The organism is Chitinibacter sp. ZOR0017 (assembly GCF_000799095.1).
Classification (GTDB): domain Bacteria; phylum Pseudomonadota; class Gammaproteobacteria; order Burkholderiales; family Chitinibacteraceae; genus Chitinibacter; species Chitinibacter tainanensis.
On the sequence record NZ_JTLG01000018.1, the window covers coordinates 1 to 57671 of the forward strand.

General features: G+C 58.1%; 52 protein-coding genes (1 of these 52 running past the window's edge). 20 read left to right on the forward strand and 32 right to left on the reverse strand.

Going from position 1 to position 57671, the window contains the following annotated elements; genetic code table 11:
• Positions 1-733: retention module-containing protein (locus tag L991_RS06370; protein WP_047393511.1), on the reverse strand; the 733-nt coding region annotated here is incomplete at its 3' end.
• Positions 734-918: 185 nt separating this feature from the next.
• The gene (locus tag L991_RS06375; RefSeq protein WP_047393513.1) at positions 919-1896 is read right to left on the reverse strand and encodes a LacI family DNA-binding transcriptional regulator; all 978 of its coding nucleotides are present in this window, start codon (positions 1894-1896) and stop codon (positions 919-921) included.
• Between the two features lie 219 nt (positions 1897-2115).
• Here L991_RS06375 and hisC point away from each other — a divergent pair, with 219 nt between their 5' ends.
• The gene (hisC, locus tag L991_RS06380) at positions 2116-3171 is read left to right on the forward strand and encodes a histidinol-phosphate transaminase (protein ID WP_047393514.1); all 1056 of its coding nucleotides are present in this window, start codon (positions 2116-2118) and stop codon (positions 3169-3171) included.
• A gap of 193 nt (positions 3172-3364) precedes the next feature.
• Positions 3365-4063 (forward strand): aquaporin Z, encoded by a 699-nt coding sequence (gene aqpZ, locus L991_RS06385; protein WP_197053829.1) that lies wholly within the window; start codon positions 3365-3367, stop codon positions 4061-4063.
• Between the two features lie 66 nt (positions 4064-4129).
• Here the strand turns inward: aqpZ and L991_RS06390 are convergent, their stop codons facing one another.
• From L991_RS06390 to L991_RS16455, 3 genes are all read right to left on the reverse strand, one after another.
• Positions 4130-4651, reverse strand: coding sequence for a bifunctional adenosylcobinamide kinase/adenosylcobinamide-phosphate guanylyltransferase (locus tag L991_RS06390; protein WP_047393516.1), 522 nt, complete (start codon positions 4649-4651; stop codon positions 4130-4132).
• A 13-nt stretch (positions 4652-4664) separates the two neighbouring features.
• Positions 4665-5549 (reverse strand): DMT family transporter, encoded by an 885-nt coding sequence (locus L991_RS06395; protein WP_047393517.1) that lies wholly within the window; start codon positions 5547-5549, stop codon positions 4665-4667.
• Positions 5550-5633: 84 nt separating this feature from the next.
• Positions 5634-8249 carry an ATP-binding protein gene (locus L991_RS16455; RefSeq protein WP_052190678.1) on the reverse strand — a complete coding sequence of 872 codons (2616 nt, stop codon included), beginning with the start codon at positions 8247-8249 and terminating at the stop codon, positions 5634-5636.
• Positions 8250-8346: 97 nt separating this feature from the next.
• Here L991_RS16455 and rlmD point away from each other — a divergent pair, with 97 nt between their 5' ends.
• The 3 genes from rlmD (at position 8347) to L991_RS06415 (ending at position 11842) form a co-directional block, all read left to right on the forward strand.
• Entirely contained in the window at positions 8347-9654 is a 1308-nt protein-coding gene (gene rlmD / locus L991_RS06405; protein WP_034619413.1) for a 23S rRNA (uracil(1939)-C(5))-methyltransferase RlmD, read from the forward strand.
• Positions 9655-9886: 232 nt separating this feature from the next.
• Entirely contained in the window at positions 9887-11047 is a 1161-nt protein-coding gene (locus L991_RS06410; protein WP_047393519.1) for a glycoside hydrolase family 18 protein, read from the forward strand.
• 222 nt (positions 11048-11269) lie between these two features.
• Positions 11270-11842 carry a TMEM175 family protein gene (locus L991_RS06415; RefSeq protein WP_028449840.1) on the forward strand — a complete coding sequence of 191 codons (573 nt, stop codon included), beginning with the start codon at positions 11270-11272 and terminating at the stop codon, positions 11840-11842.
• A gap of 58 nt (positions 11843-11900) precedes the next feature.
• On the opposite strand, the gene L991_RS06420 is transcribed toward L991_RS06415, so the two are convergent.
• The gene (locus L991_RS06420) at positions 11901-13472 is read right to left on the reverse strand and encodes a methyl-accepting chemotaxis protein (protein WP_028449839.1); all 1572 of its coding nucleotides are present in this window, start codon (positions 13470-13472) and stop codon (positions 11901-11903) included.
• A 222-nt stretch (positions 13473-13694) separates the two neighbouring features.
• Positions 13695-14573 carry a protease HtpX gene (gene htpX, locus L991_RS06425; protein ID WP_047393520.1) on the reverse strand — a complete coding sequence of 293 codons (879 nt, stop codon included), beginning with the start codon at positions 14571-14573 and terminating at the stop codon, positions 13695-13697.
• Between the two features lie 445 nt (positions 14574-15018).
• Here htpX and L991_RS06430 point away from each other — a divergent pair, with 445 nt between their 5' ends.
• The 5 genes from L991_RS06430 (at position 15019) to aroA (ending at position 19765) form a co-directional block, all read left to right on the forward strand.
• Positions 15019-15885: a LysR family transcriptional regulator gene (locus L991_RS06430; protein WP_047393522.1), complete on the forward strand. Its 867-nt coding sequence runs from the start codon at positions 15019-15021 to the stop codon at positions 15883-15885.
• A 175-nt stretch (positions 15886-16060) separates the two neighbouring features.
• Positions 16061-16981 (forward strand): branched-chain amino acid transaminase, encoded by a 921-nt coding sequence (locus tag L991_RS06435; protein ID WP_028449835.1) that lies wholly within the window; start codon positions 16061-16063, stop codon positions 16979-16981.
• 198 nt (positions 16982-17179) lie between these two features.
• The gene (locus L991_RS06440) at positions 17180-17380 is read left to right on the forward strand and encodes a zinc-finger domain-containing protein (protein ID WP_028449834.1); all 201 of its coding nucleotides are present in this window, start codon (positions 17180-17182) and stop codon (positions 17378-17380) included.
• A 78-nt stretch (positions 17381-17458) separates the two neighbouring features.
• Complete coding sequence (gene waaF / locus L991_RS06445; RefSeq protein WP_028449833.1) at positions 17459-18469, forward strand: lipopolysaccharide heptosyltransferase II; 1011 nt, start codon at positions 17459-17461, stop codon at positions 18467-18469.
• 3 nt (positions 18470-18472) lie between these two features.
• Positions 18473-19765 carry a 3-phosphoshikimate 1-carboxyvinyltransferase gene (gene aroA, locus L991_RS06450; RefSeq protein ID WP_047393523.1) on the forward strand — a complete coding sequence of 431 codons (1293 nt, stop codon included), beginning with the start codon at positions 18473-18475 and terminating at the stop codon, positions 19763-19765.
• A 126-nt stretch (positions 19766-19891) separates the two neighbouring features.
• On the opposite strand, the gene L991_RS06455 is transcribed toward aroA, so the two are convergent.
• The gene (locus L991_RS06455; protein ID WP_047393525.1) at positions 19892-20365 is read right to left on the reverse strand and encodes a hypothetical protein; all 474 of its coding nucleotides are present in this window, start codon (positions 20363-20365) and stop codon (positions 19892-19894) included.
• A gap of 441 nt (positions 20366-20806) precedes the next feature.
• Here L991_RS06455 and L991_RS17475 point away from each other — a divergent pair, with 441 nt between their 5' ends.
• The 3 genes from L991_RS17475 to L991_RS16460 all read left to right on the forward strand — a co-directional run bounded on the left by L991_RS17475 (position 20807) and on the right by L991_RS16460 (position 26368).
• Positions 20807-22570 carry a glycoside hydrolase family 19 protein gene (locus L991_RS17475; protein ID WP_197053830.1) on the forward strand — a complete coding sequence of 588 codons (1764 nt, stop codon included), beginning with the start codon at positions 20807-20809 and terminating at the stop codon, positions 22568-22570.
• Between the two features lie 149 nt (positions 22571-22719).
• On the forward strand, positions 22720-24651 hold the full coding sequence (locus tag L991_RS06465) for a bifunctional diguanylate cyclase/phosphodiesterase (protein ID WP_052190679.1): 1932 nt from the start codon (positions 22720-22722) through the stop codon (positions 24649-24651).
• Between the two features lie 64 nt (positions 24652-24715).
• A complete protein-coding gene (locus tag L991_RS16460) occupies positions 24716-26368 on the forward strand; it encodes a methyl-accepting chemotaxis protein (protein WP_052190680.1) in 1653 nt (550 codons plus the stop codon).
• Between the two features lie 39 nt (positions 26369-26407).
• On the opposite strand, the gene L991_RS06475 is transcribed toward L991_RS16460, so the two are convergent.
• Positions 26408-27301, reverse strand: coding sequence for a DMT family transporter (locus L991_RS06475; protein WP_047393527.1), 894 nt, complete (start codon positions 27299-27301; stop codon positions 26408-26410).
• Between L991_RS06475 and L991_RS06480 the strand changes: the two genes are divergently transcribed.
• The gene (locus L991_RS06480) at positions 27300-28187 is read left to right on the forward strand and encodes a helix-turn-helix transcriptional regulator (protein ID WP_231550498.1); all 888 of its coding nucleotides are present in this window, start codon (positions 27300-27302) and stop codon (positions 28185-28187) included. The two genes, L991_RS06475 and L991_RS06480, sit on opposite strands and share 2 nt — an antisense overlap.
• A 35-nt stretch (positions 28188-28222) precedes the next feature.
• Here L991_RS06480 and nagZ read toward each other — a convergent pair whose 3' ends face one another.
• From nagZ to L991_RS06515, 7 genes are all read right to left on the reverse strand, one after another.
• Positions 28223-29824, reverse strand: coding sequence for a beta-N-acetylhexosaminidase (gene nagZ, locus L991_RS06485; RefSeq protein ID WP_047393529.1), 1602 nt, complete (start codon positions 29822-29824; stop codon positions 28223-28225).
• Between the two features lie 39 nt (positions 29825-29863).
• A complete protein-coding gene (locus L991_RS06490) occupies positions 29864-30406 on the reverse strand; it encodes an isochorismatase family protein (protein WP_047393530.1) in 543 nt (180 codons plus the stop codon).
• Between the two features lie 86 nt (positions 30407-30492).
• Positions 30493-31881 (reverse strand): glutamate--tRNA ligase, encoded by a 1389-nt coding sequence (gltX, locus tag L991_RS06495; RefSeq protein WP_047393532.1) that lies wholly within the window; start codon positions 31879-31881, stop codon positions 30493-30495.
• A gap of 123 nt (positions 31882-32004) precedes the next feature.
• Entirely contained in the window at positions 32005-33486 is a 1482-nt protein-coding gene (mltF, locus tag L991_RS06500; RefSeq protein WP_052190681.1) for a membrane-bound lytic murein transglycosylase MltF, read from the reverse strand.
• Between the two features lie 577 nt (positions 33487-34063).
• Positions 34064-34324, reverse strand: coding sequence for a hypothetical protein (locus L991_RS06505; RefSeq protein WP_047393534.1), 261 nt, complete (start codon positions 34322-34324; stop codon positions 34064-34066).
• Between the two features lie 83 nt (positions 34325-34407).
• Entirely contained in the window at positions 34408-35226 is an 819-nt protein-coding gene (gene pabC / locus L991_RS06510) for an aminodeoxychorismate lyase (RefSeq protein ID WP_047393536.1), read from the reverse strand.
• A 4-nt stretch (positions 35227-35230) separates the two neighbouring features.
• Complete coding sequence (locus L991_RS06515; RefSeq protein WP_047393537.1) at positions 35231-36547, reverse strand: aminodeoxychorismate synthase component I; 1317 nt, start codon at positions 36545-36547, stop codon at positions 35231-35233.
• Between the two features lie 150 nt (positions 36548-36697).
• Between L991_RS06515 and L991_RS06520 the strand changes: the two genes are divergently transcribed.
• Complete coding sequence (locus L991_RS06520) at positions 36698-37240, forward strand: lipocalin family protein (RefSeq protein WP_047393539.1); 543 nt, start codon at positions 36698-36700, stop codon at positions 37238-37240.
• A gap of 69 nt (positions 37241-37309) precedes the next feature.
• Here the strand turns inward: L991_RS06520 and L991_RS06525 are convergent, their stop codons facing one another.
• From L991_RS06525 to L991_RS06560, 9 genes are all read right to left on the reverse strand, one after another.
• Entirely contained in the window at positions 37310-39775 is a 2466-nt protein-coding gene (locus L991_RS06525; RefSeq protein ID WP_047393540.1) for a DUF1631 family protein, read from the reverse strand.
• A gap of 247 nt (positions 39776-40022) precedes the next feature.
• Positions 40023-41264: a beta-ketoacyl-ACP synthase II gene (gene fabF / locus L991_RS06530; RefSeq protein ID WP_047393541.1), complete on the reverse strand. Its 1242-nt coding sequence runs from the start codon at positions 41262-41264 to the stop codon at positions 40023-40025.
• Positions 41265-41416: 152 nt separating this feature from the next.
• Positions 41417-41656: an acyl carrier protein gene (acpP, locus tag L991_RS06535; protein WP_028449818.1), complete on the reverse strand. Its 240-nt coding sequence runs from the start codon at positions 41654-41656 to the stop codon at positions 41417-41419.
• Between the two features lie 198 nt (positions 41657-41854).
• Positions 41855-42598, reverse strand: coding sequence for a 3-oxoacyl-ACP reductase FabG (fabG, locus tag L991_RS06540; RefSeq protein WP_047393543.1), 744 nt, complete (start codon positions 42596-42598; stop codon positions 41855-41857).
• A gap of 72 nt (positions 42599-42670) precedes the next feature.
• On the reverse strand, positions 42671-43597 hold the full coding sequence (gene fabD / locus L991_RS06545) for an ACP S-malonyltransferase (protein ID WP_047393545.1): 927 nt from the start codon (positions 43595-43597) through the stop codon (positions 42671-42673).
• A gap of 87 nt (positions 43598-43684) precedes the next feature.
• Positions 43685-44644, reverse strand: coding sequence for a beta-ketoacyl-ACP synthase III (locus tag L991_RS06550; protein ID WP_028449815.1), 960 nt, complete (start codon positions 44642-44644; stop codon positions 43685-43687).
• Positions 44645-44659: 15 nt separating this feature from the next.
• A complete protein-coding gene (gene plsX / locus L991_RS06555) occupies positions 44660-45706 on the reverse strand; it encodes a phosphate acyltransferase PlsX (protein ID WP_028449814.1) in 1047 nt (348 codons plus the stop codon).
• Between the two features lie 226 nt (positions 45707-45932).
• Positions 45933-46112: a 50S ribosomal protein L32 gene (gene rpmF / locus L991_RS16915; protein ID WP_081986560.1), complete on the reverse strand. Its 180-nt coding sequence runs from the start codon at positions 46110-46112 to the stop codon at positions 45933-45935.
• A 25-nt stretch (positions 46113-46137) separates the two neighbouring features.
• The gene (locus L991_RS06560; protein ID WP_028449813.1) at positions 46138-46632 is read right to left on the reverse strand and encodes a DUF177 domain-containing protein; all 495 of its coding nucleotides are present in this window, start codon (positions 46630-46632) and stop codon (positions 46138-46140) included.
• 93 nt (positions 46633-46725) lie between these two features.
• Here L991_RS06560 and L991_RS06565 point away from each other — a divergent pair, with 93 nt between their 5' ends.
• The 3 genes from L991_RS06565 (at position 46726) to L991_RS16465 (ending at position 48833) form a co-directional block, all read left to right on the forward strand.
• Positions 46726-47325, forward strand: coding sequence for a Maf family nucleotide pyrophosphatase (locus L991_RS06565; protein WP_047393547.1), 600 nt, complete (start codon positions 46726-46728; stop codon positions 47323-47325).
• A gap of 75 nt (positions 47326-47400) precedes the next feature.
• Positions 47401-48108: an SAM-dependent methyltransferase gene (locus L991_RS06570; protein ID WP_047393549.1), complete on the forward strand. Its 708-nt coding sequence runs from the start codon at positions 47401-47403 to the stop codon at positions 48106-48108.
• A gap of 104 nt (positions 48109-48212) precedes the next feature.
• Positions 48213-48833, forward strand: a complete 621-nt coding sequence (locus tag L991_RS16465; protein ID WP_052190683.1) for a phosphatase PAP2 family protein — start codon at positions 48213-48215, stop codon at positions 48831-48833.
• 2 nt (positions 48834-48835) lie between these two features.
• On the opposite strand, the gene L991_RS06580 is transcribed toward L991_RS16465, so the two are convergent.
• Both L991_RS06580 and dinB read right to left on the reverse strand, forming a co-directional pair.
• The gene (locus L991_RS06580; protein ID WP_047393551.1) at positions 48836-50476 is read right to left on the reverse strand and encodes a methyl-accepting chemotaxis protein; all 1641 of its coding nucleotides are present in this window, start codon (positions 50474-50476) and stop codon (positions 48836-48838) included.
• Positions 50477-50584: 108 nt separating this feature from the next.
• The gene (gene dinB, locus L991_RS06585; RefSeq protein ID WP_047393583.1) at positions 50585-51649 is read right to left on the reverse strand and encodes a DNA polymerase IV; all 1065 of its coding nucleotides are present in this window, start codon (positions 51647-51649) and stop codon (positions 50585-50587) included.
• Between the two features lie 150 nt (positions 51650-51799).
• On the opposite strand from dinB, the gene L991_RS06590 reads away from it, so the two are divergent.
• Entirely contained in the window at positions 51800-52456 is a 657-nt protein-coding gene (locus tag L991_RS06590; RefSeq protein WP_156129012.1) for a hypothetical protein, read from the forward strand.
• A 196-nt stretch (positions 52457-52652) separates the two neighbouring features.
• Here the strand turns inward: L991_RS06590 and panC are convergent, their stop codons facing one another.
• The 5 genes from panC to pcnB form a co-directional block, all read right to left on the reverse strand.
• Positions 52653-53495, reverse strand: coding sequence for a pantoate--beta-alanine ligase (gene panC, locus L991_RS06595; protein ID WP_047393553.1), 843 nt, complete (start codon positions 53493-53495; stop codon positions 52653-52655).
• Positions 53492-54103: a transglutaminase family protein gene (locus L991_RS06600; RefSeq protein WP_047393554.1), complete on the reverse strand. Its 612-nt coding sequence runs from the start codon at positions 54101-54103 to the stop codon at positions 53492-53494. The genes panC and L991_RS06600 overlap by 4 nt, the downstream gene beginning before the upstream one ends.
• A gap of 33 nt (positions 54104-54136) precedes the next feature.
• Complete coding sequence (panB, locus tag L991_RS06605) at positions 54137-54928, reverse strand: 3-methyl-2-oxobutanoate hydroxymethyltransferase (RefSeq protein WP_028449806.1); 792 nt, start codon at positions 54926-54928, stop codon at positions 54137-54139.
• A gap of 138 nt (positions 54929-55066) precedes the next feature.
• Positions 55067-55552 (reverse strand): 2-amino-4-hydroxy-6-hydroxymethyldihydropteridine diphosphokinase, encoded by a 486-nt coding sequence (gene folK, locus L991_RS06610; RefSeq protein ID WP_047393556.1) that lies wholly within the window; start codon positions 55550-55552, stop codon positions 55067-55069.
• A gap of 5 nt (positions 55553-55557) precedes the next feature.
• Positions 55558-56907 carry a polynucleotide adenylyltransferase PcnB gene (pcnB, locus tag L991_RS06615; RefSeq protein ID WP_028449804.1) on the reverse strand — a complete coding sequence of 450 codons (1350 nt, stop codon included), beginning with the start codon at positions 56905-56907 and terminating at the stop codon, positions 55558-55560.
• A 194-nt stretch (positions 56908-57101) separates the two neighbouring features.
• Here pcnB and L991_RS06620 point away from each other — a divergent pair, with 194 nt between their 5' ends.
• On the forward strand, positions 57102-57671 hold the 5' portion of the coding sequence (locus tag L991_RS06620) for a PhzF family phenazine biosynthesis protein (RefSeq protein WP_047393558.1). 276 nt of this gene lie beyond the right edge of the window; only the first 570 of its 846 coding nucleotides appear in the window; its start codon is at positions 57102-57104; its stop codon lies beyond the right edge, outside the window.

Sequence of the window (57671 nt, forward strand, 5' to 3'; positions counted from 1 at the left end):
CTTTGCTGTAGTCGCTTGGGCTCAGCGCAGTGCCGTCGGCCAGGGTCAGCGTCAGGGTGCTACCGGCGGCGGCTTTTTCAACGTGAACGGCGAAGACGGCGTCTTTGCCTTCGGCGACGGTGATGTCATTGGTGTTGCCGGCGGCAGCGCTTGGATTACCAATGGTGATCGAGGGTGTTTCAACCGGTGGCTCTGGTGGCAAGACAATCTCGGGTTCCGGCTGCGGGAGCGTTGCGTACTCTGGCACGGTCAAGTCAGGAGCCGCGCCGTTTGCACTGAAGTTAAAGCTGACTGGCGACACGTTTTCGGCGATACGGAGCAAACGAACGAAACCAGCACCTTCGCCCTCTGCACCGGCCCCATTCAAGCCCGCGGCAGTGGCTTCAAGTTCATCGGAAAGATCTTTGCCCTGATTAAGCGCAGTAATGATTTGATCGGCGCTCGTGTCGGCCTGAGCCACACGCGCCTCGGTCACGTCGGTTGTCGCGCCGCCGCTTAGATCACCATCGATCAACATATCTCGGCCGGCAGCCAGCTCAACGACCTGACCATTGGGCAACAGTAAGGTGGCATGGCCAGTTGCAGAGGTAAAAATCACCTGCCCTTCTTGCAGTGGCTGACCGACTTGCAGCGGGGTTTCTTTACCACTGGCATCCCGCACAAATGCAACACCATCAACCAATACAATGGATTTCGCTGCTGATTTAACGCCCTGAGCTGCAACACTCGCCATGACCAAATTCCTGAGATTAGATTACCAGCCAAGGAATATAGGGGGGGGCGGAAAAATATACGACTGTACCGAAGTACATTCCTTACTAAAAAAGGCCTAGACGAGCGATTTGACTTAGCATTTTCGATCAAGGTCGAGCCACTGATGCAGTCCTTGCCCCGCCATAGCCAGCCGCAGTGCTTTTACTAGCGGGTTGTACTCGCGCGCTGCAATACGCGTACCGCATGCAAACTGTCGCGCGTTGCTTGGTGGCGGGCGAGCTCGAGTAATTGCCGCATCCCGGAAATACCGAGCGCCGCCTGATCCACCGCGACGGTGGTCAGGCCGGCATCGGCGGCGCTGGGGATATTGTCAAAGCCCGCCACAGCGATTTGCTGGGGTACGCGAATACCGTGGCTGCGCAGCTGGCGTAGCACTTCCAGCGCGCAGGCATCGTTGTAGGCGATGATGGCATCGGGCGGATTGATGCCCGCCAGCCATTGCCGCAATACATGTTGCACCCCAGCCGCGAGGTCTAACCCGGGCGGAATCAGCCCCTCCAGCGCCGGATCAGCCAAACGCCCGGCATTAAATAGCGCCTGCCGATAACCGCGCTCGCGTAAACGAATCGAATAATGCGCCAGCGAGCCACACAAAAAAGCAATGCGCTGATAGCCCTGCGCGAGTAATTGCGCCGTCAGCGCCTGCGTGCCCGCAAGATTGTCCGGGTTCACACTCGGCAGCCCTGGCGCGCTGCTATCGATCAGCGTCATCGGCTTGCCCAGCGCCTGCGCGATGGCCAGCGTTTCCGGCTCCAGAAAACCCACAGCCAGAATCGCATCGGCCTCTTGCAGCAATAATTGCCGACGTATCGAGCTAGAGTGCTTAACCGTAAAGGGCTGTAGCTCAATACCCATAGGGGTACAGACATCACGCGCGCCCTGCTCGACGGCAGAATAAAACGGCACCGCGCTTGAACGGGTGTGCTGACTATGCAGCAGAAACAATACTTTGCGCAGCGGCGCCGGCTCTAGCCGGCCCAGGTCGTAGCCCAGCGCGGCGGCCTGCTGAAAGACCCGCTGCCGGGTTTCGGGTGAAACCCCGCCCTGATGCTTCAGCGCCCGCGACACGGTGCCAACCGAAACACCAACCGCGGCCGCCAGGGCGCGCATACTAATCGTCATAAAATGGCTTTGCCTCCATCCGGCGCCAAAAGCTGCGTCATTGTTTATGTGTCTTTATTTATCACTAAACACTAATCGGAGTGTCGGGGCTACGCAATCGCCTGACAAGCCACACCCGCCAAGCGGCCAATACCGCGGGCTTTTTTTACCCAAGCTTGCGCGCAAAGGCCAAGCCACTTGGTAGAATCGGCTTTTGTCCTTGCCAAACAAGAGCCTGTCATGAGCCGTTTCTGGAGTCCCGTCGTTCACACGCTCACCCCCTACACCCCGGGCGAGCAGCCGAAGATCACCAACCTGATCAAGCTCAACACCAACGAAAATCCCTACGGCCCCTCGCCCAAAGCCATCGCCGCCATGCAAGCGGCCGTGGCCGATACGCTGCGGCTGTATCCGGATCCGAATGGCGATGTGCTCAAAGACGCGATTGCTCATTATCACGGCCTGAGCCGCCAGCAGGTGTTTGTTGGCAATAGCTCGGATGAAGTGCTGGCGCATACCTTTCAGGCGCTGCTGAAACACGAGCGCCCGCTACTGTTTCCGGACATCACCTACAGCTTTTATCCGGTGTATTGCGGCTTGTATGGCATTGATTTTCGCACCGTGCCGCTGACGGCGGATTTCTGCATCGACCCGGCCGATTACACCGGTGGCGGCGCGATTATTTTCCCCAATCCAAACGCCCCAACCGGCATTTTGCTGCCGCTGGCGCAGATCGAAGCGCTGCTACAGCGCTACCCCGATCAGGTACTGGTGGTAGACGAAGCCTATGTGGATTTTGGCGGCGAAAGCGCCATTAGCCTGATTGAGCGCTACGATAATCTGCTGGTGGTGCAAACGCTGTCGAAATCGCGCTCGCTGGCAGGGCTGCGAGTGGGCTTTGCAGTCGGCCACCCTGATTTGATCGCCGGGCTGGAACGCGTAAAAAACAGCTTTAATAGTTATCCGCTGGATCGGGTGGCGCTGGCCGGCGCGGTAGCCGCATTTGAAGATGAGGGGTATTTCGCGCAAACCTGCGCAGCGATTAACGCCAGCCGTGATACCCTCACTACGCAACTGCATGAGCTGGGTTTTGAGGTGCTGCCTTCCAGCGCCAATTTCGTGTTTGCCCGCCATCCAGGCCACGATGCCGCCACCTTGGCCGCCGCCCTGCGCGAACGCGCCATTATCGTGCGCCACTTTAAACAGGCCCGCATCGAGCAATTTCTGCGCATTTCGATTGGCACCCCCGAAGAATGCGCGGCGCTCGTAAGCGCCCTGCGCGAGATCCTCGCTTAAGTCCCCCACACCGGTCAGACCCAGTCTGACCGGCCCCCTGCCGCGACACAAGCCACAATTACACGAAATCGGGGTGATTTTTCGCCCCATTCGTCATAATCAGTAAGCCTTTGAAAAGGTAAACTCTCCTAACCGGGTTGCCAGCCCAAGCAAAGCTGGTATGCACCCACCACATCGATAGGGAGAGTTCATCATGTATTCGATACAACAACGCCTCGCGGCCGAATTCATCGGCACCTTCTGGCTCGTCTTGGGCGGCTGCGGTAGCGCCGTACTGGCGGCCGCATTTCCACAATTAGGCATCGGTTTTGTCGGTGTGGCGCTGGCGTTTGGTCTGACCGTACTCACCATGGCTTATGCGATCGGGCATATTTCCGGCTGCCACCTCAATCCGGCCGTGACGCTTGGCCTCGTGGCCGGCGGGCGTTTTCCAGCCAAAGAGCTGCCCTCTTACTGGATTGCCCAAGTGCTGGGCGGGATCGCCGGCGCGGCGGTGCTGTATCTGATCGCCAGCGGTAAAGCCGGCTTTGTGGCCGGTGGTTTTGCCAGCAACAGCTTTGGCGAGCTCTCGCCAGGCGGCTATGCGCTGGGCGCAGTCTTGCTGGCCGAGGCAGTCCTCACCGCGATGTTCCTGCTGATTATCTTGGGCAGCACCGATCAGCGCGCACCGGCCGGGCTGGCGCCGATCGCGATTGGCCTGGGGCTGACCCTGATTCACCTGATCTCGATTCCGGTCAGTAATACCTCGGTAAACCCGGCGCGGAGTCTGGCGGTGGCCTTGTTTGCCGATACGGCTGCGCTGCAGCAGGTGTGGGTCTTCTGGCTGGCGCCACTGGCCGGTGCGGCGGCTGCGGGGCTGGTTTATAACTGGCTGGGCAAAGCCAAGGCTTAATCCTCAGCACTCAATAAACAGCCGCGCATTGCGCGGCTTTTTTATTTGCGGCAAACGGGGCAAAAATCAAGCTGCGGGCGCTTTCACCGTCAGCGGCAAGCCTGCCACCATCAGCACCACTTCAGTCGCCTGCGCGGCGATATGCTGCATAAAGCTGCCGTGCAGATCAACAAAATGCCGGCCCATCTGGGTTTCGGCATGTAGGCTCCAGCCCAGCTCATTGCCCACGGCGATCACCGTCGGCGGGCTTACCGCGGTAAACGCCTGCCAGCGCTGTTTGGCGGTATCCAGCGTGGCCTCACGCTCATATTGGGCATCGGTAAAGAGATTGGTCAGCCACAGGGTGATGCAATCAAGCACCAGCACTTCCCCGCCAAAACCGTGCGCGGCCAGGTCAACGTCTTGCTCCAGATTCACCCAGCGCGCATCACGCTCGGCCTGATGGCGGCGGATGCGCTCGGCAAAATCCTCATCCCAAACCCGCGCGGTGGCCAGATAGCCCGGCTTCGCAGCCAGCGCCAGAGCGCGTTGTTCGGCATAGCGGCTTTTGCCGCTTTTCTGTGCGCCAGTCACCAAGATGAGCTGCATATACTCCCCACTCCTATTGCCCGCTAGGCAATTTAAAACCATGCTCAGCGTAATATACCCCACAGAGGATAAACGCTGCACCGGTCAGGCCAATCAGGGTGAGTCGCTCGCCCAGCGCCAACACGGCGGTGATCAAGGTCACCACCGGAATCAGGTAGATATAGTTACTGGCCTTCACCGAGCCAATCAGGTTCACGGCCTTATTCCAGGCCACATAACACACCGCCGATGCCACCACGCCCAGAAACAGCATATTGCCGGCCGAAGCGCTTAGCCACAGCCCCAGATCGAGCCGGTAGTGCGTGAAATACAACGCCGGCAGCATGGTGAGCAAACCATAAAAAAACACTTGCCGGGTTAAATACAGATAGCCGTATTTGTCGCCCATTTTGCGCAACTGCAGGCAATACAAGGCCCAGGCCGCCCCCGCCAGCAGCGCCAGCAAGTCGCCCAGCGGGTTGAGCTTGAGCACGACGCTGCCGTTAAACATCACTACCGCGACGCCCAGCAGCGCCAGGAGCGAGCCCAGCACAAACTGCCGGCTCAGTTTTTGTTCGTGGGTGATGTAATGGGCAAAAATCGCAGTGAGTAGTGGCGCGGAAGACACCAGCAGGCCGACATTCGAGGCCTGCGTGTATTGCAGGGCAAAGTTTTCAAACAGGAAATACAGCGTCACGCCACACAGGCCCAGCCCGAAAAAGCGCAGCTCTTCACGCGGCGCCTGCCAGGCAAAGCGGGGATGCAGCACACACAAGACCAGAAAGGCCAAGACAAAACGATCAAAGGCAATTTCAACCGGGCTGCGCACACCCAGCAAGACCTTGGTCGAGACAAAAGTCACGCCCCAGACCAACACACAGAACAGCACCAGCAGATGCCCGGCAAGTTTGGAATTCATGCGTAAAACGGCCAGCTAAAACAGAGAGGATAACAGCTCGCCCAGCGGCTGCCCTGCGGGTTTTCCCTAATCCAGCCTTGCGCTTTAATCCAGCGCGCTGGCGATGACCGGCAGCGGGTATTCGTCTTCCTGCTCGGGGAGGTAGTACGAGAGCATGTCTTGCAGGCGGGCAAACTCCAGCGGCTTGGCCAAAAAGCCATCCATGCCAGCGGCCAGACACTGCTGCTCGCTACTTTCAAAAGCATTGGCGGTCAGGGCAATGATTGGCAGATGGCGAAACTGCGCCTGGCTGCGCAAAATACGCGTGGCCTCAATGCCATCCATTTCCGGCATTTGCCAATCCATCAGCACCAGATCAAAACGCTCGCGGCTGAGCATCTCCACCGCATCTTTGCCGCTGTGGGCGATTTTCACCGTGCAGCCCAGCTTACGCAAAAAGGCACTCACCACACGCTGATTCATCGGGTTGTCTTCGGCCACCAGAATATGCCCGTGATACTGGCGTACCGGATTGGGCGCGCTGGGCAAGGCGGGCTGGGTTTCGAGTAGTTTTTTCAGGCTGCGAATCAGGCCCACTTCATTTAGCGCCGGCTTGGCAATAAAGCCATGCCGTAAATGCGCATTGCTCGGCGCTTGCCAGCCCAGCGTGAGGATGCTCGCCCCCAGCGGTGGCGTATGGCCGCACGCATCGCCCTTGGGCGCTTCATCCAGCAGCCATAAGGCGTGCTCGCTGGCCGCGCCCGGGGCCTGTAGTTGCACCTCAGACGCGATCAGCAGACGGCGTATCCAGCCCAGCGACCAATCCAGCTGCCCGCACAGCACCACCGGCCGGCCGGCCAGCGAGGCCAGCGTGGGCAAAATGCGTGGCCGCACCGTGTCATCCGCCCCCAGCGGTAGGCGCACGGTAAAACAGGCGCCCTGCCCCAATTCGGACTCCACACTAATGCTACCACCCATTAATTCGATCAAAAGCTTGCAAATCGCCAGCCCCAGCCCCGTGCCGCCGTAGCGCCGCGTCGAGCCCGAATCAGCCTGATAAAAACGCTGGAACAGCAACGCCTGCTGCGCTTTGCTCACGCCAATACCGGTATCACGCACCGCCAGCTCGATCATGCCGCCTTGGGTTTGCGCGCTAACATACACGCCGCCGCGTTCGGTAAATTTAAGCGCATTGGCCACCAGATTGGTCATCACCTGTTTGAGCCGCAAGCCATCGCCATAAAAGCGCACCGGAAACACAGGCGCGATATCCAGCACCAGCTCAAGCCGCCGCTCGACCGCCCGCGAAGCCAGCATGCTGCAGGAGTCTTCCAGCACTTCCTGCAGATTGAAAAAATCCTGTTTCAGCTCGAATTTACCAGCTTCGATCTTGGAATAATCCAGCAGATCATTGACCAGCAAAGCCAGCGAATCGCCCGACTTGCGGATATTGCTGACATATTCGGCTTGCTCTTTATCCAGCCGGGTATCTGCCAGCAGCTGGGCAAAGCCCAGCACCCCATTGAGCGGAGTACGGATTTCATGGCTGATGGTGGCCAGAAAATCAGATTTAGCCCGACTCGCCGCCTCGGCTTCGTCTTTGGCATGGGCCAGCGCGGCGGTTTGCTGCGACAGGCGGGCATTCAAAAGCAGCATCTCTTGCTGCACCTGCTTGGCACGAATCAACTGCGCCACAATCGCGGCAAATAGCTTCATCACTTCGCGCTGATACGGCATCAGCGTGCGGCGGCGCAAGAAATTATCCGCCGCCAGCCAGCCCAGATGCTTGCCATCGGCATAGAGGCCCACGAGTGAATTCCAGCCCCGGCCGACCACGACTTTGTTGTAGTAAATCGGCGCATCTTCTTTAACGATCACTTCGCCGGGGCTTTTGGCGGCATCAAAAAAGATCTGCCGCTGTGGAATCGGCTCGCTATACCAGTGCTCGTCAGTGAGCTCACCAAAATTATCCGTGCCATAGGTGCCGATCATCAGGTTTTTATCGTGATCGGCCAGAAACAGCGCCAGCCGGTCGATGCCCAGATCGGTAATCGCAGCCTGCACTGCCGAGCGGTAGAGGGTATCCAGATCTGGGGTTTGTGTCAGGCGCAAAGTAACCTGATGGAGCACCCGCAGCAACTCACGGTATTCTTCTGCGCGTTGCAGACTTTGTTGCAAGCGGCGGGTCATTTCATCCAGCCCCAGCTCGGTGCCACTAAGCAGGCTATCGATGCGGTCGGCCAGCATGCCGGCGAGCGCCGCGTATTCCATCCGGAATGAAGCGGTATCCAGGTATTTTTCCAGCCGCGCGACATCCGAGAGCTCAACATACAGCAGCGCCACCAGCTGATCGTTGTGCTTCAGTGGCAAGATCCAGCGCACCAGCTGCGGCACTTCGCTGCTATCCAGATCCCAAATATCCTGCACCTGAAAATCCACCGGCCGCACCGAGAGCGCCGGCTCGCGCAGCTGCCACAAGAGCTCTTCGACCGCCAGGCCGAAAAAGGCTTCGGGTCGTTGTGGCTCGGCAAAACACAGTGGTTTGAGGCCAATCACGGCTTGAGCGTGAATCTGCAAGGTATTTTCTGCCGCCGGCAAAATCAGGAAAGTTCGGCGGGCCTCAAAGGCCGCACACACCGCCCCCACCAGATGTTCGGCAAATAATTCCCAGGTTTTCGCCTGCAAGAGCGCAGGTAAATTGAGAACGGATTCGAGCTTCATGAGCAGCAACCCAGCAGCGAACCGGTTAGCGCCGCAGCACGATGCGGGCCAAGCTCGGTTATAATTGACGACTATTGCCTAAATTTTTGGACTCAAAATGACCAACCCAACCGCCCACATTGAATCACTCGACCACGAAGGTCATGGCGTTGCCCGAGTCGATGGCAAAACCATTTTTATCGACGGCGCCTTGCCGTTCGAAACCGTGACGTACAGCAGCTATCGCAAAAAGCCAAACTTTGAAAACGCGCAAGCTATCGCCATACATAATGACAGCTTTATGCGGGTAAAACCAAAATGCCCGCACTTTGGTGTCTGCGGTGGCTGTTCGATGCAACACATGGAATTCGGCGCTCAAGTGGCCGCCAAACAGCGCGTGCTGGAAGACAATCTGGAGCGCATTGGTAGCGTTCACCCGCAAGCCATGCTGCCTGCGATTTACGGCCCGGCCTGGGGTTATCGCCATCGGGCGCGCTTGTCAGCGCGCTTTGTGGCCAAAAAAGGCACGGTACTGGTCGGCTTTCATGAAAAGCGCTCAAGCTTTATTGCCGACATGACCGAATGCCACATCTTGCCCCCGCATGTTTCGGCTCAATTGCCGGCGCTGCGCGAGCTGATCAAAAAGCTGTCGATTTTTGATCGCATGCCGCAAGTCGAGCTGGCGGTGGGCGCCAAGATCACCGTGCTGGTCTTCCGCAATATGGAAGCCATCAACGACGACGATCTGGCCCATTTCAAAGCCTATGCCGATCAATGGCAAGTGCAGATCTGGTTGCAACCCAAAGGCCCAGATACCGCCTACCCGCTGTATCCGCTCGATGCCCCGGCGCTCACTTACCTGATGCCGGAATTCAATATCGAAATGCCGTTCAAACCGACTGAATTCACTCAGGTGAACCACGGGATTAACCGCGTGATGGTCGAGCGCGCGTTACATCTGCTCGACCCACAGCCGGGCGAGAAAATCGCCGATATGTTCTGTGGCTTGGGTAATTTCACCCTGCCTATCGCCCGCCGTGGCGCGCAGGTCTTGGGGATGGAAGGCAGCCAGCAACTGGTGGAGCGCGCGCTGGAATCAGCCGCGCACAACGGCCTGGCCGAGCGCACCGAATTCACCGTGGCCAATCTTTTCGAGATGACCGAAGAATGGCTGGATCAGCTCGGCCGCTTTGACAAAATGTTGATCGACCCACCGCGCGATGGCGCGATGGAGCTGGTGAAATCCATCAGCGCCGAACACGGCCCGAAACGGATTGTGTATGTGTCCTGTAACCCGGCCACCTTGGCGCGCGATGCCAATGTGCTGGTGAATGTGAAAGGCTACACGCTCAAATCCGCCGGCGTGATCAATATGTTCCCGCATACGGCACACGTCGAAAGCATCGCCTGGTTTGAAAAAGAATAAGCCGACGCTGAGGCGGTCCCGACCCAAAAAAGACACACTGCGGTGTGTCTTTTTTCATAGCCGAACCAGCACCAAAGCAGGGGTATTTCCCTGTAAGCCATAAATTTAAAAGGCCATGAGGCAATACCCACCAAGATCAGATTCAAACAAAGCCGTATCCAATTCAGACATGGGCGCATGCCTTACGCCACCTTATACTGGCCGCACTGTTTTTTATCACTCCGAGCTCCAGATGTCTGCCAAACTCCTCGCCCTTGCCGCCGTGCTGCTGAGCCAGCCGCTGCTGGCCAATGACAAACTGATTTCCTACCTGCCCACTTGGCGCGATGCCGACACGGTCGCCCGCTTTGGCCCCCAGCTGGCCAAGCTCGACTACGGCGTGCTGTCGTTTATCGAAGTGAATGCCAAAGGCGAAGCATATCTGGCCGCCGGCACGCAAGCGGGCCTCGCGCTGTGGCAACCGCATTTAGCCGCCGCGCGCAAAGCCGGTAAATTTAACTGCATGTGGGCACTGGGCGGCTGGACCGGCTCGAAAAACATTGCCAAAACTGCGCAAACCGAAGCGGGCCGCGCCAAGCTTATTCAATCGTCGATAGCCATCATGCGGCAAACCCAGTGCACGGGCCTTGATGTCGATTGGGAACACCCGGTCACCGGCGGTGAGTATGCCGCTGATGCTAGCCCCGCCGATCTGGGCAACTGGGTGAGCCTGCTACGCGAGCTGCGCACCGCGCTGGATGCCGCCGGCAAACAGGATAAAAAAACCTACCTGCTCACCACCGCCATTCCCGCCAATAACGGCGGCTGGGTGATGCAGGGGTATGATCTGAAAAACGGCCTGCCGTACCTGAATTGGGTCAATCTGATGGCCTATGATCGTAGCGGCGGCTGGTCAAAGAACGCCACCCTGCACGCCAGCCTCTATCCCACCCCCGGCGACCCGGATGGCGTCACGCTGGCTAGCAATAAAGCGGTGGAATACTTCATCAAACAAGGCGCCAAACCCGAGCAGCTGGTCTTAGGCGTGCCGTTTTATGTGCGCGCCATGGGCAATGTTGAGCCCGGCCCGCAAGGCAATGGCTTGGCCCAACAAAGCAGCGGCCCCGGCCTGAAAGACGAAGCCGAACCGGGCGTGGCCACCTGGGCCGATTTCCAGCGTAAATACGCCAAAGCGCCGGGCTGGCAAGCCTACCGCTCCGCGGAGGCCGGCAATGCGCCCTATCTGTACCACCCGGGCAAAAAAGAGTTGCTGAGCTACGACGATCCGGCCTCGCTCACCGAAAAGGTCAAATTTGTCAAAAGCCGCCAACTCGGCGGCGTAATGATCTGGGAAATGACGCAAGACGACGCGCAATTTACCCTGCTGAACACGCTGATTAAAGCGCTGCGCTAAAGCCATCACCGCTTCACTACCCACCACCAAGAAATGGCTGCCAGGATGCATAGGGCGGCCTTTGCTTGCCCGCCGATTTACGCAGCCACGCTTGTCGTGCCGGCGATATGCTGGCGTAATGCTCACAGCGCATCAGTGCAACGTGAGCGAGCGCCAAGCACGAATCTAAAAGCGATCCAACGCCTCGGGCGGAGTTCACGCCCCACGACAACAGGAGAACATATGCAAAAGAACCGACTCGAAGCCTTTAGTGATGGGGTGCTGGCGATTATCATCACCATCATGGTGCTGGAAATTAAGGTGCCGCATGGCGAGAGCTTTGCGGCGCTCAAACCGCTGTTGCCGGTATTAATGTGCTATGTATTGAGCTTTATCTACGTCGGCATTTACTGGAATAACCACCACCATATGCTGCACGCCACCCGCAAGGTCAGCAGCAGAGTGCTCTGGGCGAATTTGCATCTACTGTTCTGGCTGTCGCTCTTGCCCTTTGCGACGGGCTGGATGGGTGAAAACCATTTTGCGCAGCTGCCCGTGGCGATTTATGGTGGGGTGCTATTAATGGCGGCCATCGCTTACTGGATTTTGGTGCGGGCGATCATCCATGTGGATGGGCCAGATTCGGTGCTAGCCAAAGCGATTGGCGCCGATCGCAAGGGCAATTGGTCGGTGCTCTTGTATTTACTGGCGATTCCGCTGGCCTTTTATCAAGAGCTGCTGGCGGGTGCCATCTATATCATCGTGGCGATTATTTGGCTGATTCCAGACCAGCGCATTGAGCGGGTTTTAGACTAAACCCCAACAAAAAGGCCAGCGCGCAAGCTGGCCTTTTTGCATTACCCATCCAGCCGCTTTAGCGCGTGCGCAGTTTGGCCATACTACCATCGAGCTGATTGGCCACATCTTGCAGGCGGCGCATGTCTTGCGTGATGGTTTGGCTGCCCTGCACGGTTTGATTCAGGCCTTGGGCGATTTCACCAATCTGCTGGTTGATCGCGCTGGCGGTGCGGCTTTGCTCATCCACTGTGGTGGCAATGGCGCCCATTTTTTCAGCCACCATCACCGCCATGCCATCAATGCGCTGCAAGGCATCGGCGACAATTTCACCATCGCGATTGCATTCGCTCAAATAGTGGCCGGCGGCGGTCACCGCTTTGCCGGTTTGCTCGCTGGTCTGGCGAGTGCCATCCAGAATTTCCTGAATCGTGCGGGTTGAATCGCTGGTGTTTTGCGCCAGCTTGCGCACTTCATCGGCCACCACGGCAAAACCACGGCCATGCTCGCCGGCGCGGGCCGCTTCAATCGCGGCATTCAGCGCCAGCAAATTGGTTTGATCGGCAATGTCTTTGATCGTGGCGCTGACATTCACAATGCGGCCAAACGATTGCGCCATATCCTGCATGGCCTGCTCCACCGCGGCAAAGTGGCTAGACAGCGCCTGCAAGTTGCCCAGTGTGGTTTGCCCAGCCTGATTGGCCGATTGCGTGGCCACTTTAGCCTCACTGGCCGCGTTGGAAGCTGCCTGCGCCAGCTCGCCCACGTAATGCACGGTATCGGTCATTTCGTGGGTGGCATGGCTGATTTCGTTCAGCCGCTGCGATTGTTCATCCATATTGCGCGTGGCCTGATTGGCGAGCTCCGTAATATGTCGCGCATCGCTGCGGGTATGCTGTGCGGCCTGCTGGGCGCTAGAGAGCACCTGCATCAGCTGGGTAAGGAAATGATTAATCGCCTGCCCCAGCTGGCCAAACTCGTCGGCGCCTTCCGGCATCCGCAAGGTGAGATCGCCATTTTGCAAATGCTGGGCCACGGTTTCCATCGCCTGCAGCTTATTGCGCAGATGATGGGCAAAATACAGCGAAAAACCAATAATCAACACGCCGCCCAGTACCAGCGGCAACAGCACCAGCCAGACAATCTGCTTCACCCGGGTAGCAAAGCTGCGATCGGCTTCCTGCGCCTGCTGCTGCTCTTGCCGAATAATCTGGTCCAGCTCGCCCAAGAGTGGCGCCAGATCATTGCGGTACAGCTGCTCGGGCATCGCCAGCGCATCTTCGGGCGCGGTTTCGGCGATGACGGCGGCTTGTTTAAATTGCTTGAGGTAGCGCTGCCAGTTGTCTTGCAATAGGCGGGTGATGGCCTGTTGCTCGCCTGCAGCCAGTTTCAAGGTTTGGCTGGTGGCGGCGATTTGCTGGCCGTAGTGATCCAGCTGGCTATTGATATCGGGCTGCATCACATCCAGCCGCGAGGTGGTAAGCATATCGACTTTCAGCTGCACCAGCTGATTGGCGGCCTGCTGCGAGGCGCGGTAGGTTTGGTAGCTGTCGTTGAGCTGCTGCAGATTCCAGCCCGCCAGTAACACGCCAATGCCGAGGGCGACCCCGATCAGAATGCGTCCAAAAAAGAGTTGCGCTGCGATTTTCATGGCGGGGTGTATCCGGTATTGCTAATACAGGGCACTCTAACCAGCCAAAATGACAGAATCATGACAAAGATCTCGGCACTAACCCCTAGCCAGCCCGCCAATACCTTGCAGGGGTACTGGCCTCAAGTGCATGATTTTGCTTGTTTTCAAACAGATACCCATAAAAAAGGCCACGCAATGCGTGGCCTTTTTAAGCTTCGACCTTTAGTCGAAAAGATCTATTTAGCGCAGATTTTGCAGCGCGGCGATACGCTCTTCCATCGATGGGTGCGAGCTAAACAGCGAGCTCCAGCCGGCTTTGTTCGAAATCCCAGAGGCCGCCATATTGCTTGGCAAAGCGCTTGGCGCCATCCCGCCAAGGCGACGCAGTGCATCGATCATCGAGCCGCTTTCACCCATCAGCTGTGCCGCACCGGCATCGGCGCGGAATTCGCGCTGGCGCGAGAAATACATCACGATCACGCTAGCCAAAATCCCGAACACGATGTCACAGACAATCACAGTGATCATATAGCCAATGCCAGGACCGGATGATTCTTCATCATTGCGTCTGAGGAAGGAATCCACCAGATAACCCACCACACGCGCCAGGAAGAACACAAAGGTATTCACCACGCCCTGAATCAGCGTCAGCGTCACCATATCGCCGTTTTTCACGTGCGCGACTTCGTGGGCCAACACCGCTTCGATTTCACGGTGCGTCATGCTGTACAAGAGGCCAGTCGATACCGCCACCAGCGAGTTGTTTTTACTCGGGCCGGTCGCAAACGCGTTCGGCTCGCCTTCGTAAATCGCCACTTCCGGCATTGCAATGCCGGCGCGCTGCGCCAGACGCGCCACGGTATCAAACAGCCATTGCTCATCCTGATTGCGTGGGCGCTCGATCACTTGCGCGCCCGTGCTCCATTTGGCCATGGTTTTAGACATCGCCAGCGAAATAAAGGCGCCACCAAAACCCATCACGGCGGCAAACATCAGCAGCATGCCCAGATTGAGGCCATTGGCAGTCAGAAAACGATTGAGGCCAAAGACACTCACGAAAATGCCCAACACCACCATGATGGCGATATTGGTCGCGATTAATAACAACGTGCGTTTCACGATTTACTCCTTGCTTGAGTCTGTCGGTCTTATTGTATCGATGCTTTCCGACCACAGGGTGCTTTGACAACGGGCGCACCCAACGACCCGCCGGTTTCCACCGGATAGACCACGTGCAACATGGACAGTTCCACCACACTGATAACACGCCATGCCGTGTATTGAACACAATTCGGGGTAAGTTTGCCGATATTCAAGCGCACTCATGCCGCGGTGTTGTCGTTCTTGCCCACTTGGCCACAGCGCCGCCAGCGCGCTCAATAAGCCCCAGCCAGCCGCACCATCCAGCACCGCACTGAGTTTCCCTAGCATCAACATCACCCCAGCTTATCTCCACGCCACGCGCGTGAATGCGACAACGAACAGCGCCTAGCTTATACCAACTTTACAGCCAGAAAAATCAGGCATAAATTGCAGCTTCATCAGTTTTTCTCGAAAGATCGCCATGCTGGGGCTCAACTATAAACATCTGCAGTATTTCTGGGTGGTGGCCAAAGAGGGCGGCATTAGTGCGGCCGCGCGCAAGCTCGGGATTACGGCTCAGACCATCAGCGGCCAAGTCAGCTTGCTGGAGCAAGACATCGGCCAGAGCCTGTTTAGCCAAGTCGGGCGTAATTTGCAGCTCACCGAAGCGGGCCGCACCATGCTGCATTACGCTGATCAGATTTTCATGCTGGGTAATGAGCTGCAAGAAGCCATGGAACGGGGCGAGAGCCAGCGCGCGCGGCTGAATATCGGGATTGTCGACGCCATCCCAAAATCCATCGCGCAGCAGCTACTCGCGCCCCTGAGCGGCGCCACGGTGAAGCTGGTGTGCATTGACGGAAGCCTGGATGAGCTCTGCGCAAAGCTGGCCTTGCATCAGCTCGATCTGGTGCTGGCCGATCAGGCCGGCAGCGAAGCGCAATCGTTGCGCCTGCAAAGCCATGCCTTGGTGTATGCGCCGATTATGCTCTTGGGCACGCCAGAATTAGTCGCGCGCTATCAGGATGATTTTCCCCAGCAACTGAACGGCGCACCCTTGCTGCTGCCCACCCGCAATACCGCGCTGCGCTTGCAACTGGATGTCTGGCTGGCCGAGCATCATCTGCAACCCGATATCGTGGGTGAGTTTTCCGACAGCGCGCTGATGCACACCTTCGCCAAGACGGGTATCGGCTTCTATCCCAGCCCAGTCATCCCTTCCAAGCCGATACCCAGCAATGAGTTAACTTCTTTGGGACATTTATCCGGCGTGATTGCGCAATACCATGCGCTGTATAGCCCGAAAAAAATCATGCACCCCGCCATTGCCAAACTACTGGAGCAATAACCCAACCGCAGTGCTGCGCCGGTTGACCAAGCCCGCCGCTTGCCCTTGATTTTGTGCCACATTCCCCTGCACACGCGGCAGGGCGACAAATCTCGTGGGCGGTGCACATCTAGTCGGCTATTTTCGGTTACAATCGCCGCTTTCCCGAATACAAGATTCTTGGCAGGAGATCAGCATGTCTTTAGCAGATCGCGACGGCGTCATTTGGTACGACGGCAAACTGGTGGACTGGCGTGGCGCGACCACCCACGTCCTCACCCACACCCTGCATTACGGCATGGGCGTGTTTGAAGGCGTGCGCGCGTACGAAACGCCCAAAGGCACCGCGATCTTCCGCCTGCAAGATCACACCGAGCGTCTGCTCAATTCGGCCAAGATTTTCCAAATGAAAATCCCGTACACCGCCGAAGAGCTAAACGAAGCGCAAAAAACCGTGGTGCGCGAAAACCAGCTCAAATCATGTTATCTGCGCCCGCTGGCTTTTATCGGCAGCGAAAAGCTGGGCATTGCCGCCAGCAATAACAGCATCCACACCGTGGTGGCCGCGTGGCCGTGGGGCGCCTACTTGGGCGATGATGGCCTGACCAAAGGCATTCGCGTAAAAACCTCTAGCTTCACCCGTCACCATGTGAATGTTTCCATGGTGCGCGCCAAAGCGTGCGGCTACTACATCAACTCGATCTTGGCTCACCAAGAAGCCGCCGCCGATGGCTACGATGAAGCGCTGGTGCTCGATACCGATGGCTATGCCTCGGAAGGCGCAGGTGAAAACCTGTTTATCGTGAAAAAAGGCGTGATCTACACGCCGGACGTGGCCTCTTGCCTGGATGGCATTACCCGCAACACTGTGCTGACGCTGGCCCGCGAAGAAGGCCTGCAGATCATCGAAAAACGCATCACCCGTGACGAAATCTACACGGCCGACGAAGCGTTCTTCACCGGCACCGCCGCCGAAGTAACCCCGATTCGCGAGCTGGATAACCGCGCAATTGGCGCTGGTGTGCGCGGCCCGATCACCGAGCTTTTGCAAAAACGCTATTTCGATTGCGTAAAAGGCCTGGATCCAAAACACGAAGACTGGCTAACCCTGGTTTAAGCTAGCAAGACTGAACGAAGTAAGCGCCGTAGCGCTTTGCCAGCTAGGCTTCACCACCGGCAGCACCAGAGCGTGCAGCCACGGTGAGGCCAAGTGAATAAAGTGCTGAGCTTACTACTGACTGCATGGGTATACACCGCTAGAGCTGATAATGATTAGCCTAGCAAGCAATACCCCACTCGCTGACTGGAGATCATTATGAGTCTGATCGACAATACTCAAAAAGAAATCGAAGTAACTGCCCACGACGTGCCCCTGCACTGTCCGATGCCGAATATGAATAAATGGAATTCGCACCCACGCGTCTTCCTCGACATCGCCAAAACCGGCAAAGCGCAATGCCCATACTGCGGCACGCACTACAAGCTGAAAGAAGGCGAAGTCATCAAAGGCCATTAATCGGCCGCGGGATTTCCCGCTCGCGAGCAAGCGGTGCGCCAGTGGCCGCCGCTTTTTTTGTTTTTGCCGGGGTTTGTTGTGAAACGCATTCTTATTGTGGCGCCCGCCTGGGTGGGCGACGCCATCATGGCCCAGCCGCTGTATGCCCGCCTCAAGCAGCGCCATCCCGAGGCCGAGATTGATGTCCTGGCGCCGGCCTGGACGCGCCCCCTGCACGCCCGTATGCGTGAAATCAGCAGCACCATCGATGCCCCCTTTGGGCACGGCGAGCTGAAATTGCGCACGCGCTGGCAGCTGGCGCGCCAGCTCAAAGCGCGCGGCTATGACCAAGCCATTGTGCTGCCCAATTCGCTCAAATCTGCCCTGGTGCCGCTGCTGGCCGGGATTGCCCAGCGCACCGGCTGGGTGGGCGAAATGCGCTATGGCCTGCTCAATGATATTCGCGAGCTAGACCCACTGCAGCTACCGCAGATGGTGCAACGCTTTTATGCGCTCGGCGATGAAAAAACAGCCCCGCGCACCGAGCCGATGCCCTATCCGGTGCTCACCATTAACGCGGCTGAGCGTGATGCGGCGCTGAGCAAACTTGGCCTCAGTAGCGAGCCGCCGATGGTGGCCATTTGCCCGGGCGCCGAATACGGCCCGGCCAAGCGCTGGCCCGCTGAGCATGCCGCCGCGCTGGCCCAGCAACTGCTGGCCGATGGCTATCAGGTGTGGCTGTTTGGCTCGGTGAAAGATCAGGAAATCTGCGCCGAGATCAGCGCGCGCTGCCCGCAAGTGGTGAATCTGGCCGGTAAAACCAGCCTCGCCGAAGCGATTGATCTGCTGTCCTTGGCCCGCGTCGCCGTATGTAATGATTCGGGCTTGATGCACGTGGCCGCTGCGCTGCAGCGCCCACTGGTAGCCGTGTATGGCTCAAGCTCACCCGGCTTTACCCCGCCACTGGCCATTCGCGCCAAAGTGGTCACGCTGGATCTGGAATGTAGCCCCTGTTTTGAACGTGTGTGCCCGCTGGGGCATATGGATTGCCTGAATAAACTGACGCCCGATCGCGTGATGAAGGCGCTGAAAGAACTCACCAAGGACTGACCGATGGAATTTCTCGTTCTCTCTCCGATTGCCAAAGTGGCCGGCACGGTAGCCCTGCCCGGCTCCAAAAGCATTTCTAACCGCACTTTGCTGCTGGCCGCGCTGTGCAGCGGGCAAACCACCGTGCGTGGCCTGCTGGCTTCGGATGATACCCAACGCATGCTCGAAGCCCTCGCCACTTTGGGCGTGAAGGTTGAACAAATCGGCGACAGCCGCGACTTTATCGTGCACGGTTGCGCGGGCAACTTCCCGAATAAAGACGCCGACCTGTTCCTCGGTAACGCCGGCACGGCGTTTCGCCCTCTGACCGCCGCCTTGGCATTATCCAACGGTAGCTATCACCTGCACGGCGTGCCGCGCATGCACGAGCGCCCGATTGGCGACTTGGTCGATGCACTGCGCCAAGCCGGTTGCCAGATTGATTATCTGGGCAATGAAGGCTTCCCACCGCTTCAAATCAAACCGGGCGTGGTGGCTGCTGATCGCGTACAAGTCAAAGGCAATGTGTCTAGCCAGTTTCTGACCGGCCTCTTGATGGCCTTGCCACTCTCCAACCGTGATATGACCATTGAAGTGGTCGGCGAGCTGATCTCCAAACCCTATATCGAAATCACGCTGAACCTGATGGCCAAATTTGGCCTGCAAGTCGAGAAAAAGAGCTGGAACGAGTTCCGTATCCCTGCCGGCCAAGTCTATCAATCGCCGGGCGAAATTTTTGTTGAAGGTGATGCCTCGAGCGCGTCGTATTTCCTCGCCGCCGGCGCGATCGGGGGTGGCGATGCTGTGCGCGTCACCGGCGTCGGTAGCGAGTCGATTCAAGGCGATAAACGCTTTGCCGAAACGCTAGAACAAATGGGCGCGCAGATCACGTGGGGCCCGAACTGGATTGAAGCAGCGCCCCCAGCGGACGGCCAACTCAAATCCATCGACGTCGACCTGAACCACATCCCCGATGCGGCAATGACGATTGCGATTGCCGCGCTATTTGCCAACGGTAAAACCACCATTCGCAATATCGAAAGCTGGCGTGTGAAAGAAACCGATCGCCTCTCTGCGATGGCGACCGAATTGCGCAAAGTCGGTGCAACGGTAGAAGAAGGTCAGGATTGGATTTCAGTCATTCCACCAGAGCAACTGACGCCCAATGCCGAAATCGACACCTACGACGATCACCGCATGGCGATGTGTTTCTCGCTGGTGGCTCTGGGTGGCGTACCGGTGCGGATTAACGATCCGAAATGCACGGCCAAAACTTTCCCGACCTATTTTGAAGAGCTAGGCCGGATTAGCCGCTAAGCACAAGCAGGGTATATCGCTGCAAGCCCTATCATAAATAGCTTGCAGCGGCATACCCCACAAATATAAAAGGAGCCAGTGGCTCCTTTTATATTTGTAGCTTGGCTCATGCTCCAGCGTGATGATTTAGCGGCGCTGGGTTTTGCCTTTGGCCGCGTTTTTCGCTTTGCCGGCCTTACCCGCTTGCGGCGCTTTGCGGCTAGAAGATTTAGACCGTTTCAACTCACGGCTTTGGGCGGTTTTTGGGCTGCGTAGCTGCTTGGCTTGCACTTGCTTGCTGCGCGCCTTTTTACTGACGCTAGGCTGCTTGGTGCGCACGGCCTTGCTTTCCACCCGGCCTTTACCGCGTGCTTTGGCAGCACGACGCTCGCCACGCTGACTGGCCTTGGCGGATTTGCCTTTCTTGGCCGGTGTGGCTTTTTCCGCACGCTGACTGGGGCTATTACTCGCCTGATTCGGATTAACGGTCGCGCGCTTCGTGATGGCGGTGGCCGCTTCCGGGCTATCAAAGGGCAAGGGCTCGTCTTCAGCCCAGACCGTACTACTGAACAGCATGCAGGCACTGACTAGCGCCAGCCCTGTTTTGAACCAATTCTTCATTGACTACAAGCCCTTACACACGGCACGACAAGCTGCGCATTATACCGACTCACCTGCCGCACCGCCGGTTTATTTGCCCGATTTTCGCCCCATTAGGCGGCTAAATCACATTAGATTTTGTTAACGTTTTAAACGCCAATCCGCACCAAAAAAGCTTGGCGTCAGATTTAAAAATTATGCAGAAAGCATCCTGTGATGTTGTCAACCTTTTTTCAGCTACTACGTGTTTTCCCCAACATGTAGTCATTGACTCGCTAGCTACAAATGGTACGATGGCGAAAATTCAGCGATACCAGTTCGACTGAATTTACCCTGAGCACCGCCCGGCCAAGCATGCCCGACAGTCGCTCTACATAAAGCGCCAGGTTGCGAACAATGAAGGATTTGCAACCTCTTCCGCCCGCGGAAACTGGCCATTACCTTCAAATGGAGTGGGACTTTATGCATAAGAAAGTACAACTAACGGCGCTGTTGGCCGCGATGTTCCTCAGCGCCAGCGTTTGGGCCGCCGAATGGAGCTCAAGCGCGGTCTATACCGGCGGCTCGATCGTGACGTATCAGGGTCAATCTTACAAAGCCAAGTGGTGGACTACCGGTGAAATCCCGGGCGCCAGCCAATGGGGCCCATGGGAAAAAGTAGCCAGCGGTGGCGCGACCCCAGCACCGACCACGGCGCCAACCGCAGTACCAACGGCGGCCCCAACGGTTAAACCGACCGTGGCACCAACGACTGCACCAACAGCGACGCCAAAACCTACCGCTGCACCGACTACGGCGCCAACGGTAGCGCCGACCGCGACACCAAAACCGACTGTCGCGCCAACAGCAGTTCCAACGGTGGCACCAACTAGCGCGCCAACGCCAACCGCTGCGCCAACTGGCACCCCAAATCCAGGCACAGGCTTGCCAAAATGTGAAGCCGCTTGGAACTCAGGCAGCTCGTACGCTGGTGGCGCCAAAGTCAGCTTTAACGGCGTGAATTACACCGCCAAATGGTGGGCCAATGTCGGCGCTGAGCCAGGCAAAGATGCCACTTGGGCCGCAGCGGGCAACTGTGATGCCAGCGGCTTGCCAACCCCAGTACCAGGTGGTGGCGGCTCAACGGGCGGCGTGCCCACTAAAGCGGAAGCAGAAGCTTACGCCGCTACGCTGACCAATAGCGATATCTTCCGCAAGGTAAAAGCTTCGGTACGCACCCTGCCAAACTCAGTGGTGGAAGCGGTAGCGCCAGGCCTGATGAGCAATCCAAGCAATGTGAAACGCGTGGAAGCCATCCTGCCCAAAGCGAAGTGGGATTACTACTTCTCGAAAGCGCACCCAAGCTACACTTACACCCGCTTCTTGCAAGCCACCGCTAAATTCCCAGCCTTCTGTGGCGACTACACCGATGGCCGCAATGCCGATGAAATCTGCCGCCGCTCGCTGGCTGCTTCATTCGCGCACTTTGCCCAAGAAACCGGTGGTCATAGCGTAGAGCAATACGGCAACCCAGAATGGCTGCAAGCGCTGGTGCACGTGCGTGAAATGGGTTGTACTGAAGACGGCACCGGTTGTGGTTACAACACCGAGTGTACCGATCCAGTCTTTAACAAAGTATGGACTTGCGGCACCGACGCGAAAGGCGGCTTCAAGAAATACTTCGGCCGTGGCGCGAAACAGTTGTCTTACAACTACAACTACGGTCCATTCAGCCAAGCGATGTTTGATGGCGACCAATCCGTACTGTTGAAAGATCCGGATCGTGTCGCTGAAAGCTGGTTGAACCTGGCGTCTGCCGTGTTCTTCTTCGTGTATCCACAACCACCAAAACCATCGATGCTGCACGTGATTGATGGCACTTGGGTACCGAACGACTTTGATAAATCGCGTCAGCTGGGTAACGACTTCCCAACCACGATCCAGATTATCAATGCCGAATGCCAAGATTCACCCACCAAAGCAGCGGCGCAAAATCGTCTGAACTACTACACCGAGTTTGCCCGTGATCTGGGTTGGGATATTACGAAAGAGTCGATGAAATGTTCAGGCATGGGCCGCTTTGATGGCGCATCGTCTGCCGCATTTAACATCTACTGGGAAAAAGACTGGAAAGTCGGCGGCGACAACAAGTGTCAGCTGGTAAGCTACCAGACCCCATACAATGCCCTGATCGACGGCCAATACACCAAGTGTGTGGAAGCCAACTGGGGTGTTACTCTGAAGTAATTGAATTAGCTAGCCTCTAGCGATATACGCCACCTAGGTATCTAGGTGGCGTTTTTTATTGCCGCTGCAAATGCGCGCTATACGTTGGCCAACTAGCCGAGTTGCCATCGCTTCACTATGCTAAAGCCATACGACTGCCGGAAACCATCATGAGCGAACTGATCGCCACGCGGCTGGGGCTACGCATTGGCTTGGCATTTGCCGGTCTGGTCTTGCTCACGCTGCTGTTCGGTTTACTGATGGGCAATGAAATCAACCACAGCTATCAGCAGCTCGCCCAAGAGCTATCGCGCCAGCACCGCGCCTATAGCAGCGTGCAAGCCCTGCGTGCCGACTTTGGCGATCTGCGCCGTTTTGAAAAAGATGTTTTTCTAGCGGTCGATATTCCTGAACACGCCAGTTTTAAATGGCGACAGTGGAATCAGGAGCTCAACCAAGCTTATGTGCGCCTGGGGCAGCTCGAGCAAACCCTGCCCGAGCAAAAAAACCTGGCCCTCGCGCAACTACGGAGCGCGCTCGACGAATACAAAAATGGCTTTCTGACCGTGGCCGAGCAAGTGCTGGCGGGCCGCTTTCGCAGCGCCGAAGAAGCCAACCGCGCCTTTCTATTTCGCCGCACCTTTATCCATCAATACCAGAATGCTATCGACGCGCTGATTCATTACAGCGAACAGCAAGAGCAACTCCTACTGCGCCAGCTTGATGAAATCCGCGTGCGCCGCCTATGGCAACTCGCGGGCGCGCTCTGCACTTTGCTCATCATCAGCAGCTTGGTGGCGGTGTTTATCACCCGTAATAGCTTGCGCGTGGGGCGCGAGCTGGAATATCAGGCTACCCATGATAGCCTCACCAAACTCCTGAATCGGCGCGGCTTTGAAATGCAATTGGCCAGCGCCCACCGCGGGGCGATTTTGTATCTGGATTTGGATCAGTTCAAATTGGTGAACGATCTGTGCGGCCATAGTGCGGGGGATGAATTACTCAGCCTGCTGGCGCTGCGCTTTGGCCGCCTGCTCCCCGCGCAAGCCAGCATGGCGCGTTTTGGTGGCGATGAATTTTGCATCTTTTTACCTAATGCCGATGCCAGCCAGGCGAGCGAGCTGGCGCAACAGCTACTGCGCGAAATTCAGAATTATCCCTTTGTTTGGCAAGGGCGTTTGTTTAGCCTGAGCGGCGCGCTCGGCATCGCCATTGCCGATGGCCAGCAAAGCCTGCGCGAACACATTATGCGCGCGGATACCGCCTGCGCCATCGCCAAAGAGCGCGGCACCGGGCAAATTGCTTTTGCCACCGAGGTCGACCAACAACACCATCAGCTGCAATCACAAATGAGCTGGGCGGCACAGCTACCGCAGATGCTGCAACAAGACCGCTTTGTGCTGTTTATTCAGCATATGCAGGCCCTCAAATCCACCGGGGCGCAACACAGCGTGCCAGACCACGCCGAAATATTAATCCGCGCGCTCGACGAGCAAGGTGAGCCGGTACCCCCCGGGCAATTTCTGCCCGCGGCCGAACGCTTTGGCCTGATCGGCAAGATAGATCGCTGGGTCACCCGCACCATCTTGCAACAGGCGTTACCACCGCACACCGTCTACGGCATTAATTTATCGGCCGCCTCGCTCGGGGATCACGCTTTTTTACACACCTTGCGCGACTGGATTCAGGCCAGCCCCACCCCGGCCCAGCAGTGGTGTTTTGAAATTACCGAAACCGCCGCCATGACCGATATTCAGGCGGCGCGGCATTTTGTCTCCACCCTCAAGCAGCTGGGCTGCCGCTTTGCGCTGGACGATTTTGGCAGCGGCTTTTCTTCGTTTAGCTACCTGAAAGAGCTGGACGTAGATTACCTGAAAATCGATGGCAGCCTGATCCGCAATCTGGAGCGCAATGCCTCCGATCTCGCGCTAGTAACTGCAGTGGTACAGATGGCCAAAGCGCTGCGACTGAAGATCGTGGCCGAGTTTGTCGAAAACCAGCACCAGCTCGAAATCCTGCGCGATTTGGGCGTGGATTACGCCCAAGGTTATGCGGTGCACCGCCCTGCTCCATTACTGATTCAGCCCGTGAAAGAAACTTGAGCTACGTAAGGTCGGCAACTAAGCTGATTAAGCAGCTTCTGTTTATCGGCTTTGGGATCTTGGCATGACTATCTTTCGCTCACTGCATTTGCGCCTCAAACTCCAGCTGGCTTTTTTGCTGGTTTCCCTGCTCACGATCGGGGTGTTTACGGCGCAAGCCATCCAACAGGCCAAAACGGCCGCGCTTGAGCAAATCGATGGCCAACTCAAAATGGCGGCCCTCGCCTATGTGCAAATCATCGGCCCCAACTACCACGACAATCTACCCCCGCGCGAACAGGTTGATCTCAAAGCCAAGCGGCAGGAAGCCGAACACGTCACCGCTGTGACCAAGGCGCTGGGGGTGAGCTATCTGTACACCTTTATCGTCAACGGCAGTCAGGTCACCTACACCACGGCCTCACTCTCGGATGATCAGCTTAAAGACCCTAATCACGAGTTTTATCTGAAGCCTAGCGATGTACCAGAAACCGATGCCGCCACCATCCGCGCAGCACAGAGCGGCAAAATCGAATTTGAAGAAAGCACCAGCCCGCAGTATGGCTTTCTGCGCACGATTCTGATGCCGGTAAAAAACAGCAAGGGCGAAAACTACGTAGTGGGCGTCGATCTGGATGCCAATCTGGTTCATCAGCACATTCGCGACGCGATCTGGCAAGCGGCCTATACCGGCATTGTGATGCTGGTGGTGGCGATTGTGGTGTCGTTGCTGCTGGGCAATGCCATCGCCCGCCCGCTGGTACGCCTGCGCGACATGATGCATTCGCTGACGACTGGGGCTGGCGATCTGACGATTCAGCTACCGGTGCAATCAGGCGATGAAATCGGCCAGATTGCCACCCACGTCAACACCTTTATGGGGCAATTGCGGCAGATGTTCAGCACCGTGCGTGATGAAACGGTCAAACTCACCAGCGGTGTGCAACGCATCGATCAAATGGCGCAAATCTTGAGCCAGGGCGCGAGCGATCAAAGCGATGTAGCGAGCTCTACCGCCGCCACGATTGAAGAAATCACCGTTAGCATCAATCACATTGCGGATAATTCCCAAGATGCCGAGCGGCTAATTGAGCACACGGGCGAGGTCTCCCGTCAGGCCACTCAGCGCGTGCGCCAGGCCGCGCAGCAGGTGGGGCAGATTTCCAGCCGGGTTTCTACCCTCTCCAGCGTGATGCACGAGCTGGAGCATCATTCGCAGCAGATCAACAGCATTATCGATGTGATCAAGGAAATTGCCGACCAAACCAATCTGCTGGCGCTCAATGCCGCCATTGAAGCGGCGCGGGCTGGCGAGCAAGGCCGCGGCTTTGCCATTGTGGCCGATGAAGTGCGCAAGCTGGCCGAACGCTCAAGCGAAGCCACAGTCGAGATCAGCCAGAAAATCAGCGCGATGCGCGCACAAACCCAGCAGGCTACTCACAATATGGATCTGACCACCACCACGGTGAACGATAGTGTGGAGCTAGCGGAAACCGCGGCGCTGCAAATCGAAGACATTCAGCGGCAAATGAGCGAAGTGATTTCCGGCATTAAAGGCATCGCCGAAGCCACCAGCGAGCAATCGATGGCCACCACGCAAATTGCCCAAGCCGCCGAGCGGATCAGCAATATGGCCGAAGAAGGCAATCAATCAATCGGCTCGGCGCGGCAAGTGATTAGCGATCTAAATCATCTGGCTGGCCAGCTGGGCCAGATGATCAGCCGCTTTAAACTGTAAAGTTTTCAAACGGTAAAATGGCTCTCAAGGCTTATCCCATCAGGCTTTACTCAGGCGCAGTGGCCGGCCGCGCAGGCTAGGCCATTGCACCAGCAACACCCCGCACAAAATCCCCGCCCCACCCAGCCAGTGATAGCTCGCGAGACGCTCGCCCAAGCAAAACATCGCCATAATCGCGGTAAACAGCGGCAGCAAATTCATATAAATCGCCGCCTGCTCGCTACCCAATTGCGCCACGCCCTGCATCCAGCAGTAGGCCGCCAGAATCGACGACGCCAGCCCCGCATATAACACCAAGCCAGCTGCAGCGGGTGAAACACTAAGCGTTGTGGCCGTCGCCGCCAGTGGTAGCAAGGCCAGCAGGCTAAACAGAATCTGCACATACAAGTTAAACCAGTGCCCCAATGGCAGTTGCCAGCGCCGCAGCAAAATCCCGTACAGCGCATAGGCCGCCGTACCCAGCAACATCAGCCCATCACCACGGTTTACGCCATGCTGCCATAAGCTCGCCGGCTGGCCCTGTCCGAGCAGATACAGGACTCCGGCTAGCGAAACTATCACGCCCAGTACTGCCTGCTTGCCGGGGCGCACGCCAAAAAGCAGCGCATTCAACAGCAAACCCAGCAGCGGCATCAGCGCGCAAATCACCCCCATATTGGTGGCCGAAGTAGCATGGGCGGCAAAATAGGCCAGCGATTGATACAGCACCATGCCCAGCAGCGCCAGCGTGGCGTATTGGCCGGCATGCGCCCAGATCTCCGCTCGCGCGCGCCACACCACCCGCCAACACAGCGGCGTCAGCACCAGTGCGGCCAGCAACCAGCGATAGAGCGAAATCGCCGCAGGGTCAATCATGCCCGCCGCCGCCTTAGACACCACGGTATTGCCCGCCCAGATCAACACGGCCAGTACCGGATACGCAAATTGAGGCATGCGCACTCTCCTCTCGATTCAATATGCCGGCCAGTCTAGCAATGACCATTTGAATGTTTATAATGAAAAACCGCCAAACCGATATGGTGAAACCGCCAAGATGGATTGCCCCTATACCCCGCTCGATCTCACCCTGCCCACCCCGGCGCCGCTCTACCTGCGGCATGAAGCCGTTGAAGCGCACACTGGCTACGCGCTGCACCGGCATCCGTGGGGGCAGCTCAATCGCATTAATCTGGGCCTGCTGGAAATCACGCTGGATCAGGAAACGCTGGTCGCGCCGGCGGATTTTCTGGTGTGGGTGCCCGCCGAAGTGCCACATGCGGCCTACATCAGTCAGGCGCTGGCCTACAGCTCGGCCTATGTCAGCCCGGAGTGGGCCGCGCGACTGCCGGCCAAGCCGTGCTTGCTGAGCCAAACGCCGCTGGTACGGGCGCTGTTTGATGATTTTTATCAGCGCCAAGTGCAAGCGCTGAGCAGCCCGCTCGATCAGCAACAAGCCGAGCTGCTGCTCGGGCGGCTGTGCCTCACCCCCAAGCAAGGCTGCTATCTGCCCCATAGCGAGCATCGCCAGCTAGCGCCGATTTTGCGCGCCCTGCAGGCGCAGCCCGGGGATAATCAACCACTGAGCGCCTGGGCTGCGCAAGTGCACACCAGCGAACGCACCTTGGCACGGCTGTTTCAGCGCGAGCTGGGGATGAATTTTGGCCAATGGCGCCAACGGCTGCGCCTGCTCACCGCCCAGTCCTTGCTGAAGCAGGGCGTGAGCATCGCCGATATGGCGTGGCAACTGGGCTATGGCAATCCGTCGGCCTTCATTGCCATGTTTCGCCAGCACACCGGCCTTTCACCCGAGCGCTATCGCCAGCAATCTCTCGATACCTAGGCAGGTATTGCCCTAGGAGCAATATCCACCATGGCCTATACGGATATACCCAAGAGGCGTGGCAAGAGTTGCTGCAATGCTGCCGGGCGATTGCTGCACGCCCCGCCACGGCTGCGGGCCGTGGGCGCTAGCGCCAGATCATAAGGATTGCGTCCGGCAATCAGCGTGAGTTTTTCCATCGGCAAGCTGGCGATCAGCGCCGCCTGCTGAGCAAAGCGGGTGGCGTTATAGCTTTGGAATACCAGTTGCGGCGCCGCTGCGGCCGCGGCCTGCACATAGGCGGCCTCTTCGGCCGTGACCTGCGGGCTAATCACAATTTCATGCACCGGCCAGCCGGCGGCCTGCAGAGAGGGCAATAAAGTCCCGCGCGCGCTCACCGAGGCGCCCAGCGCCACCTCATCAATCTCGGTGCGATGGCTCAGCTCAACCGTCACCAGCACCACTGGCTCACCCGGCTGCAGCGGCGGGCCATAAAACTCGACACCCGCAGCCTGAATCTCGGCGGCCAGCTGCAAGGCGGCGCTTTGCTGCAAGGCCTGCGGCTCGCGCGGCAAGCTGGCCCAGTCTTGCACCACAGCTTTGGCTTTCAAGGCCAAGATTCGCGCCACACTGGCCTCGACTTGCTCAACGGCAATCAGCCCCTGTTTCACGGCTTGCGTCAGGGCCGCCACGGCACCTTGCTGGCGCGCCAACGTGTGTGACACCAGCGCAATATCCGCCCCAGCGGCAATCGCCTGCACCGCGCCCTGCACCGTGCCATCGCCCGCGGGCCAGGCCGGGTTGAGGGGCCGGCGGCCAATTGCATCCATCTCGAGGCAATCGGTAATGATCAGGCCCGCAAAGCCCAGCTCTTCGCGCAGCAGGCCGGTGAGCACCGCGCGCGAGAGTGTGGCCGGGGTATTGGGATCGGGCTCAATCGCCGGAAACACCACATGCGCCGTCATAATCGCATCTACTCCAGCCGCAATCGCCGACTTAAACGGCACCAGCTCCACGCTATCGAGCCGCGCGCGGTCATGCGGCACCAGCGGCAAGGCATAGTGCGAATCGGTGGCGGTATCGCCATGGCCGGGGAAATGCTTGGCGGTGGCCGCCAGCCCCGCGCGCTGAATACCGCGCAGCGCCGCCAGGCCATACACGCTCACCGTGGCGGCATTTTCGCCAAAGCTGCGCACGCCAATCACCGGGTTTTGGCGGTTGTTGTTGATATCAAGGCTGGGGGCGAAATTAATATTGATCCCCAGCTGGCGCAGCTCATCGGCCGCATAGTAATGCAGCTGCTCGCAATCGGCCGGGCTGCTGCCGCGCACCGCATGTGAGGCATAGCCCGAGGCATAGGCCATGGGCGAAGGTAACGGAGTCATGCCTTCTTCAATCCGCATCACCATACCGCCTTCCTGATCGATACCGATCAAGAGCGGAATCGTCGACACTTCGGCGTTGATTTCCTGTAGCTGCCGGCATAGCGCCGCCACCTGGCGGGGTGATTCGATATTACGGCGGAACAAAATAAACCCGCCCACTCGCTGCTCACGAATCAACGCCGCGCTGGCGGCATCGACGGTCGTACCCGGCAGGCCCACCATCACCAGCTGGCCCAGTTGTGCCTGCAAGGTGGCACTGATCATCTGAAACATGCTTCACTCCCGGCGGCCAAACCGCCATTGCGCCGGGCCTTAGGCCGCAGCAGATTGTGCTTGAAGGTAGGCAAGCGGCAGCACCTGAATGGGGTTGTCCGCCACGGCCAGATTGGCCCACAGCCAGTTCAGGTGCGCCACCAACTGCGCCCCGCCGGCATGCGGGCGATCTTTGCTGGTATGCGCATCACTCACCACCGTTACACGATACCCCAGGGAGGCAGCGCGCCGGACGGTCGTATCCACGCAGAAATCCGAGGCATACCCCGTGATCCACAACGCCTCGATCTGTTCAGCGGCCAGCGTGGCTTGCAAGGTGGTGTCCAGAAAACTATCGGCCGAGCTTTTAGCGATCACGCTATCCGTCGGTAGCCGCGCCAGCCCCGGATGCAGCGCCCATTCAGGTGAGCCCTGCGGCAAGTCGGCTTCATGGTGCTGGATAAAGATCACCGGCAGCTGCCGCTGTCGCGCCAGCGCGATGGTGGCATTGATTTGCGCCAGCGTTGCGGCTCCGCAGGTGGCCGGTGGGCTTGATTCAATCAGGCCGGTTTGAAAATCAATCACCAGCAAAGCTGTCCGCATCTGTGCTTACCCGTAAAAAAGGGCAGCCGCGCCTGGCGCCTGCTGCCCTGAGTTCTGCTAATGCTCACACCAAGGTGAGCCGCCGCTTAGGCAGCCAGACGGCGCAACACTTCGTCGCGACCAATCAGCGCCAGTACGGCATCCACCGATGGCGTATTGGTAATGCCGCACACTTTGGCGCGCAGTGGCATACCCACTTGCGGCATTTTCACGCCTTGGGCTTTGACGAAGTCTTTGATAAACGCGCCCAGCGTCGCCGCATCCCAGCTTGCCAGTTGCGCAGCTTCAGCGGCAAATACTTTCAGGCGCTCTTCCGACTCGGGGTCGAGGTGTTTTTCAACGATCTCGGCGGTGGGCGTTAAGGCCTGATAGAAATACACTGCCTGCTCGGCCATCTCGACCAAGGTCTGGCTGCGATCTTTCAGCAGCGCGCATACCTCGGCCAGCGCTGGGCCGCCCTCGGTGGCGATGCCCTTGTCAGCCAGAAAACCGGCCACGCGCGCGGCCAGTTTGGCTGGATCGGCGGCTTTGATGTATTGCGCGTTGATCCACAGCAGCTTGTCGCGGTCCATCCGGCTCGGGCTGCCGCTCACATCTTGCAGATCAAACCACTCGACAAACTGCGCCATCGAGAAGATTTCATCGTCGCCGTGCCCCCAGCCTAGGCGGGCCAGATAATTGAGCAGCGCTTCGGGCAAGATACCCTGGCTGTCGTAATCCACCACCGACACGGCATCCCGACGTTTTGAGAGCTTCACGCCCTGATCGTTATGAATCATTGGCAGATGGGCAAACACCGGCACAGCGGCCCCCATCGCTTCATAGATCACGATCTGGCGCGGGGTGTTGTTCACGTGGTCGTCGCCGCGAATCACATGGCTGATGCGCATATCGGCGTCGTCCACCACCACACAGAAGTTATAGGTTGGCGTGCCATCCGGGCGGGCGATAATCAGATCATCCAGCTCGTCGTGGCTGATTTCGATGCGACCTTTCACTTGGTCTTCCCACACCACCGAGCCACCGATGGGCGTTTTGAAACGCACTACGGGTTTGATATCGGCAGGGATAGCGGGCAGCGTTTTGCCATCTTCTGGGCGCCAAGTGCGATCGTAACGGGGCTTTTCGCCTTTGGCTTCCGCTGCAGCACGCTGAGCTTCCAGCTCTTCCTTGCTGCAATAGCAGTAATAGGCAGTGCCATTGGCGAGCAATTGCGCGATCACTTCCTTGTAGCGCTCCATGCGCTGCATTTGGTAGAACGGGCCTTCGTCGTAGCCCAAGCCCACCCAGTGCATGCCATCGAGAATGGCGGCAACTGATTCAGGGGTGGAGCGTTCCAGATCCGTGTCTTCGATCCGCAGCACAAACTGGCCACCGTGTTTTTTGGCATACGCCCACGAGAACAAAGCGGTACGCACACCACCAATATGCAGCAGGCCTGTAGGAGATGGCGCGAAACGGGTACGAACGGTCATGGCGACTAATCCGGCAAATTCCAAAGGCGCTATTGTAATGCAAAAGCGCGTGCTCGCCGCCACCTGCCAAAACAAAGGGCGATACACCCAGGATGTATCGCCCTCTAGACTATATTGATTGGCTTAGCGCACAATACTCTGCATATCATTCCCGGCCATCGCCAAGCGCTCGGGGCGATTGGGCTTGAGTGTACTGTTGATTTCCAGCGGCAGGTTTTCTGGATTCAGCACCACCACGGTCTCCGAGACCACGGGCAGCACGGTTTTGCTCGGCGCTTCAAAGCGCGCGAGGATGTCGTAATACGATTGCAGGCTTTCCACAAAGATCACCGGCTCGCCACCGCGGGCATAGCCATATTTCAGCGTACTGAAATATTCGGGCTTGCGCAGCAGCGGCAGTACCGATTTCACATCCGCCCAGCTGTTGGGGTCTTTCTTCATCCGCACCGCCAGCGTGCGCGCATCAATCAGATGGCCCATGCCGATGTTGTAGGCGGCCAGCGCCAGCCATGTGCGATCAGGCTCGGGCGCACGATCAGCCAGGGTGTCTTTCAAGAGCTGAATATATTTGGCGCCGCCAATAATGCTTTGATAGGCATTGGTGCGATCCACATTCATGCGCTGTGCAGTTTCATTGGTCAGCATCATGATGCCGCGCACGCCGGTGGGCGAGACCGCTTCAGGGTTCCAGTGCGACTCTTGATACGACAGGGCCGCGATCAGGCGCCAATCCAGCCCGGTGGTGGCTTCGGCTTCTTTAAACCATTTTTTATAGCGGGGCAGCGTGTTTTGAATGCGGCCCAGATAGGCCAGCGCATCGAGCTGATCTACGCGATTTACGTGCCCATAGTAACGATCCAGCAGGCGGCGCAGCGAGCCATCGGCCAATTGTGTCTGGAAAAACTCGCTAATTTTGGCCTGCAGCTCGGTATCTTGTTCCGGCATCACCCACGCCAGCTGTTGCCGGCTGGCAATCTGGCTGGAGGTCATGATATTCGGGTAGTAGTTTTGCGCGACTTCGGCCGCATGCGAATCCACCAGCGCGAATTCCAGCTTGCCTTGCGCCACTTGTTCGATCAGCGCTTCGCTTTCGCCCGCGCCCACCACTTCCCAATGCAGGGCTGGGGCCGTTTGCTTCAGCTTTTCCAGCGCCGGTACATACTGCGGCAAGGTGCTGAGCGTCGCCAAGCCTTCCTTGATCGCTTTCAGTGCGGTTTCTTCGCTGGTTTTACCGCTGAACACCAGCCGCGCTTCCACGTCTTGATAAGGCGTGCCATAAATCAGGCCAGAAACCTGATCCAGTGGGCCACCCACGGCCAGATGCGCCTCACGGCGCTGCAGGCGCGCCAGCATATCGCTGTAGCTGCTGCTGACCTGGAAACGCACTTTCAGCGCGTTGCGTTCGGCAAATTTGGAAATCAGGTCGTATTCCAGACCGGCATAGTTACCCTCGGCGTTCACATACAGTGACGTCGGGCCGTTTTGCACCAGCACGATAAGTTCTTTCGAGTCTGCCCACGACAATACGCGCTGCGCCGGAGCTTGTTCCATCTCCCCGCAACCAAACAGTAACAATGTGGACAGTGCTAGCAAAAACCGCTTCATGCCTTCCCTTCGCTAAATTCGAACGGACGGATTTTGCCTGCATGCCCTTGAAAATACAAACAAAAATCCCTGCCAAACATTACCATTGGCTAATAAAGCCAGTTTTCCCACCGGCAAAAAGCAAGACAAAATCAAAACAATAGAAATAAATGAGAAAGCAAAAGAAAATTTCTTGTAATTATTTTTTGTCAGCCTGGACAGCAAAGTGGAAAGCGCAGCGACCTGCAGCTTGGGCGGCGGTGGGCGTGAATGACAACGGCAAGGGCGAAGATTGCTAGCCAAACTGGTGATTGCTGGCTTTGCTGACGGAAACTGCGCGAAAAGTCAGCCTCACTTACATTATGTAAGCATTTTACGACTTGCCAAGCCGGCGCATTTACGCTTGCAAGACCGACAAACGGTAGCTCCTTGACAGGGCTGTCAGGGAGCTTTTTTTCGGTAAAAAAATGTACGAGCGCGGAAAAAAGATCTTTCGCCTGCGCAAAACAGCGATTTTTTGCTTATTTTTTAGGCAAAAATGGGTAAAAACAGCCGATCACCCGCAGTGAGCGTGCTCACACCCGGCGAAACTGAGCGCTTATTTTTGGCAATATTTCGCAAAATCGGCCCGCACCACCTGCTGGCGCTGCTGCATCTTCTGAATATCGTAGGATTTGTTATTGGCTTTACCGGTTAAACGCCGGGTAATCAGCTCATCTTCCTTCGCGAGCTTGGCGCAGCGTTGCGCTTCGAGCGCCGCCAGCTTGGCTGGATCGGCCTGATAATATTGTGAAGTCGAATTGGCCTGCGCGAACGCGCTCAGGCACAGCAAAGACAGACACAGACGACGCAGCAACATGCGGGGCAACTCCGGCTAAAAATTAGGATTAAATAATACGCGAATTTGGCAGGCGCTTCGCCCCGCCCTGCGCCGGGCTGGGCTTAGGGCAAACGCGACAGAGCCGCCTGCCACTCAGCGGTGAGCGCTGGCCGCGGCAAAAGCTCGCCATCCCAGCTTGCCACCGGCAATAAACCCGATAGCGAATTACACAGCCACAGCCCTTGCAGGCCGGCCAGCTCGGCGCGCGAAATCGGGCGCTCACTCACCGGCCAGCCCAGCTCGGTTGCAGCGCGCCAGCTTTGCGCCCGCGCCACGCCGGCAACCCCGGCGCTATCTAAGCGCGGGGTACACAGCACGCCATCCAGTAGCACCCACACATTGCTCATCACCCCTTCGATCAGCAAGTCATCACGATCAAAAAGCAAGCCTTCGTAAATGGCCGGGTCCTGCCATTCGCGGCGGGCCAGCACACTCTCAAGTCGATTCAGGTGTTTGATGCCAGCCAAGGCTGGCTGCCAGCTGGCGCGAGTGGTGCAACTGCGCACCGCCACACCGACCTGCGCGTATTCAGCTGGGTAAGTCGGCAAAGGGCCGAGCTGGACAATGCGGTTCGGGGTTAAATCCGCGGGCGCGGCATAGCCACGAGCGCTCTCGCCCCGGGTGAGGATAATTTTCGCGGTTGCATCTTGCGGGCCCTCGGCCAGTAATTGCAGCAACTCTGCGCGCAGCAAAGACGCGGGCGGGCATGCAATTCCAAGGCAACCCGCATCGGCCGCCAGCTTGGCCATCTGCTCGGCCCACCAGCAGGGTTGGCCTGCTATGACTTTAATAGTGCGAAAAACGCCGTCGCCATATTGCAGGCCGCGATCGGCCAGATGAATGTGCTCGGCTGGCTGACCATTGAGCAAACGCCGCAGCATGGTTTTATCCTTCAACGCCGAGGGCGCGTAATAACCCGCGGGCTTTGTGGCGGGTTTCCAGTAATTCGCGCTGCGGATCGGAATCCGCCACAATGCCGGCGCCACAGCGGAAATATAATTGCTGGCCGCGCTGGATAAAGGTACGAATCAGGATATTCAAATCCATACTGCCATCGCGATTGATATAGCCGAGCGAGCCGGTGTAACCCAGCCGTGGCCGATCTTCCAGCTCGCGAATAATCTGCATGCAGCGCACTTTGGGGCAGCCTGTAATCGTGCCGCCGGGGAATAGCGCGCGCAAAACATCTGCCGCAGTTATACCCGCCCGGGTATAGGCCCGGATATTAGATTCGATATGGTGTACAAAGGCATACGTCTCAACCGCCATCAGCTCATCGACTTTCACGCTGCCAGGTACGGCGATCCGCCCCAGATCATTGCGCTCCAGATCCACCAGCATAATGTGCTCGGCACGCTCTTTGGGGGTATTGAGGAGTTTCTCTTTCAGCCGCGCATCTTCCTGCGGATCGGGCGAGCGGGCAAAGGTGCCGGCAATGGGTCGCGTTTGCACCACGCCGTCGCGCACACTTACCAGCCGCTCGGGCGAGCTGCTGACAATCTGCGTCGTACCTAAATTCAAATACGCCGAAAATGGTGCCGGATTGGCCACACGCAAATGCGCAAACACATCCAGCGGCTCGCCGGCGGCCAGCGTAACATCCCAGCCGCGCGAGAGGTTCACCTGGAACACATCGCCGTCATAGATATATTGCTTGGCCCGCTCGGCACCGCGGACAAACGCCTCGGGCGCGTCTTCGCTAATCGCGGCAATCTGTAAAGGCTGGGTTTGCCAAGCCTGAGCGCTGACAAGCAAGGCTTGCAACTGCGCTAATTGCGCAGGTGTTTCGGCGATCAGCGTAGCGCGCTGAGTTTCCCGCTCGATCAGCACCGCCGCCGGGCAACGCAGCAAAGCGCCCAATGGCGTGGCGGCAAAAGCCTCGCCGGCGCTGGCGTACTCACGCGTGGGCACGGTTGGCTCGAAGGTTTCCAATAATTCATAGCCGGCGTAGAGCAACCAGCCACCATGAAACGGCCATGGGCTTTGCTCCACGGGGGCGGTGGGCAAGGCCGCCAAGTCGGCCACCAGCTGCGCGCCTTCATCGGCGGCATACAGCCGCTGGCTTTGCGGTAAAGCCGGCAGAATATCCCAGCCCTGGGTGCGGGCTGATTGCAAAATAGCCGGAAACGCCTGCGGGTGGCTGGCCACCAGCGCCTGCAAATCGGGCACCTGATCAAGAGGGGAAGTGTAAACAGCGTGCATGCGCGCATTGTAATGGCAAAGCGGCGCGCGGACGATACGGATCTTCCGCGTGGCAACAGCGTAACCTGCGCCCAAGACATGCGCAGGGGCTTGCGAAAGCGCCCGCTCGCCACCACACTCCCATCATCTGTGCTAACTCTGGAGCGCCCGATGCCACTCAGATTCGCCCTTTTCGCCTGCCTGCTCGCCCCAAGCCTCTGGGCCGCCGAGCCAGCGCCGGTGCGCAGCGTGCCGCAATTGGCACTCGAGCGCTACGCAGGCCAGTGGTATGAAATTGCCAAACTGCCGATGTTTTTTCAGCGCCAATGTGTGAGCAACACCACGGCCAATTACAGCTTAAACCCCGATGGCTCGATCAAGGTGGTCAATCGTTGTCGCAAAGAAGACGGCAGCGAAATCGATGCCACCGGCCGCGCCACCGTAGTGCCCGGTAGCCAAAATGCCCAGCTGGAGGTGAGTTTCTTCTGGCCATTTAAGGCCGACTATTGGGTGATTGGCTTGGCGAATGATTATCGCTGGGCGGTGGTGGGCCAGCCATCGCGTAAATACTTGTGGATCTTAGCGCGCACCCCGCAACTGAGCGAAGCTGATCTGCAAGCTGCGCAACAGATCGCGGTGAGCCAAGGCTATGATTTACGCGAATTAAGCTACACCCCACAAACCAAAGGTATAGCCACCGAAAGCACAAAATAAGAGGATCAGTGAGCAATACATAACCCAGGTATTGCTCACCCAGCGAGTCGATCGCCCTAGCTGGCCGCCTTAGGCGGCCTGCCGATCGAGTGCATCAGCGGTATTGAGTAGTGATTCCATCGCGCGCTCGAACAGCGGCGCTTGCTCCAGCCAGCGGGCCCGGCCCGTTTTGAGCAGACGCTTAAACACATTCACGCCCAGAATCGATGGCGGCGCATCATCGCCCAAGCGCAATAGCAAGCGGGTTTCGTTCGGGCTCATCCAGCACAGCTGGGCGGGGCGCAGTTGCCCGGTTAGATTGATTTCCAGCGGCACCCCATCCCGCAGGCGGGCAAACAGCGCTTCGTTGCTCAGCTCTTCCGGCTCATTGGCCGCAATAGTGCCCTGCACTACCGAGGCCAGCGCGGCCTCGGCCGCCTGATCCATAAAGCCGATTTCAGCTTTCAGCTCGGCAATGGCCTGATCGAGCAAGACCGGATTCACCTGTTCCAGCTCTTGGCTCGGCGCAGCATCTTGCGGGTCTTTTGCCTGCTCGCTGATGTAGTCGGCCATCTGCGCGCGCAACTGCGCCATCGAGGGCACTTCCAGCGCGGTGCTTAAAGTGCCGGCAATCGCGGCGCGATGGGCATCGATCAGATAGCTTTTAAAGCTTTGTTGCTGCGCGGTCGACCACGGGGTGAGTTTTAAGCCTTCACTCAAAACGCCGATCAGCCGTGGAATCATGCCCAGCAGTTGCTGCCGGTCTTCGCGCTCGATTTTCGGCGCGATGCTCCAGAGTAATTCCGGCACAAAAATCCGAAAGCGCAATGCTTGCACTTCATCGGTGCGCTCCGCATGCTCGATCGCATACGGCCACAGATTGATCAGAAAATCCTGCAATAGCGCATCAAGGGTAAAGGGTGCCAGCGCTTGCGCAGTTTGCGCGGTGATACGGGCGTAGCGCAGGGTGCGGCTTTCGGCGTTTTCAATGGCCTGACTGGCGCGTTGGGCGGCATCGTCCAGCGCACGCAATTCGCGGGCGATGAATAGATCCAGCTCATCCAGCATGCGCGCAAATAGCTCAACGCTTTCATCATCATTGCCCAACAGCGCTTCGATAATGCGGCGAATTTCGCCGGTAATCCGCTCGGCCTTGGGGTCGAGCTGCTGCAAGCCCTGAGCAATCGAGCCAATGCGATTAACGAGCAAGCGGGCCGGGTGGTGTTTTTGCGAAAACAGCGCCGGGTCTTGCAGCGCCGTTTTCAGCACCAGCCATTGCAAGCGCCCCAGCTGGGCGCGGATTTCGGCCGGCACTTGGCTATCGCGCAAAATAAACTCAAACAGCATCCCTACCACATCAATAATCATCTGCTCATTGATGTCTTGAGTGGCTTCGGTGAGCTCAGTGCGTTGTTCCAGAATCAGATTGCGCACCTGACCCTGCGCATCCAGCGGCGCCTCTTCGGCTTGTCCATGCCGCAGCTGGCTAATTGCCGAATCCAGCGTAGCACTGACTACCTGCCGGCCTTGCTGCATTGGCATATTCCCTGCCAGCAACTGCCGAATCGAACTACCGATTTGTCGCACCGAGCCCAACCAGCCCGCCACCACCCGGCCAGCTTGCGCCGCCAGATCTTGCCCGGGTGAATAGGCCGGCTCTTCATGCGGATACAGGGCATGCTGGCGCATCATGTCCGACCATTGCTCCAGCCGGGCACTGGCCCAAGCCCCGGTTTGCACCGGCGCCGATTCGTTGGGTGGCAAATAGCTGCCATCCATTTGCGAAACAGGCCCACTGGCAAAGCCATTGGCTTGGCTGGTGTCGACCTCAGTGCCGTGATCAAGCCGTGGGGCGGCATCAGCCTGTAGATCGGCATTCGTCATATGCCGCATCTGCTGCGGATCGGGTAGCTGGCGCACTTTGAGTTGCAGCTGTGCGGCAATACCATGCGCCGCCAGCAGCTCATTGAGCCCGGCGTAAAGTTCTGCCACATGCTTTAGCAGCTGCTCGGCGATGGTATCGCACAGCGGCTCTTGTAATTCGGGCTCAATGTGTAATTGCTCCAGCGCGCGAGTGAGCGAGCGGGATAATAGATAGGGACGGAACGGATTTTCGCGCTCATTGATGTCATCCTGCCCAAACAGGATGGCCATGCGGATATTCAGATCACGCAGCTGCTCTTCGGCCGCGTTGCGCAGGCGGGTGGTGAGTTCATCGATTTTGAGCTCGCCATCAAATTCGCCCGCATCCACCAGCGACAAACTGGCGCTGGCAAACGAAGCGCTGAAGGATGGTCGGAAAGTGCTGTAGGCTGTTTGAAAACTGCGGTTCAGCAATTGCTCCAGCCCATCGGCCAGCTCGGTTTTCCATCCCACCTCACGCGTCATCACTGCGGCGCGGGCGTCGAGCATTTTGCGCTGCTCGCTCAAACTGGTGGCGCGATCCGCTTTGATAAACAGCGCATCGGCCGTCTGCGTCAGCATATCGGGCAAGAGTAAACCGTAGGCGCGTAAAAAAGCCGCGCGCGTAGCGGTTAAGAGTTCATTCCTATCCATACCTATCCATTTTTTGCGCAGCGAAACGAGGATGGGGCAGCCCCGTATTTTGTGTTGTAGCCCGTTTCACTGATTTTCTTGTCATTTTTTGAGTGCGCCAAGATTGTAAGGAATCCAGATTGCAACTTGCATGTATTGCACGCACTAACCGACCAATGGTATTCGACCATAGGCTGAACGGCAGGGCAATAAAAAAGCCGCTCAAAATGAGCGGCTTATTGGCAATGATACCAAGCTGATGCGGGAATCAGATTTTGCGGAACACCAGCGTACCGTTGGTACCACCAAAACCAAAGCTATTCGAGATGGCGACATCAATCTTCATCTCGCGGGCGGTATTGGCGCAATAGTCCAGATCGCAACCGGCTTCGAGGTCTTGCTCGAAAATATTGATGGTAGGTGGCGATACCTGGTGATGCAAGGCCAGGATCGAATACAAGGCCTCAACCCCGCCTGCCCCGCCCAACAAGTGGCCAGTCATGGATTTGGTTGAGTTCACCACCACGTTTTTGGCGTGATCACCCAGCGCAATCTTCAGCGCATTGGTTTCGTTCGCGTCACCCAGTGGCGTTGAAGTGCCGTGTGCATTCACATAATCCACATCGGTGGCGTTCAGGCCAGCATCACGCAGGGCGTTTTGTACGCCGCGCGCCGGGCCATCCGCATTCGGTGCGGTAATGTGGTGCGCATCCGAGCTCATGCCAAAGCCAACCAGCTCGGCATAAATTTTCGCGCCACGTTTTTTCGCGTGCTCGTATTCTTCCAGCACCAATACGCCAGCGCCCTCGCCCATCACGAAACCATCGCGGCCTTTATCCCATGGACGTGATGCCGTTGCCGGATCATCGTTGCGCGTTGACAGCGCTTTCATGGCGGCGAAACCACCGATCCCCAGCTTAGAGATCGCGCCTTCCGCACCACCGGCCACCATCACGTCAGCATCACCGTACTGGATCATCCGCATTGAATCACCGATACAATGCGCGCCGGTGGTACACGCCGAAACGATACCGTAGCTCGGGCCTTGATAGCCTTTGATGATCGATACGTGGCCGGCAATCAGATTCACCAGCGAGCCGGGAATGAAGAACGGGCCAATTTTACGCGGGCCGCCGTGCACAACGTCCACGCCTGTGTTTTCAATCAGGGGCAGACCACCAATGCCGGAACCGATATTGACACCGACCCGGGTTTTGTCCAGATTGGCCACGTCATCCAAGCCCGCGTCGGCCACGGCCTGCAAGGCAGCGGCGATACCGTAATGAATAAACACGTCCATGCGACGTGCATCTTTCGGGCTGATGTACTGACCAATATCGAAATCTTTCACTTCACCAGCGATCTGACACGCCAGATCGCTCGCATCAAAACGAGTGATCATGCCGATGCCGGATTTGCCGGCCAGCAGGTTGGCCCAACCCGTAGCAACATCATTGCCGACGGGGGACACTTGACCCAAACCGGTAACAACTACTCTGCGTTTAGACACGTGGGGGTACTCCGCTTAGGTTTGCCGGGCTTGCCGGCTAACACAGAATGCTGATCGCGCCAGCCAAGGCTGGTTCAAACAGCTGTTTCTGCGCCAGATAAAATAAAACCCCCGCTACGGCTAACCATAGCGGAGGTCTGGAATCACCGAGATTACTTGTTCAGGTGGGCGTTAACGTAGTCAACGGCTTGTTGAACAGTAGTGATTTTCTCAGCGTCCTCGTCAGGGATCTCGCACTCGAACTCTTCTTCGAGGGCCATAACGAGTTCAACGGTGTCGAGTGAGTCGGCGCCGAGGTCGTTTACGAATGAAGAATCAATCTTAACGTCAGTTTCAGGCACGCCCAGTTGCTCAGCAACAATCTTCTTCACGCGCTGTTCGATGTTTTCCATGGATTTAGTTCCCAAGCCTTAATTAGCTTAATTCAGAAAAATGCGTTCGCATTCTACCAAAAATTTGGCGCTGCAAACAGTTACAAGGTGCAATAAGTCGCAAATTTACCTGTTTTCCGGCAAACGTGCTACCGCAGTTGCGGTTATTTTAGTTGCACTTCATCGGCTTAAACCGCAAACGGAGGCGATTCTAACCGATTAATTCATAAACATCCCACCATTTACGTGAATGGTGTTGCCGGTGATGTACGCTGCCTTGTCCGAGGCCAGGAAGCCCACGGCATCGGCGATGTCTTGCGCGTCGCCCAAGCGGCCCAGCGCAATATTGGCAATCAGATGCGCTTTTTGCTCGTCCGGCAGACCACGGGTCATGTCGGTGTCGATAAAGCCTGGCGCCACCGCATTCACCGTCACACCACGGCTACCGATTTCTTTAGCCAACGACTTAGTAAAGCCAAACAGCGCGGCTTTGGCGGCGGAATAGTTGGTTTGCCCAGCATTCCCGGTTGCACCAACGACTGAAGCGATATTGATAATCCGGCCCCAGCGCGCCTTCATCATATTGCGCATCACGGCTTTGGATAATTTGTACACCGGCTTCAGATTGGTATCCATGATGGCATCCCACTCTTCGTCTTTCATGCGCATCAGGAGGTTATCACGGGTGATCCCGGCGTTATTGACCAAGATCGCAATCGCCCCGAATTCTTTTTCGATGTCGGCCACGATGGCGTCACAGGCGCCCTCTTCGGTCACATTCAGGCGTTTACCCGCGCCGGTCGCGCCGGCTTCTTTCAGGTAGGCGCTGATGGCTTCTGCGCCACTATCGCTGGTGGCCGTACCCACCACAATTGCGCCCATCCGAGCCAGTTCCAGCGCAATGGCTTGGCCGATCCCGCGTGAGGCACCTGTCACCAGCGCCACTTTACCTTGCAAACTCATCTTTAACTCCCTATTGGGGGTATTACTCTACAGACCAATTATTTCAATCCATGCAGAGCAATACCCTAAGTATTATTCAGCGCTCAGCAAAGCATCCAGCGCAACACCATCCACCAAGGCTACCGAGTTAAGCTCTGGAGCGATCCGTTTATTCAGGCCCACCAGTACTTTACCCGGGCCGCATTCTGCCACCAGATCAACGCCGTCGGCGACCATTTTCTGCACCGTTTCGACCCAGCGCACCGGCTGATACAGCTGACGCACCAGCGCATCACGAATCTGCTCCGGATTGCTGTAGCTCGCCACATCCGCGTTGTGCAACACCGGAATCACCGGCGCTTGCAACTCGATGGTGGCCAATTTTGCTGCCAGCTTCGCGGCGGCCGGGCGCATCAGATCACAATGCGAAGGCACCGATACCGGCAACAGCAGCGCACGTTTAGCACCGCGGGCTTTACACGCCTCGCAGGCGCGCTCAACTGCCGCTTTATGCCCGGCAATCACCACTTGGCCAGGTGAGTTGAAATTCACCGCCTGCACCACTTCACCCTGCGCGCTTTCCGCACATGCGGCGATGATGTCAGCGTCGGCCAGATTCAAAATCGCCGCCATCGCGCCGGTACCCGCTGGCACGGCTTCTTGCATGGCTTCGGCCCGCAGGCGCACCAGTTCCAGCGCGTCACCAAAACTCAGGACTTCAGCTGCCACCAGCGCGCTGTATTCGCCCAAGCTATGCCCGGCCAGGACGGCGGGCTGTGCGCCACCACGGGCCTGATAGGCACGCCATACGGCCACACCCGCGGCCAGCATCACCGGTTGGGTATTCACAGTAGCGTTCAGCGCTTCGGCCGGGCCGTCGCTCACCATGGCCCACAAATCTTGCCCCAGCACGCTGGAAGCTTCATCAAATGTGGCTTTCACAATCGGCATTTCTGCCCAGCCGGCCATCATGCCGACAGCTTGCGAACCCTGACCCGGAAAAACAAAAGCCAATGACATCGCTCACTCCTTGGTTGTGGCGGGCTAACCCACCCTAAAACAATTGTTTGAAACCCAATAAAAACGGCGCTGATGGCGCCGTTGGATTTAGTACTTGGCCAGAATAGCGCCCCAGGCAAACCCGCCGCCAATCCCTTCCATTAAGAGGGTTTGGCCGCGCTGGATTTTGCCAGTGCGGATACCATGATCCAGTGCCAGCGGAATCGAAGCCGCCGAGGTATTGCCTTGCTGAGCCAGCGTAACAATCACATTGTCCATGCTCATGCCCAGATGCTTGGCAGTGGATTCGATAATGCGCACATTGGCTTGGTGCGGCACCAGCCAATCGATATCGCTCTTTTGCAAGCCCGCCTCAGCCAGCGTAGCCTCGGCCACATCGGCCAGCGCCCGCACGGCAAATTTGAAGACGGCATTGCCTTCCATATAGATCCACGGCTCACCATCGAGCACGCCTTGTTTCGGGCGCGCCGCGGTTTTCAGGATGCCGTTATATCGGCCATCAGCGTGCAGCTTGGTCGCCAGAATGCCGGGCTCAGCAGACGCCGTGAGCACCACCGCGCCCGCGCCATCGCCAAACAAAATGCAGGTAGCGCGATCTTGCCAGTTGATCAGATTAGAGAGCTTTTCGGCCCCCACTACCACCGCGCATTTAGCCGCGCCGCTTTTGATCATGGCATTGGCCGTGGTCAGGGCATAGGCAAACCCCGCGCAGACCGCCTGCACATCAAAGGCCGGAAAGCCGTGCAGACCGAGTTTGTCCTGCAACAGACATGCCGTCGATGGGAAAATATTATCCGGCGTGGTGGTGGCTACGATCAGCAGATCGATGTCTTCCCGTGCGATGCCAGCGCTTTCGATGGCCCGCTCCACGGCGATCAGAGCCAGATCGGAAGTTAACTGATCATCCGCTGCGATATGGCGGGCCGAAATCCCGGTCCGGCTCACAATCCACTCATCGCTGGTGTCCACCGACTGCGCCAGCTCGTGGTTGGTGAGGATGCGTTCTGGCAGGTACGAGCCCGTGCCGGCTATGCGGGAATAAATCACAACGCCCCCTTGGCTTTATGCGTTCGGAACAGCCGCATCTGCGGCTTGAAGGTGCTGCAGCTCTTGCTGCACCTGATCGGTAATACGCTGAATCAGACCGGCGCGGGCTTCCTCAACGGCCTGAGCCAGCGCCCAGTAAAATGCCACTGAATCGGCACCGCCGTGGCTTTTCACCACGATGCCGCGCAAACCCAGAAAGGACGCGCCGTTATAGCGACGCGGATCGAGCTTGCGTTTAAATCCTTTCAATACCGGCATGGCCACCATGGCCATCAGCTTGCTGAGCCAGCTGCGGCTAAATTCGGCTTTCAGATAGGTACTGAACATTTGCGCCACGCCTTCAGAAGCCTTGAGCGTGATATTGCCGGTAAAGCCATCACAGGCCACTACATCCACGGTGCCCTTGTAGATGTCATTGCCTTCAACATAACCGGCAAAATTCAACCGGGTTTGTCGCAATAGCTCGGTGGCGGCCTTCACCACTTCATTGCCCTTGATGTCTTCCGAGCCAACATTCAAGAGGCCTACCGTTGGGCTAGCGCTTTGCTTGATCGCGCCATACATGGCTGAGCCCATGATCGCAAACTGCGTCAGCTGCTCTGGCGACGAATCGACATTCGCGCCCAGATCCAGCATCAGCGTTTCACTGCCTTTCATGGTCGGCATCAGGCTGGCAATCGCCGGACGATCAATCCCCGGAATAGTCTTGAGCACAAAGCGCGCCGTGGCCATCAAGGCGCCGGTATTGCCAGCGGACACGCACGCATTGGCCTCACCCGATTTCACCAGATTGATCGCCACGCGCATCGACGAGTCTTTTTTGTTTTTCATGGCTAGCTGCGGCGATTCATCCATCGCCACGACTTCGGATGCCGGATGAATGCGCAGGCGCGGCCCCACTTCGACCTTGTGCGCGGTCAGCTCGGCGGCCAGCGCATCCGGCAGGCCCACCAACACGATATTCACATCGGGGTTATCGCGCAAAAAACGCAAGGCGGCCGGCACGGTAACATGCGTTCCGTGATCGCCACCCATGGCATCTACTGCAACGGTAATGTCCATCTGAAATCCCACCCAGCCTGACGCTACGCCCGACCGGAAAATACCAAGAAAAACCAGCGCCGAGGCTTTCCGCAGGGAAAAACTCAGGCTGGACTGGCTGCCTCATCATGACATGGGCGCACCAGTGTACTCGCTTGTGCTTGTAAAACGACGAACGGCGCAAGCGAGAGGTCTCACTTGCGCCGCTAGGCTAAGCAAAGCTTAGAGAGGCAATCAAAGCCGCGAATTACTCGCCTTTAGCCTTGATTACGCGACGGCCTTTGTAGAAGCCGTTTGGAGAAATGTGGTGTGGGCGATGAACTTCGCCAGTTGCTGGATCAACAGATACAGCTGGAGCTGACAGGAAGTCGTGAGCGCGGTGCATACCACGTTTAGAAGGTGATTTTTTATTCTGTTGAACGGCCATGTTAATACTCCTTAATACTCAGTTGTCATTCCGCTTTCCTGGTTTTCAACTGAGCCAGGACTGCAAACGGATTCGGTTTATCGCTCGCCAATTTGGCCAGCGCGTCTTTGTCACTGCATTGCGTATGCGTGGGCGCAATCGGCAAGGCCAGCAAGATTTCGTCTTCGACCAACGCCTCAATATCCAGCGCTGGATCAATCAGCATACCTTCCAGGTCTTCATCGATGGCTTCCGCCTCGTCGATGTCCGCCTCGCTGGTAAACTGAGTCAGTACGGTCTCGCTATGCAGCGGCCACGGCACCCCGGTCAGACAGCGTTGGCAGACCAACTGCAAATCACCTGTTACTTCCAAATAAAGCCACAAGCGTTGCAATCGATCCACGCCGCCTTCGATATGCCAGTGCACTTCACCTGACGTATCGGCCAGCTGATCGTGAAGGCGGGAAAGCTGGGCAAGTGGTATCGAACCCTTGAGTTCTTTAGCTTCTTGCGCAAATTCCGCGCTATGAATCACAGTCATCTTGGCTGCCGCGTAGAACCGGAAACCGCGCATGATATAATGCGCACCTACCCGTGTCAATTGCGCGTCGACCGCAAAAGGTGAACATTTCTTATGCAAAAACAAGCCCATCCTGCGCCCCGGCTGGTTCTGGCCTCGACCTCGGTCTACCGCAAGGAGTTACTCAGCCGTTTGGGCGTGCCCTTTGAGGTGGCCGCGCCCGAAGTGGATGAAACCCCGCTGCCCGGCGAAACCGCCGCCCAAACCAGCGAGCGGCTGGCCATTGCCAAAGCGCAAGCCCTGGCCGCAAGCTTTCCCGCCAGCCTGATTATCGGCTCTGACCAAGTGGCGCTACTGAATGGCGAGCAACTGGGCAAGCCCGGCACGCACGCGCGGGCCGTGGCGCAATTGCAAGCCATGCGCGGGCAAAGCATTGATTTTCATACGGCCTTGGCCCTGCATAACACCGCCACAGGCCAAACCCAGAGCGTGGTCGACATCACTCGCGTCACCATGCGCAATTATACCGACGCGCAGATTGAAAGTTATTTACAGCGCGAACAGCCGTACAACTGCGCCGGCAGCGCCAAAACCGAAGGCCTGGGCGTGGTGATGATTGCCAGCATCGAAGGCCGCGATCCGGCTGCCATCATCGGCCTGCCGCTGATCGAGCTGGTGAGCATGCTGAACGCCGAGCAGTTCGCCCTTCTTTAACCCCCAGGGTATTGCTCTGCAAGCAATATGAATCAATACCCACAGGGCAATACCCTTTAGCCAAGCGAAACCATCATGGCCGGCACCCTTTATTTAATTCCTGTACCGCTGGGCGGCGACACCCTTGAGCACATTCTGCCGCCCGAGGTAATCCACATCGCCCGTACGCTGACGCATTTTGTGGTGGAAAACGCCAAAACCACCCGCGCGCATCTGAAGCTATTTGGCACCCCGCATGAATTACGCAGCCTGAGCATGGCCGAGCTCTCGGAGCACACCAAGCCACAGGAAGTCAGCGCCCTGCTGCAACCGCTGCTCGATGGCCACGATGTGGGTCTACTCTCCGAAGCGGGCTGCCCCGGCGTGGCCGACCCGGGCGCGCGCCTGGTGCAATTGGCGCATCAACGCGGTGTACGCGTGATGCCACTGGTCGGGCCATCGTCCTTGCTGCTGGCGCTAATGGGCTCGGGCGCCAATGGGCAGAAATTTCGCTTCAACGGCTATTTGCCGGCCGATGCCGGCCAGCGCCTGCAAACCATCCGCCAGCTGGAAACCATTTCCGCCAAAGAAGGCCAGGCCGAGCTCTTTATCGAAACGCCCTACCGCAACCCGGCGCTCTTTAGCGCACTGCGCGACACCCTCAAGCCCGGCACCCGGCTCACCGTGGCCTGCGATCTCACCTTGCCCAGCCAGGAGATCCTCACGCTGGATATCGCCAGCTGGAAAAAACGCCCCGAGCCGCAACTGAATAAGCGGCCAACGGTGTTTATTCTTCAGGCCTAAGCAAGCTGTAGCTGCGGCAGCATCGCCTGCCGCGGCGCGGATGTGAATATGTCCGCGCCAAGCTGAGCCGCAGCCATTAAGCTGGCGCGCTCAGGAGAATCATCATGCCCAAACACCCTTTTCCGCTCATCCCAGCCAGCGCTTGCGCGCTGCTATTTCTGGCCTTGATTGCTTTTTACCCGCAACTGGCATGGCTGGATGCGGCCGTCGGCCAAGCCCTCTATGGCGGTCACGCCGTAACGATTAGCGCGGCGCGCGGCTTGCAAGCCTTGGGCAGTGGCTGGGGTGTAGCCGCACTGGGCGCAGCGGCCGCGCTGGGCTTAATCCGCCATTGGCGTGATCGGCCAGCGGCGTGGGGTTTGCTGGCGGCGCTGGTGGCCTGTGGCGCCAGCAACCAACTGGCCAAGCTGTGGCTGGCCCGCCCCCGGCCGGAATGGGGGCCGCTACTGGCGCAGGCCAGTGGCTATTCGCTCCCCAGCGGGCACGCCATGGCCGCCTGCACCTTGGCCGCCGTGCTGGCCAGCATTGCCAGCCGGCATCGCCCCGCCAAACAAGCGCTGTGGTGGAGCCTGGCGGCAACCTGGGTTTTGGCCAGCTGCCTGGCCCGATTGGTACTGGGCGTGCACTACTTCACGGATCTAGTGGCCGGCGTGGCGCTTGCCAGCCTGGTGGTGCTGGGCTTTCGGCAATTTTATCTACAACAGGAACGGGGTATCTCGCTGTAGGCTTAGTGTTCAAAGCGATAGCGCTCAATACCCTGCTGCAGCTCACCACCTAGGCTGCTGAGATCCTGCCCGATGCTACGCATCGTGCTTACCCGCTCCATGCCATCGGCCAGTATCGCAAACAAGCCTTCCAACGCCTGCCGCTGCTCGTCCACACTGGCCAGCTGCGCCGCGATTTCGGCGGCAATTTGCCGGGTGGAAGCGCTGGTCTGCTCGGCGCTGCCGCTAATGGCCTGAATACGCTCAGTGGTCTGCGCCATTTGCGCCAAACCGGTTTGAGTGCTGGCCATAATCTGGCCCATGGCTTGCTGATTGGCCTCGATCAACTTGGCCAACCCCTGAATAATCAAATTGATTTCGTGGGTAGCTTCGCCAGTACGCTGGGCGAGCTTGCGCACTTCGTCGGCCACCACGGCAAAACCGCGCCCTTGCTCGCCCGCGCGGGCGGCCTCAATCGCGGCATTGAGCGCAAGTAAATTAGTCTGCTCGGAAATCTCGCTAATCGTGCCGGTAATGGCATGAATTTGCTGCCCCGCAGCGGCCAGCTGCACCACTTTATCGCTGGCCGCCGTGGCCTGCCCGGCAATGCTTTGCATTTCGGCTTCGCAGCTCATCACCGCCTGCAAGCCCTGCGCCGCCTGGCCGGCGGTGGCTTCCACCTGCTGCAGAATTTGCACCGATAATTGCTCCACTTGCAGCGAATTATCATTCAGCTGCTCGGTTACGGCGGTGACGGTATTGGCGCGCTGCTGGCGCGCCTCGCTAGCCGCCAGAATGCCATCGCCGGCTTGCGTCATCTCGCTCGCGGCCTGCCGCACGCCCTGCGCCAGCCGAAATAACAGCCGCATTTGCGTCGTGAGCTGCTGTTGCAACACGACCAAGCTAGCTAACACACTATGCTGATCCTGCCCGCGCAAGGCCGGCGGCGCGGGGCGTAATTCACCTTGCGCCAATTGCTGCGCCAACCCTTTGGCCTGCAAAGGATCGCCACCCAAACGCTGCAACATTTCGCCATACAGCAACCACAGCAAGCCCGTCATCAGTAGCAAGCCCACGAGCCCCAGCCCCAGCAAGACCTGATCGGCAGTCTGCACCGCTGCACGCAGTTGGCTGGCCGTTTCGCCAGCAAATTCATTGCCCTGCTTCACCACCGCATCAATACCGCGCCGATGCTGATCGTAAATGTTTTCCAGCCGATCCAGCGCGGCCAGCATCGCCGCCTCATCACCGGCTTTGGCGGCAGGCCAAAGCTGGCTGTGCTGCAGTTGCCAGAATTGCTCTCCCGCCGTTTTCGGCGCCCCAAGCAAAGCATTACGCAAAGTGGAATTAAAGCCTTCCTGCTCAGCCCAATAGCGGTTGCGGGTCTGGTATTCGCCCTCTAGCCGCAGCAAGGTCGCCAGCAGCGCATCGCGCTCGGCGGCGGGCGCACGCATCAGCTGATGGCTCACCAGCATGGCCTCCACCACATACAGCGGTGGCGGCAAAATATCGGCGACCACATCCTTGCCCAAGCCCATCCGATCAGCGGCCGCCGCCGTGCTATGCAATGTGCGATAAGCCATGCCGCTGAGCACCAACACCAGCACCAGCGACAAGGTCAAAATCAGCGCCAGAAAGCGCCGCAGGCTAAGTCGAGCCAACATGAATTCACTCCCACCTTGCAGTTTGACGGCGTACGTCAGAAAGACCCCATGCAGAGTGTGGTAGTGCACTGCAACAGCAGTGTCAAATTCGTCCGCGCGCGGCCGGCACTAGCTCGAAAGCTCCGGCCACAGCGGCAGAGTATAGCCCTGCGGCACTTCGCGCTCGGCATAGCGCACACCTAAACCCAGCAAACGCACGGGCTTGGCGCCGCGTGTCCAGGCTTGCTGCAGCAATTGCGCGTACAGCGCCGGCGTGGGCTGCGGCTGGATGCATTCCATGGTGGTTTGGGTGAAGTCGTGAAATTTGATTTTCACAAAGGCCTTATGGGGGGTATCGGCCTGTGATCGGCTCTGGCGCTGGCTAAAATCAGCATACAGGGTGGGTATTTGTGCCAAACACGCAGCCAGATCGGGCAAATCCTGCGCGTAGGTGTGCTCCACCGATAATGATTTGCGCTGTTCGCGCACCGCCACCGGCCGCTCATCCTGCCCGCGCGCCTGCCAGTACAGCGCCTCACCCAGCCGCCCCAACACCCGTACCAGCTCGGCCTGCGGCCAGGCCTGCACATCGGCACAGGTATTGAGCCCCAGCTGGCTTAAGCGCGCGGCAGTGACCTTGCCAATGCCCCAGAGCTTGCCCACCGGCAAGCTGGGCATAAAGTCGGCGACATCCTCGGGGGTAATCACAAACTGGCCATTGGGTTTGCGCCAATCACTGGCGATTTTGGCCAAGAGTTTATTTGGCGCGATCCCGGCGCTAGCGGTGATGCCCACTTCGGCCTCGATCCGCGCGCGGATTTCCTGCGCCATCAACGTGGCGCTGCCCTGACAATGACTGAGCCCGGTCACATCAAGATAGGCCTCATCCAGCGACAGCGGCTCAATGCGCTCGGTGTAGTCACGAAAAATCGCCTGCACCTGCTGTGAAGCGGCCTTATAGCGGGCAAAATCGTGCGGCAGCAGCACCAGCTGCGGGCACAACCGCAAAGCCGTACGGGTCGGCATGGCCGAATGCACACCAAAGCGGCGGGCAGGATAATTGCAGGTGGAGATCACCCCGCGCTGCTCGGGCGCGCCGCCAATCGCAATCGGCTGGCTGCGTAATTCGGGCCGGTCGCGCATTTCCACCGCCGCGTAAAAGCAATCGCAGTCGATATGAATGATTTTGCGCACACCCGCCTCCGCGGCCAAAAACCAAAGTGTACGATCGTTCACCTTATTGGGCAAGCCATGCTGCCGCTGATCAGCCCAGCGGGCACCCAGCCGCCCCGGGTGCGTCCAAGCTATTGATAATACAAGTGCTGCTGTTTGCCGGAGTGGATCATGGCTTCCTCAATATCCCCGCTTAGCTTGAATACCAGTGCCGCCCAGATCGAACGCGGGCGGGTCAATGTCCGCGTAGCCACCGCCACTACGCCACAGGAAAAAGTCGACCTCCGCGGCGAAAGCCCCAGCGCGCCGCTCACCTACAGCAATCCGAAAAACCCACGCATTGTGCCGCCCGATTTAGAAACCCTACTCACCGAATCGGCACGCAAAGTGGATGAAATGCTCAATCTGATTCGCCCGCTGGTCGAGCAGCAGGGCTTGCAGATGAATCTGGTGGCCAGCGGCCAGCAGCGCCTGCAAGTAGATCAGGACACCATCGATGCAGCCAAAGCGGCGATTGGTGAAGATGGTGAATTCGGAGTGCGCAAAGTCGCCGAGCGGATTTTAAGCTTTGCCAAATTTGCGATGGGTGATGATCCAGCCCAGCTGGATAAAATCGAAGCCGCTGTCGCCGATGGCTTTGCAGCCGCCAAGCAGGCGCTGGGCGGTACGCTACCCGAGATTAGCGAGCAAACCTTCCAAACCATCAAAGATGAATTTGCCCGCTGGCGCAGCGAAGGTATTCCAGCCGGCGATACCGTGAGCTTACCCCGCGCCAGTAGCGATACCCCTGCCAGTACCAGCCCCAACACCATCCAAACCAAGGCTTAGCAAGCGATACCCCAGAGCAAAACAGGCCGCCATGGCGGCCTGTTTGGTTTGATGCTGTCCGCGGCTGATGGAAAGCCACGGCAGCTGAATCAGCGACAGATGATTGGCTGCGAATGACTCCGTTGCAATCGATCAACGGCGCGAAGCCATTAGCGCAACTTGCGCCAACCAAGGCGTAGAGACTCAGCGCGACCGCCTAGCCCAGCTGCACTTCGATATTGTCGATCAGTCGCGTAGTCCCGAGCCGAGCGGCGATCAGAATCACCAGCTGTTTATCCCCGGCGGCCGCGGGCTTGAGGCTAATGGCATTGCGGGTTTCCACATAATCAATCTCATGCCAGCCGCGCACGCGCAGATCGGCCACAGTTTCGATGGCCAGCTTGGAATAATCGCGCTCGCCCGCCTCAATCGCCCGCTTCATCCGGCTGAGGTGGTAATACAGCCGCGGCGCTTCGGCGCGCTGGGCTTCATTCAGATAGCCGTTGCGCGATGACAGCGCCAGCCCGTCTTCGGCGCGGCCCGTATCCACCGGCACAATCCGAATCGGCATATTCAGGTCATTCACCATGCCCTGAATCACCGCCAGCTGCTGGTAATCTTTTTTGCCAAAACAGGCGACATCGGCCTCAACAATATTAAAGAGCTTGCTCACCACCGTGGCCACGCCACGGAAATGGCCGGGGCGGAAGGCGCCACACAGCTCGTCGGCAATCGCTGGCGGGTTCACCTGATATTGCTGAATCACATTCGGGTACAGCTCTTTTTCATCCGGCGCGAAAATCACGTCCACCCCGCCGTTGACGGTGATCAGCGCGGCATCGGCCTCCAGCGTGCGCGGGTAGCGTTCAAAATCTTCGCCCTGACCAAATTGCAGGCGATTTACAAAGATACTGACCACGGTATGCGCCGCCTGACGGCGTGCTTCCTGGATCAGCGCCATATGCCCCGCATGCAAATTGCCCATGGTCGGCACAAAGGCCACGGTGCCCACGGTTTTACGCCACTCGCGCAGCTCGGCAATGGTATGGATGATTTTCATAAGTCAGATTTCGCAGGAGGAAAACAATCAATCGGTGCGGCCCGATAGGCGCTAACCGAAGCACAGGCGCGCAATTGGCGCACTAGCTCCGGCCACGGCTGGGCATACACACCGGGATACAGACATTCGCCCGGATATTGCACTGGATACGCCAGCTGTTCAAGCGGCGGACTAAATTGGGCGTCCACGCCCGGCTTGCTATTGCCGCGCGCATCCAGCCGATACCAGCCCAGCTCCGGCAAATACACGGCATTGAGCCCATGCAGGCAAAACGGGGCCGCCTCGCCCGACCAAGTCAGGCGCTGATAAACCAAGCCACAAGGAAGTTGATTGGCGCGCAGCAAGGCCGCCAGCAAATGGCTTTTGGCATAACAAAAGCCCGTGCCCTGGAGCAAGGTTTCGCTGGCGCTGACTGGCACTTCTTCGCGGCCAGCATCGACGCAATGGCTGATTTGATCGCGCACCCAGACAAAGCTGCGCTCGATCAGCAGCCGCGCGGGCGGCTGATCGGCAGCTAGCTCGCGCGCTAGCGCTGCCACGGCTGGATGATCACCATCCAGCTCCGGGCTAAAGGCCAGATAGGGCGCAAGTTGCGCAGGGCTGAGCATGGGCGGCAGGCTTGGAGATGCAGCGTGGCTAAATTAGAAACTATGCTCTTCGGCCGGGAAGCTGAGCGCCTTCACCGCTTTCACGTAGTTTTCTACCGCGCCTTGAATACTCCCCACGCCGGTCATGAAGTTTTTCACAAAGCGGGCTTTTTTGCCCGGATACACGCCCAGCATATCGTGCAGCACCAGCACCTGGCCATCCACCTGCACGCCCGCACCAATACCGATGGTCGGCACGTGCAGCGATTCGGTAATCTCGGCCGCGACGCTGGCGGGCACCATTTCCATCAGCACCATCGCAGCGCCGGCAGCTTGCAGCGCCAGCGCATCGCGCTTGAGGATTTCGGCTTCGGTTTCGGTTTTGCCCTGCACCTTATAGCCGCCATACACGTGCACCGATTGCGGCTGCAGGCCGATGTGGGCACAGACCGGAATTCCGCGCTGCACCAGGAAATCGACGGTTTCAACCATCACGGCGCCGCCTTCCAGCTTCACCATTTCCGCGCCGGCGGCCATCAGGCGGGCGGCGTTTTCGTAGGCTTGCGCATGCGAAATCTGATAACTGCCAAAGGGCAGATCGGCCAGCACCATGGCTTTCTGGGTGCCACGCACCACCGCCTGCGTGTGGTAAACCATATCATCCATGCTCACCGGCAGGGTTGAGCTATGGCCTTGCACCACATTGCCTAAAGAATCCCCAACCAGGAGGATGTCCACCCCGGCTTCATCCAGCAAGGTGGCAAAACTGGCGTCATAGCAGGTCAGCATGGCGATTTTGGCGCCATCGAGCTTCATTTTTCGCAGGGTCGAAAGGGTAGTTTTCATGATGGGTAATCAAGCCGTTTCGTTGAAAGGGGCACTCATGGTGCGTTGCATGATCGTAATGGAGTCAGGGTGGAAAATCGACCCTTTTTGTGTCAGGGCTTGATCCTGATTCAATGTGGCGACAACCGCCCACCCGGCTTAGACCGGATCGAGGCGATACAGTGCCTGATCAATCACCTGCCCAATCAGGGCGGCCGCCGGCCCCAAACCGGGAATCTCCACCTCGGGGGCTATTTCTAGCAAAGGCAATAAAACAAAGGCGCGCTGATGCATACGAGGGTGGGGTATTTGTAGCTCAGGGGTATCAAGCTGCAGCGCGTCATACAGCACCACATCCAAATCCAGCGTACGCGGTGCGTTTTTAAAGCTGCGCTCGCGGCCTAGCTGTTGCTCAATCTGCAACAACGCCGCCAGCAGCGCCGCGGGCGCGAGCTCGGTCTGCACTGCGCAAACGGCATTAATAAAATCAGGCTGATCGGCATAACCCACGGGCGCACTGGCATACAGCGAGGAGCCGGCCAGTAATTGGGTGTGCGGCAATTGCGCAATCGCGGCCATAGCTTGGCGCAATTGCGCAGCTGGGTCGCCCAGATTGGCGCCCAGCGCGATATAGGCAATGCTCATCCGGCTTACTCGCCCTGCCCGCCGCCACGGCGGCCATCTGGGCGGCGATGCCGCGTGCGGCGCCGGCGTTTTTTCTCGACTTCGCCGCCTTTACCGCTGGCCACCGCTTCGGTCACCAGCACTTCGCGGGTACCGTCGTCGCAAACTTGGAATTGCGTCCACCAGTCGGCCAGCTCTTTTTCTACCAGCCCGCATTCAGCGCGCAAAAGCAGGAAATCATAGGCCGCCCGAAAGCGCGGTTGCTCCAGCATACGGAAAGGCTTTTGCCCGCTGCGCTGCTCAAAGCGTGGCTGCAACAGCCAGATTTCTTTCATGGCCGCGCTATAGCGGTTTGGAATCGACAAGCGTTTGGTGACTTTGGCTTCGACATCGTTCATGGCCTCAACCAGCGCTGGTACTTTGTGCTCGCCTGCGGCGACTTTCTTTTGCCAGCCGGCTTCAACTTCATGCCAGAGCAAGGTGGCAAACAAAAAGCCTGCCGACACCGGTTTGTCTTCGGCCAAGCGCTGATCGGTATTAAGCAGCGCCTGTTTCAGAAAGGCCGTGGTTTCCTTTTGGCTCATCAATTTATCGAGCAGCGGAAAGAGCGGCCGATGCAGGCCGTAATTGCGCATGGCCTGCAGGCAATCCCAGGCCTTGCCCGAGAGCAAGACCTTCATCATTTCATCAAACAGCCGCGCCGGCGGAATGTTTTCCAGCAATTGGGCGTGTTCTTTAATCGGCTTGGCGGTGTCCGCCGCAATCTGTAAGCCCAGCTTCGCGGCCAAACGCGTGGCGCGCAGCATGCGCACCGGGTCTTCGTGATAGCGCTTGACCGGGTCGCCAATCATCACCAGCTGCTGTTTTTCCAGGTCTTCCACCCCGTGGTGGAAATCGATGATTTCATCGCTATTGGGGTCGTAATACAGCGCATTGACGGTGAAATCGCGACGGGAAGCGTCTTCTTCCAATGTGCCATACACATTGTCGCGAATAATGCGGCCAGTGGCATCGGTGGGCGAATCGGCGCTACCGCGGAAGGTGGTCACCTCGATGATTTCTTCGCCACCGCGATCGTAAAACGGCACGTGCACGATGCGAAAGCGCCGGCCAATAATGCGCGAGCGGTGAAACAGATGCCGCACCTGCTCGGGTGTGGCGCTGGTGGCCACATCAAAATCTTTGGGCGATTTGCCCAGCAGCAAATCACGCACCGCGCCGCCGACGATATAGGCTTCATAACCCGCATCCTGCAGCTTGTCGCAGACTTTCAGCGCCCCGGAATGGAGCTGTTCACGGCGAATGCCATAGTGTTTGGCATGCAAAATGCGTTTACCCGGACGGCGTAGCACCTTGCCAATCAGTTTACGAATCATGGCGGTCTATTTAGCGAAAACGATGCGAAACCGTGCATTATACAAGTGCCCAGTGGCCTGCGTGTCATTTTCGGGATTAAAGGTGGCCCGCTGTGCGCCGCGGCCCCGACTGTATCGTCTGGCAAAGGCGCCGACTGTGCTTAGCAAGCCCACCCAGACCCCGTATGATGGCAATCCACCCATCGGAGCCCGCCATGCCGCAACTGCGCTATCAAGTAGTGAATGTCTTTGTGACCGACGAGCTGTGGAGCGGTAATCCGCTCGCGGTATTTCAGCCAGAACAGCCTCTGGATGAGCGCACCATGGCGCGCCTGGGCCAGCAGATGAATCTGTCCGAGATTACCTTCACTGGCCCGAGCCAGGTGGCCGATGCCAGTGTGCGGATTTTCACGCCCAGCTACGAAATGCCCTTTGCCGGCCACCCGACTTTAGGCACGGCCTTTGTGCTGGGCGCCGGGCGACCGCTGCTCACGCTGGAAACCCGTGCCGGGGTGATCCCGGTGGCGCGCGAGGGCGATTTGCTGACCTTGCAGGCCAATGCCCCGCAATATTGTGCCGGCCCCAGCGCCGAGGAGATTGCCGCCGCGCTGTCGCTCGAAGCCCGCGCGATCGCCGGCACGCCACGTTTTGTAAACACCGGCAGCGAGCAATTGATTGTGCCACTCGCCAGCCCGGCCGCCGTGGCGGCTTGCCAGCTGAATCTGGCGCAATTTGAAGCCGTGGCCTGCAATCAGGAAGGGCGTTCGGGTGCGCTGGTGTGGGCG

Bases quoted from the DNA above. Each gene is read 5' to 3' on its own strand.
- L991_RS06375 (WP_047393513.1), bottom strand. From the start codon at position 1,896: ATGACGATTAGTATGCGCGCCCTGGCGGCCGCGGTTGGTGTTTCGGTT.
- hisC (WP_047393514.1), top strand. From the start codon at position 2,116: ATGAGCCGTTTCTGGAGTCCCGTCGTTCACACGCTCACCCCCTACACC.
- aqpZ (WP_197053829.1), top strand. From the start codon at position 3,365: ATGTATTCGATACAACAACGCCTCGCGGCCGAATTCATCGGCACCTTC.
- L991_RS06390 (WP_047393516.1), bottom strand. From the start codon at position 4,651: ATGCAGCTCATCTTGGTGACTGGCGCACAGAAAAGCGGCAAAAGCCGC.
- L991_RS06395 (WP_047393517.1), bottom strand. From the start codon at position 5,549: ATGAATTCCAAACTTGCCGGGCATCTGCTGGTGCTGTTCTGTGTGTTG.
- L991_RS16455 (WP_052190678.1), bottom strand. From the start codon at position 8,249: ATGAAGCTCGAATCCGTTCTCAATTTACCTGCGCTCTTGCAGGCGAAA.
- rlmD (WP_034619413.1), top strand. From the start codon at position 8,347: ATGACCAACCCAACCGCCCACATTGAATCACTCGACCACGAAGGTCAT.
- L991_RS06410 (WP_047393519.1), top strand. From the start codon at position 9,887: ATGTCTGCCAAACTCCTCGCCCTTGCCGCCGTGCTGCTGAGCCAGCCG.
- L991_RS06415 (WP_028449840.1), top strand. From the start codon at position 11,270: ATGCAAAAGAACCGACTCGAAGCCTTTAGTGATGGGGTGCTGGCGATT.
- L991_RS06420 (WP_028449839.1), bottom strand. From the start codon at position 13,472: ATGAAAATCGCAGCGCAACTCTTTTTTGGACGCATTCTGATCGGGGTC.
- L991_RS06430 (WP_047393522.1), top strand. From the start codon at position 15,019: ATGCTGGGGCTCAACTATAAACATCTGCAGTATTTCTGGGTGGTGGCC.
- L991_RS06435 (WP_028449835.1), top strand. From the start codon at position 16,061: ATGTCTTTAGCAGATCGCGACGGCGTCATTTGGTACGACGGCAAACTG.
- L991_RS06440 (WP_028449834.1), top strand. From the start codon at position 17,180: ATGAGTCTGATCGACAATACTCAAAAAGAAATCGAAGTAACTGCCCAC.
- aroA (WP_047393523.1), top strand. From the start codon at position 18,473: ATGGAATTTCTCGTTCTCTCTCCGATTGCCAAAGTGGCCGGCACGGTA.
- L991_RS06455 (WP_047393525.1), bottom strand. From the start codon at position 20,365: ATGAAGAATTGGTTCAAAACAGGGCTGGCGCTAGTCAGTGCCTGCATG.
- L991_RS17475 (WP_197053830.1), top strand. From the start codon at position 20,807: ATGCATAAGAAAGTACAACTAACGGCGCTGTTGGCCGCGATGTTCCTC.
- L991_RS06465 (WP_052190679.1), top strand. From the start codon at position 22,720: ATGAGCGAACTGATCGCCACGCGGCTGGGGCTACGCATTGGCTTGGCA.
- L991_RS16460 (WP_052190680.1), top strand. From the start codon at position 24,716: ATGACTATCTTTCGCTCACTGCATTTGCGCCTCAAACTCCAGCTGGCT.
- L991_RS06480 (WP_231550498.1), top strand. From the start codon at position 27,300: ATGCGCACTCTCCTCTCGATTCAATATGCCGGCCAGTCTAGCAATGAC.
- L991_RS06475 (WP_047393527.1), bottom strand. From the start codon at position 27,301: ATGCCTCAATTTGCGTATCCGGTACTGGCCGTGTTGATCTGGGCGGGC.
- nagZ (WP_047393529.1), bottom strand. From the start codon at position 29,824: ATGTTTCAGATGATCAGTGCCACCTTGCAGGCACAACTGGGCCAGCTG.
- L991_RS06490 (WP_047393530.1), bottom strand. From the start codon at position 30,406: ATGCGGACAGCTTTGCTGGTGATTGATTTTCAAACCGGCCTGATTGAA.
- gltX (WP_047393532.1), bottom strand. From the start codon at position 31,881: ATGACCGTTCGTACCCGTTTCGCGCCATCTCCTACAGGCCTGCTGCAT.
- mltF (WP_052190681.1), bottom strand. From the start codon at position 33,486: ATGAAGCGGTTTTTGCTAGCACTGTCCACATTGTTACTGTTTGGTTGC.
- L991_RS06505 (WP_047393534.1), bottom strand. From the start codon at position 34,324: ATGTTGCTGCGTCGTCTGTGTCTGTCTTTGCTGTGCCTGAGCGCGTTC.
- pabC (WP_047393536.1), bottom strand. From the start codon at position 35,226: ATGCTGCGGCGTTTGCTCAATGGTCAGCCAGCCGAGCACATTCATCTG.
- L991_RS06515 (WP_047393537.1), bottom strand. From the start codon at position 36,547: ATGCACGCTGTTTACACTTCCCCTCTTGATCAGGTGCCCGATTTGCAG.
- L991_RS06520 (WP_047393539.1), top strand. From the start codon at position 36,698: ATGCCACTCAGATTCGCCCTTTTCGCCTGCCTGCTCGCCCCAAGCCTC.
- L991_RS06525 (WP_047393540.1), bottom strand. From the start codon at position 39,775: ATGGATAGGAATGAACTCTTAACCGCTACGCGCGCGGCTTTTTTACGC.
- acpP (WP_028449818.1), bottom strand. From the start codon at position 41,656: ATGGAAAACATCGAACAGCGCGTGAAGAAGATTGTTGCTGAGCAACTG.
- fabG (WP_047393543.1), bottom strand. From the start codon at position 42,598: ATGAGTTTGCAAGGTAAAGTGGCGCTGGTGACAGGTGCCTCACGCGGG.
- fabD (WP_047393545.1), bottom strand. From the start codon at position 43,597: ATGTCATTGGCTTTTGTTTTTCCGGGTCAGGGTTCGCAAGCTGTCGGC.
- plsX (WP_028449814.1), bottom strand. From the start codon at position 45,706: ATGGACATTACCGTTGCAGTAGATGCCATGGGTGGCGATCACGGAACG.
- rpmF (WP_081986560.1), bottom strand. From the start codon at position 46,112: ATGGCCGTTCAACAGAATAAAAAATCACCTTCTAAACGTGGTATGCAC.
- L991_RS06560 (WP_028449813.1), bottom strand. From the start codon at position 46,632: ATGACTGTGATTCATAGCGCGGAATTTGCGCAAGAAGCTAAAGAACTC.
- L991_RS06565 (WP_047393547.1), top strand. From the start codon at position 46,726: ATGCAAAAACAAGCCCATCCTGCGCCCCGGCTGGTTCTGGCCTCGACC.
- L991_RS06570 (WP_047393549.1), top strand. From the start codon at position 47,401: ATGGCCGGCACCCTTTATTTAATTCCTGTACCGCTGGGCGGCGACACC.
- L991_RS16465 (WP_052190683.1), top strand. From the start codon at position 48,213: ATGCCCAAACACCCTTTTCCGCTCATCCCAGCCAGCGCTTGCGCGCTG.
- L991_RS06580 (WP_047393551.1), bottom strand. From the start codon at position 50,476: ATGTTGGCTCGACTTAGCCTGCGGCGCTTTCTGGCGCTGATTTTGACC.
- L991_RS06590 (WP_156129012.1), top strand. From the start codon at position 51,800: ATGGCTTCCTCAATATCCCCGCTTAGCTTGAATACCAGTGCCGCCCAG.
- panC (WP_047393553.1), bottom strand. From the start codon at position 53,495: ATGAAAATCATCCATACCATTGCCGAGCTGCGCGAGTGGCGTAAAACC.
- L991_RS06600 (WP_047393554.1), bottom strand. From the start codon at position 54,103: ATGCTCAGCCCTGCGCAACTTGCGCCCTATCTGGCCTTTAGCCCGGAG.
- panB (WP_028449806.1), bottom strand. From the start codon at position 54,928: ATGAAAACTACCCTTTCGACCCTGCGAAAAATGAAGCTCGATGGCGCC.
- folK (WP_047393556.1), bottom strand. From the start codon at position 55,552: ATGAGCATTGCCTATATCGCGCTGGGCGCCAATCTGGGCGACCCAGCT.
- pcnB (WP_028449804.1), bottom strand. From the start codon at position 56,907: ATGATTCGTAAACTGATTGGCAAGGTGCTACGCCGTCCGGGTAAACGC.